Source organism: Conexibacter stalactiti (assembly GCF_033542075.1).
Taxonomy (GTDB): Bacteria; Actinomycetota; Thermoleophilia; order Solirubrobacterales; family Solirubrobacteraceae; genus Conexibacter; species Conexibacter stalactiti.
The window spans coordinates 1-57671 of record NZ_JAWSTH010000019.1; the positions used below are offsets into that span (position 1 = coordinate 1).

A 57671-nucleotide genomic window follows, 5' to 3' on the forward strand; every position below is an offset into this window, starting at 1 on the left:
AGGCGCGGCCGGCGGCTTCGGCGGCGGGGCCGGCGGCGGCTTCCCGGGCGGCGGCGCGATGCTGCGCGGTGGCGGGGGCGGCCCGCCCGGCGGGCCATGACTCGCCCCGTCATCGCGGTCGAGCGAGTCGTCAAGTCCTACGCGATGGGCGACCTGACGGTGCACGCGCTGCGCGGCGTCTCGCTGCGGATCGAGCGCGGCGACTACGTCGCGATCATGGGCAGCTCGGGCAGCGGCAAGTCGACGCTGATGAACATCCTCGGCTGTCTCGACGCGCCGACGAGCGGCAGCTACCTGCTCGACGGCATCGACGTGCGCGCCTACGACGACGACGACCTCGCCGACATCCGCAACCGCAAGATCGGCTTCGTCTTCCAGTCGTTCAACCTCGTGCCGCGCACGCGCGCGCTGGCGCAGGTCGAGCTGCCGCTCGCCTACGCCGGCGTCGGCCGCGCCGCGCGCCGCCGCCGCGCCGCGGAGGCGCTGCGGGCGGTCGGCATGGGCGACCGACTCGACCATCTGCCGTCGGAGCTGTCGGGCGGCCAGCAGCAGCGCGTCGCGGTCGCGCGGGCGCTCGTCGCCAGCCCGCCGCTGCTGCTCGCCGACGAGCCGACCGGCAACCTCGACTCGCGCTCGACCGAGGACGTGCTGTCGATCTTCAACGCGCTCAGCGCGCACGGCCGCACGATCGTGCTGATCACGCACGAGAGCGAGGTCGCCGAGCGCGCCAAGCGGGTGATCCGGCTGATCGACGGCCGCATCGTCGAGGACCGTCGCCTCGACGGCGCGCCCGATCCCACCGCCGCCTCCGGGAGCGCCGCGGCGTGATCGGCGCCGAGACGCTGCGGATCGCGGTCGGCGGGATCCTGGCGAACAAGCTGCGTTCCGGCCTGACGATCCTCGGGCTGACGATCGGCGTCGCCTCGGTGATCGTGCTGATCGCCGTCGGCAACGGCTCCTCCAGAGCGGTCACGGCGCAGATCGAGGCGCTCGGCTCCAACGTGCTGCTGGTGACCTCGGGCTCGGCGCCGGGCGGTTCCGGCGCCTCCAACGCGGCAACCGAGCCGCTGACGACGAGAGACGCCGCCGCGCTGGTCGACGACGAGGCGGCGCCGGCGGTCGCGGGCGCCTCGCCGACGGTCAACGCGAGCGCGACGATCGTCAGCGGCTCGACCAGCTACGCGCCGTCGAGCTTCGTCGGCACGACGCCGGCGTACGCCCAGGCGCGCGATTACGACGTGGCGCAGGGCGAGTTCTTCACGACTGCCGACGTGCGCGACCGCGAGCGCGTCGTCGTGCTCGGTCAGACGGTCGTCGACAACCTCGGTGCCGGCATCGGGCAGACGGTCCAGATCGGCGGCGTCAACTTCCAGGTCGTCGGCGTCCTCGCCGCCAAGGGCGCGAGTGGGATGCAGGATCAGGACGACGTCGCGCTGGCGCCGCTGAGCGCGGTGCAGGACACGCTCAGCGGCTACGGCGACGTCGACGCGATCACGGTGCAGGCGAGATCGCGCGACCAGCTCGACGCCGCGCAGGCGCAGGTGACGGCGATCCTGAACGACCGCCATGACATCGCCGACGGCGCCGACCCGGACTTCCAGGTGATCAACCAGGGCTCGATCCTGGCGGCGTCGAGCGAGACGAGCGGCGTCTTCACGACGCTGCTGGCGCAGGTCGCGGCGATCTCGCTGCTGGTCGGCGGGATCGGCGTGATGAACATCATGCTCGTCTCCGTCACCGAGCGCACGCGCGAGATCGGGATCCGCAAGGCGATCGGCGCCCGCCGCGGCGACATCCTCTCGCAGTTCCTCGTCGAGGCGGTGCTGGTCTCGCTGCTCGGCGGCCTCTGCGGCGTGCTCGTCGGCGTCGCCGGCACCCAGTTCAGAATCGCCGGCGTCGCGCCGGTGATCGCGCCCTATTCGATCCCGCTCGCCTTCGGCGCGGCGATCGCCACCGGCCTCTTCTTCGGCACCTACCCCGCCAGCCGCGCAGCCCGCCTGCGACCGATCGAGGCGCTGCGCTTCGAGTGAGGAGCCCTGCTCATGACGACAGAGACCGACGACACGACGCTGCTGCATGACGATTGGATCGCGCGCGAGGAGGAGCCGCTGCCGCCGCCGCGCTCGCGCCGCCGCCTGACGCCGCTGAGCGGCGCCCTGCTGGCGCTGCTGCTGGTCTCCGGCGGCTTCCTCGGGGGCGTGCTGGTGCAGAAGCAGGCCGGTGACGGCGGCGATGCCGGCGGCCTCGCCGGCGGCCCGGGCGCGGCCGGCGGCTTCCCCAGGGGGATGGCCGCGACCTCCGGCGGCGCGGCTGGCACGAATCGCGGCGCGAACGCGACGATCGGCGAGGTCACGACGGTGAGGGGCGACACGCTCTACGTCAGAGACGCGAGCGGCAACACGGTGAAGGTGAAGGCGGCCCAAGGCGCCACCGTGACGCGCACCGTCGACAGCAAGCCGCGCGAGATCCGCCCGGGCGAGCAGGTCGTCGTGCAGGGAACCAGCCGAGACGGCACGGTGACCGCGACCTCGATCACGGCCGGCGCCGCGGGCGGCGACATCGCGGCGCTGATGGGCGGCGCGGCAGACCGCACGGGCGGCGACGACGCCGTCGACCAGCTCTTCAACGACGACATGAACGGGACGAGATGACGACCGGATCCACCCTCCGCGCGCTTGCCGCCGGGGTTGCGGCGCTCGCCGTCGCGCTGCCGCTGGCGGCCTGCGGCTCCTCTGACGACGGCAGCGGCAGCACCACCTCGACGGTCGCGGCGGCCGCCGGGCAGGGTGGGAGAGACCGCGGCGAGCTGGCCGTCTGCCTGAGAGAGCACGGCGTCGAACTGCCCCAGCCGCCGGCCGGCGCCGGCCGACCCGACGGCGCGCCGCAAGGCGAAGGCACACCGCCCGACGGCGCGACGACCCCCGAAGGCGCACCGCCCGGCGACGGCAGCGGACCGCCGGCCGGAGGTCCCGGCGGCGGCTTCTTCGGCAGAGACCTCTCGGACGCCGAGCGCGAGAGACTCGAGGCGGCCTTCGAGGCATGCGGCGGCAGCTTCGGCGGCGAGCGGGGCGGGCCCGGCATGCCAGGCAGAGCCGGCGCGGCCGGCGGCAGAGGCGGCGCCCCGTCGGCGGCCGCCCTCGAGCAGTTCGTCGCCTGCGTGCGCAGAAACGGCTACGACCTGCCCGACGCCAACACCTCCGGCGATGGCCCGGTCTTCGACGACGACGCCGTCGATCGCGACGACCCCGCCTTCGTCAGCGCGAGCAGAACCTGCCAGAGATATCTGGCACCGACCAGCTGACGAGGGTGATGGGCGACCCGTGGCAACAACCGTTGCAAGGTCAGCGGATCGCGCGCACGCCGCAACTCGGGGCCCGCTGCCCAGTTGTAGACCGCGTACGCCAACGACCAATACGGAGGTCTTCCATGCGGCGATTCGCTGCACTTGGCGTCGTGACTGCTGCGCTGTTCGCGAGCGCAGGCCCGCTCGCCGCGACTTCGCTGGCAGCAGCGCCCACGGCGACGACCGGTACGACGACCAGCATCACTGACACGAGAGCGACCCTCAACGCAACCGTCAATCCCGGTGGTGAGGAGACGAGCTACTCGTTCCAGTACGGCACGACGACCGACTACGGCCGCCAGACGAGACTGACGTCGGCCGGCAACGGCACAACCGACAGACCGGTGAACGTCGACGTCGACGAGCTGACGCCGGGCACGGAGTACCACGCCCGCATCGTCGCGAGCAACGGCACCGACACCAGAACGGGCGCCGACGTCACGTTCAGAACGACCGGCACCCCGCCGGCCCCCGCGCCGAAGCCGATCGCCACGACCGGCAGCGCCGTCACGTCGATCTCGGGCGCGACCGTCAACGGCACGGTGAACCCGCAGGGCCGCGCCACGACGTACTACTTCCAGTTCGGCGAGACGGCCGCCTACGGCAACCAGACCGCGCCGCAGAGCGCGGGCGCCGGCACGACGCCGGTCTCCGTCTCGGCCGCGCTGTCGGGCCTCAGAACCGACACGACGTACCACTACCGGCTTGTTGCGATCGGCCCGGGCGACGCGATCGCCACGGGTGAGGACAGAACGCTGGCGACCGGCGGTGCCGGCTCGACGATCCTGTCGTTCTTCGGCCAGACCGCCTTCACCGACCAGAACGGCGTCGGCGGCGTCTTCCTCGGCTGCTTCGGCGCCGTCTCCTGCAGAGGCGACATGACGCTGGAGCGCAGCGGCAAGGTCGTCGGGGAGCGCAAGGGCTACACGATCAGACAGAACTTCGGCGGCATCGTGCACATCACGCTCAACGACCTCGGCAAGCGGCTGCTGCGCCAGCGCGGCAACATGAGCGTCCGCACGACGGTGCTCAACGCCAACGGCCAGAGAGTCACGGGCGTCACGAAGCTGATCCGCTACTCGACCAACGGACTCAAGGGATAGGGCAAACCCGCCGATGATCCACGCAGCGGTCCGCTGCGTTGCAACTCAGAGGTCCGCTAACGGCCCCGCCCCCGATTCTTGGCGAATTGTCGGGGACGGGGCCGTAGTGCGTTCTGGACGCGCTCTTGACAAGAGGTGTGAGTGAGCGCATACTCACACCCATGGCCGTCGCCAAGCGACAACTCTCCACCGCCGCCGAGCGCCGCGAGGTGCTGATCGAGGCCGCGACCGAGGTCTTCGCTGAGCGCGGCTTCCACGGCACGCCGACGACCGCGGTCGCGAAGGCGGCCGGCATCTCGCAGGCCTACCTCTTCCGCCTCTTCCCGACGAAGGAGGAGCTGTACGTCGCGACGATCGAGCGCTGCTACGAGCGGCTCGCCGCGACGATGCGGGCCGGCACCGAGATGGCGCGCGCCAACGGGCTCGAGCCGCTGGAGGGGATGGGGCTCGCGTACGGGGAGCTGATGCGGGACCGCACGACGCTGCGCGGCACGCTGCAGGTCTTCGCCGCCGCCTCGGGCGGCGAGCCGACGGTCCAGGAGGCGGCGCGCGCCGGCTACGGGATGCTGTTCGAGCTGGTCAAGCGGCTCAGCGGGGCCGACGACGAGAAGCTGCGCGAGTTCTTCGCGCGCGGGATGCTGATCACGGTGCTCGCCGGCATGGACGCCCCGAACCTCGACGCCGACTGGGCGCGTTCGCTGCTCGGCGGCGACTTGAAGGACTGCATCTGAGGGCAAGTCGGCGCACCCTTTTTTTGCGCCCAGAGTGAGTGACTGATTACACACCATGGCAACCAATGCGAAGGAGCAGGCGGGATGAGCCGCTCAGGCCAGATCTGGACTTCGATCGTGACGAGCTTCGCGCTCTTCATGGTCACGCTCGACAACCTCGTCGTGACGACCGCGCTGCCGTCGATCCGCGTCGACCTCGACGCGTCGCTGGCATCGCTCGGCTGGACCGTCAACGCTTACACGCTGGCGTTCGCGGTCCTGCTGCTGCCGGCCGCCGCGCTCGGCGACCGGCTCGGCCGCCGCCGCACCTTCGCCGCCGGCCTCGGCCTCTTCACGCTCGCCTCGGCGGCCGCCGCGCTGGCGCCGAGCACCGACGCGCTGATCGCCGCGCGCGCCTTGCAGGGCGCGGGCGCGGCGATCGTGATGCCGCTGTCGCTGACGCTCCTGTCGGAGGCCTTCCCGGCCGGCAAGCGCGGCCTCGCGCTCGGCATCTGGTCGGGCGTCAGCGGCCTCGGCGTCGCGCTCGGCCCGCTCGCCGGCGGCGCCGTCGTCGAGGGCATCTCGTGGCATTGGATCTTCTGGATCAACGTGCCGGTCGGCCTCGTGCTGACGCCGCTGGCGCTGACGCGCCTGCGCGAGTCGCACGGCGGCGCCCGCCGGCTCGACCTGCCCGGCCTGGCGCTCGGCGGCGTCGGCCTGCTCGGCATCACCTTCGGGATCGTTCGCGCCGAGGCGCTCGGCTGGACGAGCGCGACGGTGCTCGGCACGATGATCGGCGGCCTGCTGCTGCTCGTCGCCTTCGTCGCGTGGGAGCTGCGCGCGCCGGAGCCGATGCTGCCGATGCGTTTCTTCAAGAGCCGCGCCTTCAGCGCCACCAGCGGCGTCTCGCTGTCGATGTACTTCGGCGTCTTCGGCTCGATCTTCCTGCTGGCGCAGTTCTTCCAGACCGCGCAGGGCTACGGGCCGCTGGAGGCCGGGCTGCGGACGCTGCCGTGGACCGGCGTGACGATGATCGTCGCGCCGCTGGCGGGGATCTACTCCGACCGGATCGGCTCGCGGCCGCTGATGGCGACGGGCCTGGCGCTGCAGGCCGGCGCGCTGACGTGGCTGGCGATCGTCTCGGCCCCGGACGTCGCGTACAGCTCGCTGCTGGTCCCGTTCGTGATGGCCGGTGCTGGCATGGCGCTGGTGTTCGCGCCGGCCGCCAACGCCGTCCTCTCCTCGGTCCGCACGAGCGAGGCCGGGCAGGCCTCGGGGGCGACCAACACGATCCGCGAGATCGGCGGCGTGCTCGGTGTCTCGGTCCTCTCGACCGTCTTCGCGGGAGCGGGCTCCTACGCCTCGCCGCAGGCATTCACCGACGGCCTCGTCGCCGCCCTTTGGGTCGGCGCGGCGGTGCTCGCGGCCGGCGTGGTCGCCGCGCTGCTGGTGCCCGGTCACCGCAGCCAGGTCGCGGCGGCCGAGCAGAACGCGGCCGCGGACGCCGCCGCTGCCGACGCCGATGCCGACCGCGCGGAGCGGGCGCCCCGCGAGCCGGCGATCGCCTGACGAACGTCGCGGGGGCGGGGCAGCGTCGCCCGCCCCCGCGCGACGCGCTACTTGAGCGGCAGCGAGATCGTCTTGGTGACCTGCTTGCCGCCGCCGACTGGCGCGATCGTGATCTGCACGCGCACGCGCGGCTTGCGCGCCTTCAGCAGCCGCGCCCGCTGCGCCTTCGCGATCTTCACCGTCAGCGTGCGCGAGCCGGCGCCCTTCAGCCGCACGCTGCCGGCGCCCAGTCTGCGCGCGCCGAGTCTGACGCTCGCGCTGACCTTGCACGCCGTCGCGCACGAGATCTTCAGCGCGACGCCTCTGCTCGCGAGCGCCTGCTTCGTCGCCGGCTTGCCGGCCAGCTTCGCGCTCGTCTTGACCGGCGCCGGTCTCGTCGGCGCTCTGGGGTCGACGGGCGGAGCGACCGCTCTCGCCGGCGGCACGTCGGCCGGGCCCCAGTCGGCGCTTCTGCCGCCGGGGATCAGCATCCGCGGCTCGGTCGCGCCCTGGTTGCAGGGATCGAGCGTCAGCGCGGGCACGTCGGCGACGTAGATGCCGTCGCCCTGCGCGAACGCGAGCTTGCTGCCGTCGGGCGACCAGGTCGGCCCGTCGAAGCGGCCGCCGACGGGGTTGCCGATCTCGTAGCAGCCTCTCGGGAAGTACGGGTAGAGCCCTTCAGGCGTTCTGTAGATCCGCAGTCTCTCGTGGTTGTCGCCGGCGACGTAGGCCATCTTTCTATGCGTATGGTCGAACTCGCCGTCGTGCAGCTGGACGTCGGCCTCGTTGGCCCAGCGCGCCAGTCCGTCGGTGCCCTCGAACGGGTAGGGCGTGTGGATCACCAGATCTTCGTTGCCGATCGCGGGCGAGGGATCGCTCAGCACGGTCGCGTCGCCGTCGTTGGTCCAGGTCGGGTAGATCCAGCCGGTCTGCGACTTGAACTGCGGATCGTCGAGCGACGTGATCTGGTCGGGCTTCGAGTAGCCGGTCCCCTGTCGCATGTAGACGCAGACCGTCTGGAACTCGGGCAGGCAGCCGCCGTCGATCTGTCTGTAGTACCAGTGGTAGGCGACCTTGCGGCCGTCGGGCGAGAGCTTCGGGTCGAACGGGCCGTACCACTGGCGGCCGTCGCTGCCGCTCTGTGCGCCGGGGCCGGTGCTGACCGGCGTGTAGAAGTCGGCTCTGACGACGCCGTCACGGCCGAGCCAGTGCAGTCTGGTGCCGTGCGTGGCGATCATGTCGCCGTACTTGTCCTGCGAGACGGTCGAGTAGCCGCCGGCGGTGGTGACCTGGAGCTGGCGGGCGCCGTCGGAGGTCGACAGCCAGATGTTGCCGTCCTTGACGTAGGCGATCGAGTCGGCCTGCGCGGCCGGCGCGGCGGCGGCCGCCAGCGCGGCCGCGCCCGCCGTGACGGCGAGCGCGGTGCGGGCGCGGCGGAGCAGGGGACGGTCGGAGCGGAGTGGCATGGGAGGGCGGTCCTTCCGGTTGGTCGGGGAGCACGGATGCGAGGTCTCCATCCCATCGCGCCGCGCTCCCCGCCACAGCGGGACGCCTCCCCAGCATTTGCCCCCAGGGGGACCCTGCCCTGGCGCTGCGAACCCTGCCCTGTCCCTGCCGGGACGCCGACCGCGACCCCTACCGCTGCATCAGCGTCGCGGTCGTGCCGGCCGCCAGCCGCTGGGTGCCGATCGAGTCGAACTTCGCCGCCCAGTCGCCGCTGACGGTGCCGCTGGCCATCGTCCCCGTCGCCTCACCGGCGAAGGCGAGCGCGCCGGAGAGGAACGGCGCGGGGCCTGTCAGCGTGGCACTGGAGAGGTCGGCGGCGGTCGTGAAGGTCGAGGCGGCGCTGGTCGCCGTGATCATGTGCATCACGGTCGCCGGAGCGGTCGCGGCGGCCGCGTCGCTGCGCATCGCCGACTGCGTCACGCCGCCGCCGGCGGTGCGGGTCGCGTTGACCATGAAGGTGTTGCCGTCGCCGCTCTCCGGCATCGCCATCAGCGTCAGGCCGCTCGTCTGGCCGCCGGTTCCGCCGTCGCATCTGAGCGCACCGCCGCTGACGCGCGCGCCGGGCAGCGACGACGCCTTGACCGTCTTGAAGTAGGTCGTGTCGAGCTTCAGCTGGAGCGCGCCGGAGAAGCTGCCGCGATCGTTTCTGCCGCCGCTGCCGGTGCAGCCGGCCGGCACGCTGCCGCGGCCGCTCTTGAGCGTGCCGAGCGTCAGCTTGACGCTGCCGTATCTGCCGAGCTTGGCGGAGATCGTCGGCTTGGCGCCGGCCGCCTTGACGGTCACGCCAGAAGCGAAGCCGTACATGTGCAGCTGCGTCGAGGCGCCGGATCTGCGGCTCAGCATCACGCTGAGCGAGTCCTTCGCGGCGTCGGTGGCGACGAGCGTCAGCTGGTAGTCGCGGACCTTCAGCGGGCCGGCGGTGAGCGTCGCGTCGGCGAGCGCGGTCGCGGGCGCGGCGAGCGTCAGCGCGCCGGCGGCGAGCAGGAGGCGAGGGAGCATGCGGATCCTTCCGGGGAGAGTCGAACGAAACGGTGCGCTCGACTTCACCGCCTCGACGCGGGAACGGCATCGGGGGCGACCCGAGCAGAACCCCTAGAACAGCCCGCATCCGGTCAGGGACGCGCCGTCACAGCCCGCGCGGCGGGCGTCCGCTCTCAGCTGCGCGCGACCGTCAGCGAGGCGCCGAACGCGCGCGCGAAGAGGTCGCCCTGCCGCAGCGCCGCCCACTCGGCGACGACGGTGTCGCCTTCGGCGTCGAGCTCCAGCACGACGCCGTCCTCGTCGTCCTCGTCACGGCGCAGCCGGGCGCCGCGCACCACCTGATCGCGATTGCGCTCCAACTGCTCGGCGATCCGCAGCAGCGCGGCGCCGCGCAGCAGCAACTCGTCGTCGCCCTCCTCGCACAGCGGCGCGAAGGTGCCGAGCTGCGGCGTGCCCTTGCGGTGGTAGCGCGCCATCAGCGCCACCAGCGCGACCTCGCGCGGCGTGAAGCCGGGCAGACCCGAGCCGAGGATCAGGTAGCTGGAGTGCTTGTGGTGGTCGTCGTAGTCGACCGCCATGCCGACGTCGTGCAGCAGCGCGGCGGCGTCGACCAGCTCGGGCTCGCCGGGCGCCGGCAGGCCGGCGCCGGGCAGCGCGCCGACGAGCTGGTCGGCCAGCTCGGCGATGTGCTCGGCGTGGACGAGGTCGACGCCGTGCTGGCGCGCGAGGTTGACGACGCTCGCTCTGCGCACGTCGGGCACGATCGGCGGGTCGGCCGGCGCCAGCTCGCCGGCGAGGAAGATCCCTTCGCGCAGCCCGGCCTCGATCACCTCGATGCCGTCGGCGCCGGTCGCCTCCAGCACCGCGCGCAGGACGATCGCCCCGCCGAGGATCACCTCGGCGCGGCCGCGCTTGATGCCGGGGACGCGCTCGCGCTCCTCCGGCGAGCGCTCGGCCAGCTGCTCGATCAGCGAGTCCAGCGCGGCCGGCGTCAGCACGAAGCCCTGGACGCTGTCGAGCGGCACCTCGGCGGCGCGGATCGCGGCGGTCGCGAGGTTGCGCAGCGCGCCGCCGATCCCGACGAGCCTGTCGCGCCCGGCGGTCGCGACCCATGGCTGCGTCGCGAACTGCGCGAGCGCGTGCTGGCGCAGCTGCTCGATCTCGTCCGGGTCGGCTGGGCCGTCGCCGTGCAGGAAGCGCTCGCTGACGCGCACCGCGCCGAGCTGCCACGAGACGCACTCGACGGCCTGGCGGTCCTCGACCGCGACCAGCTCCAGCGAGCCGCCGCCGATGTCGAGCACGATGCCGTCGGTGAGCGCCGTCTGGTTGACGGCGGCGACGTAGGAGAACCACGCCTCGTCGCGCTGGGAGAGGATGCGGATCGGCAGGCCGGTCGCGCGGCGTGCGCGCTGCACGAACTCCTCGCCGTTGGGCGCGTCGCGCACGGCGCTGGTCGCGACGGCCTCGATCTGGTCGGTTCTGATCCCGTTGGTCGCGCAGAAGGCGGCGAAGACGCGCAGCGTCTCGAGCGCGTGCGCCATCCGCTGCGGCGACAGCTCGCCGTCGGGCCCGAGGTCGCCGCCGAGCCGCACCATCTCCGACAGCTCGTCGGTCCGCTTCCACCAGCCGCTCTCGCCGACCGAGAAGACCACGAGCCTGAAGCTGTTGGAGCCGAGGTCGATCACGGCCGTCCGCCTGACGACGGCACGCCCGCCGTCGCGCACGTGCGCGAGTGCGCTCATGCCTCTATTTCGACGTGCTCGGCGCGCGCGAGGTGCAGGCGCATCAGCTCCGCCTGCACGTCATGGCGCTCGTCGCCGGGCTTGACGCGGCGGTGGTGCCACGTGCCGTCCTGGCCGAGGTCCCACGCGTTCTCAGTGTCGGCGAGGCAGCGCTCGAGCGTGTCGATCACCTGATCGCGAGCGGCCACGTCGAGCACCGGCACGACCAGCTCGACGCGCGAGTCGAGGTTGCGCGGCATCAGGTCGGCGGAGCCCATGAAGACAGCCGTCTCACCGCCCCGCTCGAAGGCGTAGATGCGCGAGTGCTCGAGGAACCGTCCGACGATCGACACGACACGGATGTTCTCGGACACGCCGGACACACCGGGGCGCAGGCAGCAGGCGCCGCGCACGTTCAGCTCGACGCGCACGCCGGCCTGCGAGGCGCGGTAGAGCGCGCGGATGCAGGCGGGATCGACGAGCGAGTTCATCTTCATCGCGATCCGTCCGGGCTGCTCGGGCGTGTGCGAGGCGATCGTCAGGTCGATCTGCTCGATGATGCGATCGCGCAGGTTGGTCGGCGCGACCAGCACGTGCTCGAAGTCCTCCGGCTTCGAGTAGCCGGTCAGCTGGTTGAACAGCTCGGCGATCTCGGCGGTGATCGCGTCGTCGGCGGTGAAGAGGCCGAAGTCGGTGTAGAGGTGGGCGGTGCCGGCGTGGTAGTTGCCGGTGCCGACGTGGGCATAGTGCTTGACGCCGTTGCCCTCGCGGCGGACGACGAGGACGGCCTTCGCATGGGTCTTGAGGCCGGGGCTGCCGAACGTGACGTGGACGCCGGCCTGCTCCAGCGCGCGCGCCCACATGATGTTCTGGCGCTCGTCGAAGCGCGCCTTCAGCTCGACGAGGCCGACGGCCTGCTTGCCGCGCTCGGCGGCGCGGATCAGCGCCGGCACCAGCGGCGAGTCGTCGCTGGTGCGGTAGACGGTCTGCTTGATCGCCAGCACCTTCGGGTCGGCGACCGCCTGCTTGACGAACTGCTCGACCGTCGCGAAGGAGTCGTACGGGTGGTGGACGAGCAGGTCGCGCTCGCGGATCTGCGAGAAGAGGCTCTTCTGCTTGCCGTCCTCGACGAACTCGGGCGGCATCACCGGCGTCCACGACGGGTCGCGCAGCTCGCGGAAGCCGGGCAGCTTCGCGACCTGCCACAGGTCGCCGAAGTCGAGCAGGCCCTCGACGTCGTAGACGTCGTCCTCCTCGACTCTCAGCTCGGCGACGAGGCGGGCGCGCAGGATCGGGTCGATCCCGGCGCTGACCTCCAGCCGCACGACCTCGCCGAAGCGGCGACGGCGCAGCTCGGCCTCGACCGCCTCCAGCAGGTCGTCGGCCTCGTCGGAGACGGTGAAGTCGGCGTCGCGCGTGACGCGGAAGACGGCGTGCGTGACGATCTCCATGCCGCGGAAGAGCTGGTCCAGATGAGCGGCGATGACCGTCTCCATCGGCACGAGCGTGCGCGCGCCCGCGCCGATCTGGACGAACCGCGGCAGCCCCTCCTTCGGCACCTTCACGCGCGCGAAGCGGGTCTGGTCGCTCTCGGGGTCGCGCACCAGCACGGCGAGCGACAGCGACAGGTTCGAGATGTAGGGGAACGGCTGGGCGGGGCCGACGGCGAGCGGCGTCAGGGCGGGGAAGACCTCGCGCTCGAAGCGCGCGTCGACCTCCTGGCGCTCGGCGTCGTCGAGCTGCTCCCAGTCGACGATGCGGATGCCGTGCTCGGCGAGCGCGGGCAGCAGCGTCTCCTGGTAGAGCGCCGACTGGCGCAGCGCCAGCTCGCGCACTCGCGTGCCGATCGCGCTCAGCAGCTCCGGCGGCGGCATCCCGTCGGCACTGGTCGCGTCGATCCCGGCGTCGACCTTCTCGTGCACGCCCGCGACGCGGACCATGAACCACTCGTCGAGGTTGGAGTTGTAGATCGCGCTGAACTTGACCCGCTCCAGCAGCGGCTTGTGCGGGTCCTCGGCGAGCTGCAGGACGCGCTCGTTGAAGTCCAGCCACGAGATCTCGCGGTTGATGAAGTGGGCCGGGTCAGCCGTCTCGACGATCTTGGTGACGTCGGCCGGCTTGAGCCGCTCGACGGCGTCGCCGAGCGCCGGCAGCAGCGGCAGGTCGGGGTAGGCGTCGCGCAGTTGCGCGAGCGTCGCCTGGTAGTGCTTGAGCTTCTCCGGGCGCAGCCGGCCGCCGGCGGCGCGGGTCGCGCGCGCCAGCTTGTCGGCGGCCATCACGGTCGCGACCTCGCGGCCGGCGTCGATCCCGCGCTGGCGCAGCTCGGCCTTGCGCTCGCCGTATGACTCCAGCTCCGGTCTCTCGGTCAGCGCATCGACGCGGCGGGCGATCTCCTCGCCCATCCGCGACGCGATCACGGAGCGGTCGACGCCCGTGTCCTCGATCACGTCGTGCAGGACGGCGGTCGCGATCGTCGCGTCGTCCTCGCCGGAGTCGTGCAGGAGCCGGGCGGTGATCGCCGCGTGCTCGACGTCGGCGGCGACGTTGCCGCCGCCGTTGGCCCGGTAGGTCTCCAGTGCCAGCGCCCAGGCATTCGCGATCGTGTCGGAATCGCGCGCGAACGCGGGCAGTTCGCTGGTCGTCGCGGCGGGGCCTGCGGTCGATGACATGGCAACGATTGTGGGCGCTCCGGGCCCGGCTCCTGTTATCGACGTGTTAACGAGTTGTCGCCGCCGCGCTCACTTGTCGCGATGGAGCGCGTGCTTGAGCTTGTCGGCGGCCTCGTCGATCTTCCCCTTGATGCCGCCCTCGGCCTTGTCGACGCGGCCCTCGTTCTTGAGGTCCTGGTCGTCGGTCAGCTCGCCGGCGGCCTTCTTGACATCGCCCTTTGCCTTGTCGAACGTTCCGTCGTCCATTTCGTTCCTCCTTAGGTCCATGTGGATCCTTCTGAGGACGGCCTGCCCGCTTCCGCGTTTGCCTACGCGTGACAGGGGCAGCGCAATACGCGGGGCACGACGGCGAATCTGTGAGAAACCGCACACAATCGCCCAGCCTCGCCCAAAGTGGTTGACGAAGCAATGATCCCTCCGTACAATACCTAGCGTAACAGTAGGTATTGGAAAGGGATCCAAGACGAAGGCTTACATGAAGACGTCCGGCACCGCCCACGAAACCACCACAGACACGACGTTCGACCCGCTCCAGCTGCTGATGCGCGAAGCGCGCAACTGGCCGCTGTTGACGCCGGCCGAGGAGATCGAGCTCGCAAGACGTATCGAGCGCGGCGACCTCTCGGCGAAGGAGCGGATGGTCAACTCCAACCTGCGCCTCGTGATGTCGATCGCCCGCCACTATCAGGGGCAGGGTCTCGGCATGGGCGACCTCGTGCAGGAGGGGACGCTCGGGCTCATCCGCGCGGTCGAGAAGTTCGACTGGCGCAAGGGCTTCCGCTTCTCCACCTACGCGACGCTCTGGATCCGCCAGTCGATCCAGCGCGGCCTCGAGAACACCGGGCGCACGATACGTCTCCCCGTCCACGTCGGGCAGCGCGCCCGCAAGGTCGCCCGCATCCGCCGTGAGCTGACGGCCAGATTCGGCCGCGACGCGACCGACGAGGAGATCGCGGAGGCAGCCAGACTGCCGCTCGATCAGGTGATCGAGGCCGGCAGAGCCGACCGCGAGCCGACCAGCCTCGACGCGCCGGTCGGCGAGGACGGCGACACCGCCCTCGGCGCACTGATCAAGACCGACACGCCCGAGCCCGACGAAGAGGTCGCGGACACGCTCCGTCACGAGACGGTGCAGCGCGCGATCGACGGCCTCCCAGACAACGAGAAGACCGTCATCCACCTTCGCTTCGGCACCGCGGGCGAGCCGCCGCAGACGCTGACGCAGATCGGCAGACGCCTCGGCGTCAGCTCCTCCCGCGCCCGTGAGATCGAGGAGCAGGCCCTGCGCCGCCTCTCTCGCGAGGGCACCCTCGCCGCGCTGCGCGAAGCGGCGTAACCAGCTTCAGACCACCACACCCACCGACGACTCAGCAGTCCGGACCCCTTCTCGACCGACCCCTCCGGACGACTCCTCCACCACCACAGCCCCCTCGCACGCAGCACCCGAGGCCCCGCTCCAGCAAGCGGGGCCTCGGCCGTTAAACGGGCGCCGGCTCAGGCGGCCGCGCGTCGGTCGGCGCACCGACGAGCGCGCCGCCGGGGCAGTCCTCGCAGGGGATCTCGCGGCGCGGGTCGCGGATCCCGGCGAGCGCGACCAGCCCGCCCAGCAGCGCGAGGCCGCCGGCGATCCCGATGGCGACGCGGAAGCCCTCCTGCGAGGCGTCGGCGAGCGCCTGCTCGACGAGCGGTCGCTCGCTCGCGGGCGTGCCGGGGGCGCGGTCGGTCAGCCGCAGCGCCCGCGCTCTGTCGACCGCCACCTGGGCGGCCGGTGTCAGCCGCGTCGACGCCAACTCGGCGTCGAGCTTGTCGCTCGCGGCGGCCGCGACGGCGGCGCCCGCCACCGCGATCGCCACCAGGCCGGCGACGCGCGCGACCGCGTTGTTGACGCCGGAGGCGACGCCCGCGTGCTCGACCCCGGCGGCGCCGAGCACGGTCGCCGTCAGCGGCGCGACGGTCATCGCCAGCCCGAGGCCGAACAGCAGCACGGCCGGCAGCACCTCGGTGAGGTAGTCGGGCGCGGTGCCGACGCGCAGCAGGAGCAGCAGCCCGGCGCCGGCGATCAGCGGCCCGAAGCCCATGAAGCGGCGCGGCCCGTAGGTGTCGGCGAGCGCGCCGAAGCGCTTGGAGAGCACGAACATCATCGCCGTCGTCGGCAGCATCGCGGCGCCGGCGGCGACCGGCGACCAGCCGGCGACCTGCTGGAGGTAGAGCACGAGGAACAGCGAGGCGACGTTGAGGCCTCCGTACAGCAGGAAGGTAGCGAGGTTGCCGACGGAGAAGTTGCGGATGCGGAACATCGACAGCGGCAGCATCGGCGCGCGCACGCGCCCCTCCCACCACACGAACGCGGCCAGCAGCGCGGCGCCGGCCAGCAACGGGATCGCGACGCGCGGGTCGCCCCAGCCGTGCGACGGCTGCTCGGTCAGCGCGAAGACCGGCCCGGCGAGGCCGAGCGCGCACAGGACCGCGCCGGTCCAGTCGATCGGCGTGCCGCGCTCGCGGTGGCCCTCGGGCGCGTGACGCAGCAGCCACAGCGTCAGCAGCACCGGCACGACGTTGATCGCGAAGATCCAGCGCCACGAGACCACTTCGAGCAGCAGGCCGCCGCCGAGCGGGCCGATCACGGTCGCGGTGCCCGTCCACGCGGTCCAGCTGCCGATCGCGGCGCCGCGCTCGGACTCGGGGAAGGTGTCGACGATCAGCGCCAGCGTGCTCGGCACCAGCAGCGCGCCGGCGATCCCCTGCAACGCGCGCGCGACGATCAGCAGGTCGGTGCTCGGCGCCAGCGCGCACAGCAGCGAGCAGACGCCGAAGGCGGCGACGCCGAGCGAGAAGACGCGGCGGCGCCCGAGCAGGTCGCCGAGCGAGCCGCCGAGCAGGATCAGCGAGCCGAGCGTCAGCAGGTACGCCTCGACGATCCACGTCTGCGCCGAGAGGCCGCTGTCGAGCCCCTCCGCGATCGCGGGCAGCGCGACGTTGACGACGGTGCCGTCGAGGAAGACGGTCGCCGAGCCGACGATGCAGGCGACCAGCGTCCAGCGCTTGGCCGTCGCGCTGACCGGCTGGCTCTCCGCGCTCACCCGCTCACCGTAGCGTCCGCGCGGCGCGCGTCAGTCGTGCTCGTCGCGGTCGAAGACCGCATCGAGCAGGCCGTTGACGGCCCAGACGATCAACGTCGCTGCAACACCCGTCCAGAAGCCGTCGATCTCGAAGTTGCCGACCAGCCAGCTGGTCAGGAACAACATCAGCAGGTTGACGAAGAACAGCGCGATCCCGAGCGTGACGATCACGAGCGGTATCGAAAGCACCGTCACCACGGGCTTCACGAAGATGTTGACGATGCTGAAGACGAGCCCGGCGACGATCAGCGTGACCCAGAAATCGCCGCCGGAACGGACGCCGGAGAGCAGCTCGGTCGCGACCCAGAGGGCGGCCGTGTTGCACAACCATGTGATGAGGAAGCGCTCCATTGCGTCATATCTTCCCGTTTCATACGAAACCTCTGCGCCCTTCTGCCGTTCATATGGGTGAGATGCAAAGAGGTTTTGTCGATCTTCACGTCCACCTGCTGCCCGGCGTCGACGACGGTCCCCCGGACCTCGACGCGACGCTGGAGCTGGCCGGGCTCGAGGTCGCCGACGGGATCGACACCGCGACGGCGACGCCGCACGTCGCCTCCGTCGACGTTGCCGAGATCCCCGCGCGCGTCGCGGAGGTCAACGACGCGCTGCGGGCGGCCGGCATCCCGCTCGTCGTCGAAGGCGGGGGAGAGCTGGCCGCGCGCGGTGCCGCGCGCCTCTCGCCCGCGGAGCTCGAGACGATCGCGCACGGCCCCGCCGGCGCCCGCTGGATCCTGCTGGAGGCGCCGCTCGACGGTGCCGTCGCGACGCTCCACAGAGCGGCCGACACACTGCGCTCCGCCGGCTACGGGATCGTGCTCGCCCATCCCGAGCGCTGCCATCCGCTGTTCGACGACGACATGGCCGGGCTGGAGCGCGAACTGAAGCTCGGTTCGCTGGCGCAGGTCAGCTCCTCCTCGGTCCTCGGCCTGCACGGCATAAGAGCGCGCCGCAACGCGGTTCGCATGCTCGCCGCCGGCTATGCCGGCCTGCTCGCCTCCGACGCGCACGGGCCGCGCCGCCCGCCGTCGCTGACGCAGGCCGTCCGCGTCGCCTGCGGCTTCGGGCTCGACCCTGCGCACGCCCACGCGCTCTGCGCCGAGCGGCCGCGCGCGCTGCTCGTCGAGGGGCTGAGACCGTGTACCACGGCCGAGGCCGGCCTCCCGCTCGGCGCGGAGCTGCGCGCCGACGAGGGCGGCGGCTACGTCGCCGGCAGGGAGCTGTCGGTCGTGAGGCGTCTGCCGCCGGCCGCGCCCGGCTTCGGCAGCGCGCTGCCGTCGCTCAGCTCCTGAGCGGCGGCGACTGACGCGGCCGCGCCCGCGCGCCGTCTTCTCGGCTCGCGCACGACCTGCGCGGCGAGCGCCGTGCCGATCCCCAGCAGCGCCCACGTCAGCGGATCCTCGAGGAAGGCGGCGTAGATCAGCGTGTGCACGATCAGCGCGAGGAAGGCGGCCGCGACGAAGGCGCGCGCCGGCGTGCCGGCCGCGCCCCGCAGCAGCCGCGCGAAGGCGGCCGCCAACAGCGCGAGGTAGGCGATCAGGCCGATCACGCCCTGCTCGGAGGCGACGGTGACCGGGATCGTGTGCGAGGTCGCGGCCGCGTCGCCGCCCTCGCGCCCGTTGCGGTCGCGGTACTCGGCCTCGAAGGCGCCGGAGCCGAAGCCCTGCAGCGGGCGGTCGGCGAAGAGGCTGCCGCCGCTGGTGACGAGGCCGGAGCGGCCGCTGGTGGAGGCGTCGAGGTTGTTCAGGTCGATCCCGAAGGTGCTCGGCGTGATCAGCACGGCCGCGCCGGCGACGAGCACGACCGCGAGCGTCGGCAGCAGCGTGCGGCGCACGCCCCACGCCAGCACCGCCAGCGTCGCGAGCCCGACCAGCAGCGCCACGAAGCTCGACTGCGACAGCGTCAGCACCAGCCCGGCCCACAGCGCCGCGAGCACGATCGAGCCGCCGATCAGCAGCTCTCTGCGGCGCGTGTGCAGCAGCGTCGCGGCGACCGCCAGCATCGCGACGACGAGGAAGCGGCCGTAGATGTTGGGGTCGAAGAAGACGGAGTTGGTGCGGAAGTACGTGTGCAGCTCGTTGGATGCGATCAGCTTCGGGTTGAGGAAGATGTGTCTCGTCAAGTACTCGACGTAGCCGATTCCCGAGAAGATCAGCGCGAGCCCGACGAGCACGCCGAAGCACCAGCGCAGCAGCCGCGGGGTCCAGTCGATCTGCGCCAGCAGCACGAACAGCAGCGCGAACGGCACGTAGAAGAAGGCGATCTGCTGGAGCGCCTTCTCGAAGTCGGCCGAGTAGGTCGCCTGCACGCCGTAGAGCACGATGAACAGCGCCAGCAGCCGCTCCAGCCAGCCCGGCTGCCAGGCGCGCGGCGGGGGCGGCGCCTCGGGGTCGGCGCGCAGCGCGGGGACGATGAAGGCGAGCGCGCCCGCGGCGACGACGAGGTAGAGCGGCACGAGCAGGTTGGAGGTCGAGCCGCCGACCTCGATCGGGATCCGGAACGGCAGCGCGGCGACGGTCAGCACCGGCAGCAGCAGCGGCTGGCGCGCCATCAGCGTCGCCAGCAGCGAGAGCGCGACGAGGCCGACCGCGGCGGCCGCGAGCGCGGCGCCGGAGTGGTCGCGCACGACCTCCATCTGCGGCGAGTCCCAGATGTCGGAGACGAGCAGCACCGGCGCCAGCAGCAGCGCTCCGCTCATCGCGAGCGCGCGCATGCGGTCACTGCGTGCGACGAGCGCGCACGCGACGAGCAGGACGGCGACGACGGCACCGGCCTCGGGCGCCGGACCCGCGAGCGCGAAGGGGACCGCGAGCATGGGGCGCCGGAGTCTAGAGGTCTGCGCAGCGCCGCTCTGCACGGCCGCGTGCGGCGCGCGCGGCGTCGCTCCGCGCGGCTGCGCGCGGTCAGCGCATCGCGTGTCCATACGCGGGCGTGCGGTGCCCGCGCCTCTCGATCCTCTAGCCTGTTCGGCCGATGCCTCGCCGTGCGTACCAGGCCCCTGCGCTCGTCGCTGCGCTGATCCTCGCCTTTGCACTCGCCGCCTGCGGCGAGGGCGGCACCAGCGTGGGCGGCGGCAACGAAGCCCCCAAGACCGGTGCCGGAACGAGGCAGGCGACGGCCTTCGACCCGCGTGACGAGCCGCTCGGCTGCTTCGCCGGCAAGGGCGTCGAGGCCGAGAAGGATCCGCGCTATCGCGAGCGCATCAACATCCTCCCGGCCACCTCCGGCGCCTACGTGACCTTCACCGCGACGCTCCAGGACGCGCTCAGCCGCCAGCTGCGCAACGAGGAGGACGCGACCGGCGCCCAGGCGATCGGTCCCGCGCTGCTGACCGGCGGCGACCTCGACGACGAGCAGCTCGGCAAGGTCGAGGACTGTCTCGACGCGCGAGGCACCAGATACTGATGTCGCAGCTGCAGAAGCGCATCCTCATCGGCGTCGTCTGGCTGGTCCCGATCGTCTGCGTGATCTGGTGGGCGAGCAAGCAGGAGGCGCCGAGACTGCCCTCCGACGCCGGCGGGATCGCCGCGTTGGTCGGCTCGCTCGGCCTCTACGCCGTCGCGACGCTGATGCGCGCCGAGCGCTGGGAGCGGATCCTGCGCCGCGCCGGCGTGCGCGCCAAGCGCGCCGACGTCTACGCGCTGACGCCGATCGGCTACATGGGCAACAACGTGCTGCCGGCGCGCGGCGGCGAGCTGCTGCGGACCTTCCTGCTCGGGTCCAGAACCGAGGGTTCGACGAAGCGCACGATCCTCGGCACGATCCTCGCCGAGCGCGTGCTCGATGCCGTCGCGCTCGGGATCATCCTCGTCGTCCTCGCCACCGGCCTGCTGAGCGAGCTGCCGGCGCCGAGCACGACCGTGATGCTGATCGGCGCCGCGGTGCTGGTGCTGCTGCTGATCGTCGCCGCGGTCGCGCTGCTGAAGTACCGCGAGCGGCTGCTGTTCGTGCTGGAGGCGCTCAAGCCGATGGCGCAGCCGACCAAGCAGCTGCTCAGCAGCCACGGGATCGCGCTGCTGGTCGTCTCGCTCGCCGTCTGGTGCGTCGAGGCGAGCGTCTACATCGCCGTCGGCCACGCCGTCGGCATCGAGCTGGGCCTGCAGGACGGCCTCGCCGTCGTCGCCTTCACGAACGCCGCCTCGCTGATCCCGGCCGCGCCCGGCTACATCGGCACCTACGACGCGGCCGTGATCTTCGCCGTCAACGCCGTCACGAACGCCTCCAGAAGCGCCGTGCTGTCGTACCTGATCCTGCTGCGCTTCGTGCTGTTCGTCCCGATCACCGTCGTCGGCTTCGTGCTGCTCGTCGTACGCTATGGCGGCCTCTCCCGCGTCAGAGCCGCCCGTCAGGCCGCTCGTGACGAGGAGCGGACCGAGCACGAGGCCGCCGCGGCCGCCCGTGCCGAGACGCACGTCGACACCGCCGCCTCGACGGCGTGAAGCCGCCCCTTTCTCCCTCTGTGACTGCCTCGACCGCATCCCCATCCCAGCCTGCGTGGCTTGCCGCGCTGCAGGCCCGTCTGACGCCGGCGCCGGTCAGCGGCCGCGCCACCGACGGCCGCCTCTACGGCGGCCTCGCGCTGCTCGCCGTCGTCTGCGCCGCGCTGACGCTGCTCTACCCGTCGACGCCGACCTACGACCCGTGGGCGTGGATCGTGTGGGGTCGCGAGATCGTCCACTTCGACCTGACGACGACCGGCGGCCCGTCGTGGAAGCCGCTGACGGTCATCTTCACGACGCTCTTCGCGCCGTTCGGCGACATCGCGCCCGACCTCTGGCTGGTCGTCGGCCGCGCCGGCGCCTTCATGGCCGTCTTCCTCGCCTTCCGGCTCGCCTGGCGCCTGACCGGCGGCTCGATCCCGGCGCGCGTGATCGCCGGCGTGATCGCCGCGATGGCGCTGTTCATCAGCTCGCAGTTCATCCGCAACATGACGCTCGGCAACTCCGAGGGCCTGCTGGTCGCCTTCACGCTGTGGGCGATCGAGCGTCATCTCGACGGCAAGTACCGCCAGGCGTTCGCGCTCGGGTTCCTGTCGGCGCTGCTGCGGCCGGAGATCTGGCCCTTCCTCGGCCTCTACGGCCTGTGGCTGCTGCTGATCGACCGCGACCGCCGCACGCTCGTGCTCGTCGTCACCTGCGGCGTGCTGATCCCGGTCCTGTGGCTGCTGCCGGAGTACTGGGGCTCGGGCAACTTCTGGCGCGCGGCGGATCGCGCGCAGCAGCCGAGCCCGAACAGCCCCGCCTTCGCCGACTTCCCCTTCTGGCAGGTGATCAAGAACACCTGGCCGCTGATGCTGACGCCGGTCAAGGCGGCCGCCGCCTTCGCGCTCGTCGTCGCCGGCTGGCAGTGGTTCAAGCACAGACGCGACCTCGTCGTGATAGCCGTCTTCGGGCTCGCCGTGCTGTGGATCTGCGAGATCGCGCTGATGACGCAGGCCGGCTTCTCCGGCAACCCGCGCTACATCATCCTCGGCACGACGCTGATCGCCGTGATCGGCGGCGTCGGCTTCGGCCGCGCGGTCGACATCGCCAGCGCCCTCGTCGTGCGCGTCGCCAGAGGCGGCAAGAACGCCAACTGGCTCGCGATCGGGACCGGCGTGGTCGCCTGCGTCGTGCTGCTGGCGGCGACCTACCACTGGGCCGGCCCGCGCTTCCGCAGCTTCGGCAACCTCGACCGCGCGCTGCGCTACCAGGCGCAGCTGCGGATCGACCTCGACAAGTCGCTCGGCAAGGTCGGCGGCGGCGAGTACTTCGCGCAGTGCGGCCAGATGGCGACCGGCACCTACCAGGTCCCGATGGTCGCCTGGTACGTCCACCGGCACACCAACGAGGTCGGCCTCGAGCCCGGCGAGCACGGCTCCGTCGTCGCCTCGCGCTCGACCGGCGCCGCCCCGTGGGCGCCCGCGGGGGACACCTTCCCGTGGGGCTACACGAAGCTGATAGAGCAGCGCACGACCCACCTGTACTCGACCTGTCCCGCGAAGCCGGGTTCCGTTGCCGCCGAAGCGGCCGGGTAACCTCTCTCCGTCGATGGCCACGGTTGCAGTCCCCCGTTCCGAGCGCAAGCTCGACCTGCGCGCCTCCGACGCGCTGATCGCCGCCGTCACCCTGATCGTCCTGACGGCGCTGTCGGTCTACGTCCGCACACGGGCGATATCGGGCTCCTTCTGGATGGACGAAGGGCTGTCGGTCGGCATCGCCTCGCACGACCTCTTCGACATCCCGGGCGTCCTGAGAGAGGACGGCTCGCCGCCGCTCTACTACATGGGCCTCCACCTCTGGATGGACCTCTTCGGGCGCACCGAGACGGCCGTGCACTGGTGGTCGCTGCTCGCCTCGCTGTTGACGATCCCGGCGGCGATGTGGGCCGGCTGGAGCCTCTGGGGCAAGCGCGCCGGCTTGATCGGCGCCGCGCTCTGCTCGCTCAGCCCCTTCCTCACCTCCTACGGCGAGGAAGCGCGCATGTACGCGCTGATGACGCTGTGGGCGCTGCTGGCGACCGCCTTCTTCCTGCACGCCTTCGTCTACCGCAGAGGCCGCGGCCACGTCGTCGGCTTCGCGATCTTCCAGACGCTGATGCTCTACACGCACGGCTGGGGGATCTTCTACGGGCTCGCCTCGTTCGCGGCGCTGATCGTGCTGTGGTGGCGCAGCGAGGAGAGAAGAACGCTCGCGATCGAGGGCCTGGCCGCCTACGGCGCCGCCGCGATCCTGTTCTTGCCGTGGCTGCCGACGCTGCTGTTCCAGGCCGGGCACACGGCCGCGCCGTGGGGCAGAGCGCCGCGCTTCGGCGCGCCGATCCAGATCTCGCGCGACCTCTTCGGCGGCGACCGCGCCTCGATCATCCTGCTGCTGATCGGCGGCTTCGGCGTCGCGACCGCCCTGCAGGCGCACAAGGGCAAGCGCGACGGCGAACGGCTGGCGATCTGGGTGCTGCTGCTGATCCCGCTGGTGACGCTCGCGATCGCCTGGACGCTGTCGCAGTTCAACCCCGCGTGGGCGTCGCGCTACTTCGCCGTCGCGCTGGGCCCGATGCTGCTGCTGTCGGCACTCGGCCTGATGCGGGCGAGAACGCTCGGCCTCGTCGCGCTCGCCGTGCTGATGCTGTTCTGGGTCAACCCGCAGCCGTTCGTCGACGGCTACAAGAGCGACGTGCGCGACATCGGCGCCGAGGCCGGATCGCTGCTCAGAGACGACGACCTCGTGATCGTCGGTCAGCCCGAGCAGGTGCCGGTCGCCTGGTACTACATGCCCGGCGGCCTGAGATACGCCGACACCGCCGGCCCGGTCGACGACCCCCGTCACATGGACTGGGTCGACGCGATGGACAAGTACGAGGCGGCCCAGCCGCGCGATGTGCTGCCGAGACTGATTGATAGCCTGCAGCCCGGCCAGAAGGTTCTCTTCATGCGTCCGCTCACCGAGGGCGTCGAGAACTGGTCGGCTCCGTGGACGCAGCTCGCCCGGCGCCGTTCGGCGCAGTTCGGTGCGATCCTTGCGCAGGCCGCAAGAGACGGCGTGCTCAGAGAGCTGGCCGTCGCACCGAAGTTCTACCGCGGTGCATCCACGGTCGGCAACGTCGGGATCCTCTACGAGAAGGTCTCCGACAGACCATTGACGCAACTCCCCTGAACCGCCGCAGCGAAGACGAACGGATATGACTGAGAACGAGACTTCCCCCAGCCCCGCTCCCAAGGACAGCCGCCCGTACGTCGTGCTCGGCGGCGGTCCGGCGGGATTGACCGCCGGCTACCTGCTGGCCAAGCGCGGCGAGCCCGTGATCGTGCTGGAGTCGACCGACCAGGTCGGCGGCATCGCCCGCACCGAGGTGCGCAGAGCGCCCGACGGCGGCGAGTACCGCTTCGACCTCGGCGGTCATCGCTTCTTCACGAAGGTCAGAGAGGTCGACGACCTCTGGCTCGAGATCATGAGAGGCGAGTTCCTCCTGCGCCCGCGCCAGTCGCGCATCTACTGGCGGCGCAAGTTCCTCCAGTATCCGCTGGAGGGCATGGACGTGATCAAGAAGCTCGGCCCGGTCGACCTGATGCGCGCCGGCTTCTCCTACCTCTACGCGGCGATCAAGACGAAGGTCCGCCCGCAGAGAGAGGACACGCTCGAGCAGTGGGTCTCCAACCGCTTCGGCAGATGGCTCTTCACGCAGTTCTTCAAGACCTACACCGAGAAGGTCTGGGGCGTCTCGACCTCTGAGCTGCGCGCCGACTGGGCCGCGCAGCGGATCAAGGGCCTCTCCTTCTTCTCCGCCGCCAAGGCCGCCTTCCTCGGCAACAAGGGCAACGAGATCAGATCGCTGATCGGCGAGTTCCACTACCCCAGATTCGGCCCCGGCCAGATGTGGGAGAGAATGGTCGCCGAGATCGAGGCGCACGGCGGCGAGGTGCGGATGAACGCGCCCGTCACGAGAGTCGTGATCGAGAACGGCCTCGCGACCGGCGTGATCGCCGGCGGCGAGACGATCGAGGCGCGCGCCGTGATCTCCTCGCTGCCGCTCGGCACGACGACGAGAATCACCGATCCCGAGGCGCCCGCCGAGGTCCGCGACGCCGGCCGCAGCCTGCGCTACCGCGACTTCCTCACCGTCTCGCTCGTGATCGACGGCAGAGACCTCTTCCCGGACAACTGGATCTACATCCACGAGCCCGGCGTCAAGGTCGGCCGGATCCAGAACTTCCGCTCGTGGAGCCCGTGGATGGTGCCCAACGACCACGAGGCGTCGATCGGCATGGAGTACTTCTGCTTCGAGGGCGACGCGCTCTGGAACATGGCCGACGACGACCTCGTCGAGCTGGCCAAGCGCGAGCTGGGCGAGATGGGCCTCGGCGACCCGTCGAGAGTCACGATGGGCTTCGCGACGCGCGTCCACAAGGCCTACCCGGTCTACGACGAGCAGTACGCGAGAAACCTCGAGGTCGTCAAGGAGTGGCTGGCCGAGACGCCCAACCTCGTGCAGGTCGGCCGCAACGGTCTCCACCGCTACAACAACTCCGACCACTCGATGCTGACCGCGATGCGCGCGGTCGACAACCTCGTCGACGGCACCAGACACGACATCTGGGCGGTCAACGCGGAGCAGGAGTACCACGAGGAGGACGGCAGCGACAAGGTCAGCGGTCAGGGCGACCGCAACGCCGCCAACCCGTACCCGTACAGAGAGGCGCCGCCGGAGAACGAGCGCGAGAGAGCGGCGAACACCGCCTCCTAGCGCCCGCCCGCAGCACCCCGTTTTTCCGAGAGCCCCGCTGATGCGGGGCTCTCGTCGTTGTGGGCGGTTTCGCGCTCAAGGGCGCGGGTGGCGGGCCGATTGCCGGGAGAAGAGAAGTCATCGCTGGAGGTCTTTCCCGTCATGCGCATCACCCGTCGCTCCCTCACTCCGCTGCTCGCGGGGCTGTCGTCGCTCGCGCTGCTGCCAGCGGCGGCGGCCGCGGCCGACACGGTCCCGGGCGAGGTCGTCGTCCGCTTCGAGAAGGGGACCAGCGGCGCCGCGCAGACGCGCGCCGCCAGCGCCGCCGGCGGCGAGCGCTCGGCCGCGATCGCGCTGCCGGCGACGCGCGTCGTGCGCCTGGAGGACGGCGTCTCGCCCGCCGCCGCCGTGCGCGCGCTGGAGCGTCGCGACGACGTGGTGTGGGCCGAACCGAACTACCGCGTCGCGACGACGCGGCTGCCCGACGATCCGCTGCTGCCGCAGCTGTGGGGCCTGCGCAACGACGGCCAGGCGGTCCCGCAGGCGCTCGCCCCCGGCGACGACGGCGCCCGTGCCGGCACGCCCGGCGTCGACCTCGGCGCCGAGCGCGCGTGGGACGTCACGACCGGCTCCGCGCAGACGCTCGTCGGCGTCGTCGACACCGGCATCGCCCACCACGAGGACCTCGACGCCAACCTGCGCGTCGACCTCTCGCGCGACTTCCGCGACCCGTTCGACGACGACGGCGATCCGACCGCCGACGCCGACGGTCACGGCACGCACGTCGCGGGCACGATCGGCGCCGTCGGCGGCAACGGGATCGGCGTCGCGGGCGTGAACTGGCAGGTCGGCCTCGTCGCGCTGCGCGCGCTCGACGCCGGCACCGGCACCAGCGCCGACATCGCCGCCTCCTTCGCGTACGCCGGGCAGCTCGGGCTGCCGGTCGTCAACGCCAGCCTCGGCGGCCCCAACCTGTCGCACGCCGTCTCCGACGCGATCCGGCTCTCGCCCGGGACGCTGTTCGTCGTCGCGGCCGGCAACGACGGCGAGGACATCGACAGAGACGCCGCCTACCCGTGCAGACTGCCGCACGGCAACATCGTCTGCGTCGCGGCGACCGGCAACGTCGGCGACCTCTCGTGGTTCTCGAACTTCGGGCGCGAGGCGGTCGACGTCGGCGCGCCCGGCAGCCAGATCCTCAGCACCACGCCGAGCTACAGAGCGGCCCACGACCTGCCGATCGACGTCGCCAGCTTCCCGACGGAGTGGACGACCGGCCCGGCCGGCCAGCAATGGGCGGTCGTCGCCGAGCCCGACGGCGACGAGCTGGCGATGCCGGCCGCCGGCGACCTGCAGCCGGGGATCGACAGCTTTGTCACCGGCAGAGCGTTCAGCCTCGCCGGCAGACGCGCCTGCACGCTGCTGACGCAGGCGCGAGCCGACCTCGGCGACCCGGACGCACCGTCCGGCATGGCGATCGTCGAGCGGACGATCGACGGCGTCGGCTGGAGCGAGATCGGCCGCTTCACGACCGGCGGTTGGCAGCAGCGCAGATACTCGCTGCTGGCTGACGGAGCCGACGAGGTGAAGGTGCGCGTGCGGCTCGTCTCCTCCGACGACACGCCCGCGGGCCTCTCCGGCGTGCGGATCGCCGACATTACGGCCGTCTGCCTCGACGAGGCGCGCCACAACGCCTACGTCCGTCACAACGGCACCTCGATGGCCAGCCCCCACGTCGCCGGGGCGGCCGCGCTGCTGCTGGCGCGCAACCCGCACCTGACGATGCCGCAGTTGCGCGACGCGCTGCTGTCGACGACGACGCCGCAGCCGGCGCTGTTCGGCCGCACGGTGACCGGCGGCAACGTCGACGTCGTCGCCGCGCTCGCCGCCGCGACGCCGCCCGCGCCGACGCCGATCCCGCCGGTGCCCGCTCCGGCCCCGCCGGCTCCGGCTCCGGCTCCGCTGCCCGCGGCGGTCCCGCCGACCGCCGCGCAGACGGTCCGCGGCAGCCTGCTCGTCGAGGGGCGGCGGCTGCGCGCCGATCGTGGCGTCGTCGTCCGCGTCGGCGTCGATGCCGTCGCCTCCGTGCGCGCCAGCGGCAGAGTCAGCTGGCGCGGCGGCAGCGCGCCGCTGCGCGCCGCTGTCTCGCGCGGCGTCGTGCGCTCCGGCGCGATCGCGACGCTGCGGCTGCGTCTGTCCGAGCGCGACCTGCGCCGCGCGCTGAGCGCCAGCCGCGCCGGCCGTCCGGTCACCGCCGTCGTGCGGGTGCGGATCGTGCCGCGCGGCGAGCTGCGCGCGCGGACGCTGACGAAGCGCGTGCGCGTCGGGTAGCGCTCAGTCCGCGCCGAACAGCTCCCGCGCCGCGTCAGGGCTCAGCTCGCCGAGCGCGGGCGGGGCGCTGGCGTGGCGTGGCGGCGTGGCCGACATGCGGACGGGGTTGCGGGCGACGCGGGTGGGGGTGGGGGCGGCCTCCCCGGCGCCCGGCGCGGCTCCCGCGGAGCCGGCCTCGCGCGCGGGGTGGGCGCCCGGCAGCGGCTCGAGCTCGGCGATCGGCTCCAGGCCGAGCCGCTGCGCCAGCGCGAAGGCGCCGGCGAGGTCGTTGACCTCGCCCGCGGGGACGCCGACCGCCAGCAGCGCCTCGGCCCACTGAGCGGCGGGCGCCGTCGCGAGCCGCTCCTCCAGCGTGGCGCGCAGCTCGACGCGGGCGGCGACGCGCGCGGGGTTGGTCGCGAAGCGGGGATCGGCGGCCAGCGCGGGCTCTCCGAGCACGTCGCAGAGGCGGGCGAACTGGCGGTCGTTGCCGACCGCCAGCACGAGCCGCGTGCCGCCGGCCGCGCCGAACAGCTCGTACGGAGCGATGCTGGGGTGGGCGTTGCCCATGCGGCCCGGCACGACGCCGCCGGCCGTGTACGCCGACGCCTGGTTGACGAGCGCGGCCAGCAGCGAGGAGAGCAGGTCGACCTCGATCCGCTGGCCCTCGCCGGTCGCGGCGCGGTGGCGCAGCGCCGCGAGGATCCCCGTCGTCGTGAACAGCCCGGCGATCACGTCGACGAGCGCGACGCCGGCCTTCTGCGGGTCGCCGTCGGCCGGCCCGGTGACCGACATCAGCCCGCCGACCGCCTGCACGAGCAGGTCGTAGCCGGGCAGCGCCGCGCCGGCGCCGCTGCTGCCGAAGCCGCTGATCGTCGCGTAGACGAGCCCGGGGTTGGCGGCGGCGAGCGTCGCGTGGTCGAGCCCCAGTCTCGCCATCACGCCGGGACGGAAGTTCTCCACGACGACATCCGCGCGCGCGGCCAGCTCGCGTGCGAGTGCGAGGTCGGCGGGGTCCTGCAGATCGAGTGCCAGCGAGCGCTTGTTGCGGTTGACCGAGAGGAAGTAGGTGGCGGTGCCGGCGGCGTCGTGCGGCGGACCCCAGGCGCGCGTGTCGTCGCCGCTGCCCGGCCGCTCGACCTTCACGACGGTCGCGCCGTAGTCGGCCAGCAGCATCGTCGCGAGCGGGCCGGCGAGCACGCGCGAGAAGTCGAGCACGAGCAGGTCATTCAACGAACCGGGGATGGCGGGCATTCTTAGATTTTATAAGATTCACGCATGACCGCATCGACGACCCCCACCACACCGCTGCGCGCGAACGACTTCCTCGGCATCGACGCGCTCCTGAGCGACGAGGAGCGCGACATCCGCGACGCGGTGCGCGCCTTCGTCGCCGATCGCGTCACGCCGCACGTCGGCGACTGGTTCGAAGAGGGCACGATCCCGGCGGAGCTGCCGAAGCAGCTCGGCGACCTCGAGGTGCTCGGCATGCACCTGACCGGCTACGGCTGCGCCGGCGCGAGCGCGACCGCGTACGGCCTCGCGTGCATGGAGCTGGAGGCCGGCGACTCGGGCGTCCGCTCGCTCGTCTCGGTGCAGGGGTCGCTGGCGATGTTCGCGATCTGGAAGTGGGGCTCGGAGGCGCAGAAGCAGGAGTGGCTGCCGCGGATGGCCGCCGGCGAGGCGATCGGCTGCTTCGGCCTGACCGAGCCCGACTCGGGCTCCGATCCCGGCTCGATGCGCACGCACGCCAAGCGCGACGGCGAGGACTGGATCCTCAACGGCCAGAAGATGTGGATCACCAACGGCACGATCGCCGACGTCGCCGTCGTGTGGGCGAGAACGGAGGAGGGCATCCGCGGCTTCCTCGTGCCGCAGGGCACGCCCGGCTTCACGGCGCCGGAGATCCACAAGAAGCTGTCGCTGCGCGCCTCGGTCACGTCCGAGCTGGTGCTCGACGACGTGCGCCTGCCCGACAGCGCCCGTCTGCCGGAGGCGAACTCGCTGCGCGGTCCGCTCTCCTGCCTCAACGAGGCGCGCTACGGGATCGTCTGGGGTGCCGCCGGCGCCGCGCGCGCCTGCTTCGAGGCGGCGCTCGACTACGCCAAGACGCGGATCCAGTTCGACCAGCCGATCGCCTCCTTCCAGCTGATCCAGCAGAGACTGGCCGAGATGGCCGTGAAGGTGAACCAGTCGACGCTGCTGGCGCTCCACCTCGGCCGCCTCAAGGATGCCGGCACGCTGCGGCCCGAGCACGTCAGCATGGGCAAGCTGTCGAACGTCAACGCGGCGCTGGAGGTCGCGCGGACGGCGCGCCAGGTGCTCGGCGCCAACGGCATCACGCTCGAATACCCGGTGATCCGGCACATGAACAACCTCGAGTCGGTCGTCACCTATGAGGGCACCGCCGACGTCCACGCGCTCGTGATCGGTCACGCGCTGACGGGGATCGCGGCCTTCCGGTGAGCACCCTCCCGCGCCGCAACCGCACCTCGCAGGAGCACGCGGTCGAGTGGCTGCGCGCGGCGATCGTCGCGCGCGAGCTGCGGCCGGGGGCGCGGGTCGTGCAGGAGGACGTCGCCGAGCGGATCGGCGTCAGCGTCGTGCCGGTGCGCGAGGCGCTGCGCGTGCTGGAGCAGGAGGGGCAGCTGACCTACCTGCCGCGGCGCGGCTACTTCGTCACGGAGCTGGACGTCGCCGACCTCGACGAGATCTATGCGCTGCGCGCGCTGCTGGAGGCGCGCGCGGTCCGCCACGCGCTGCCTGTGCTCGACGCGGAGGCACTGGAGCGGATGGAGCTGGCCGCGCGCGACTGCGTCGATGCGGCCGCGGCCGGCGACGTCGCCGCGGAGCTGGAGGCCAACCGCCGCTTCCACTTCGCGATCATGGACGCGCCCGGCCAGCCGCACGCGCTGCGGCTGATCCGCGCGCTGTGGGACTCGACCGAGTCCTACCGCGCGCTCTACTACAACGCCGCCGCCGAGCGCGACGCCGCCGTCGCCGCGCACGACCGCATCATGGAGGCGGTCCGCGCTGAGGACGTCGAGCGGCTGATCGCGCAGCTCGACGCCCACCGCGAGCGCGCCCTCGTCGTCCTGCGGGGGATCCTCGCGGAGGGATGAGCGCGGAGCTGTGCATCAGCTGGGTGCACAGATCCGCACTCCTCAGCGCTTGCGCCTCGTCGAGCTGCGCACGACGACGCGGTGCGGCACGACGACGTGGCGCGCCGGCTCCTCGTCGTCGAGCAGCGCGATCAGCAGCGAGGCGGCGGCGCGGCCGATCTCCTCGGGGTTGAGGTTGAGCGTCGTCAGCGCCGGGCGCGCCTGCTCGGGCGCCTGGCTCTCGGTCGCGGTCGTCGCCAGCAGCAGGTCGTCGGGCACGCGCACCCCGCGCGCCTCGGCCGCCATCAGCGTGCCGTAGGCGAGCCGGTCGTAGGTCGCGAAGATCGCGTCGGGCGGCTCTGGCAGCGACAGCAGCTCGCCTGCCGCGGCGTAGCCGGCGCGCTCGGAGAGCCCCAGCTCCGGCGCCTTCACGATCGGCTCGACGCGCTCGCTGGCGCACCACTCGCGGTAGGCGCGCTCGACGTCGAAGGTGTAGGAGATCTCCAGCGGGCTGGTCATCAGCGCGATCCGCTCGGCGCCGCAGCGCTGCAGGTGGTCGAGCATCGAGCGGGTGCCGGCTATGTGGTCGTTGTCGACCCAGCAGGAGCGGTCGTCGCCGAGCATGCGGCCGGTCGTCACGACCGTGATGCCCGCTCTGCCGAGCGCGCTGACGAGCGGGTCGTCACGGACCGGGTCGACGATGATCGCGCCGTCGACGGCGATCCCGCCCTGCGGCGCCAGCGCGCCGTCGGCCGGCGCCAGCACGAGCGCGTAGCCCTCGCCGATCGCGGCCGTCGAGGCGGCCAGCATCAGCTGCCCGAAGTAGGCGAAGTCGGTGACGGCGAACGGCGGTCCGCCGTGCTGGGAGACGACGAGGCCGATCAGGCCGGTTCTGCCGACGACCAGATTTCGGGCGGTCGCGTTCGGCTTGTAGCCGAGCTGGTCGGCGATCGCGCGCACGCGCTGGCGCGTCGCCTCCGGCAACCGCCCCTTGTTGTTGAGCGCGTGTGAGACGGTCGTCACCGAGACGCCCGCTGCGGCCGCGACCTCTTTGATCCCCACCCGAGTGCGATTGGTCCCCATGTCGTGGACAGACTATCCGCGTGGACGTTGACAGTGCAAAAGCGTTTTGTCTAGGCTGCGCAGAAGGAAGTGCAAAAACGTCTTTCCAACGAGGAGGGGAAGACCGTGTCGACAACGCCTGTTGATCCGACGATGTGGACCAGCCTGCTGCACGCGGGGCTGGTCGGCTCGTTCATGCGCCTGCCGCACGTGCCGGCTGACGCCGACGCGCTGAAGGCGCACGGCGCGAAGGCCGCGATCTACGGACTGCCGTGGGACGCGACGAACATCAGCCGCACCGGGGCCAACTACGGCCCGCGCGGGATCCGCGAGGTCTCCGCGCAGTTCCTGACGTACAACGCGACGCTCGACTTCGACCTGCTCGACCTCAGCCCGGTCGACACCGGCGACTGTGACGTCGTGCTCGCCAACGCGGTCGAGACCTTCGCCCGCGCGCAGGCCGACATCGGCGCGATCCTCGACGCGGGTGCGCTGCCGGTCACCTTCGGCGGCGACCACTCGATCACGATCCCCGCGGTGCGCGCGGTGCGCGAGCGCGTCGCCGACCCCGGCCTCGTGCTCGTCGACATGCACCTCGACACCGCCCCCGACGTCGGCGGCGAGGAGCTGAACCACTGCTGCCCGGTCGTGCGCGCCGTCGACGCCGGCTTCGACCCGGCGAAGATCGCGCTCGTCGGGATCTCCGGCTGGATGAACCCGCGGACCGAGCTGGCCTACTGCCGCGAGCACGGCATCACCGTCATCTGGCTCGAGGAGATCTGGGAGAAGGGGACGAGATGGGCGGCCGACAAGGCGCGTGAGATCGCCGGCGCCGGTGACGGCATCTACCTCTCCTTCGACGTCGACTCGCTCGACGCCGCCTACGCGCTCGGCACCTGCTGCCCCTCGCCCGGCGGCCTCACCAGCCGCGAGGCGATCGAGCTGGTGCGCGGGATCGCGCAGGAGGGCCTCGTCGGCGTCGACGTCGTCGAGGCGGCGCCGAGCCTGGAGGCCGGCGCGACCTCGCCGACCTCGCTGATCGCCGGGCGCGTCGCGCTGGAGGCGATGGCGTTCCACGCCGGAGCCGGGCGCAGAGGCTGAGCGGCGATGCGCGTCCTGCTGGCACAGCTGGACCCCGCGCCCGGCGACCAGGCCGCCAACGCGGCCGCCGTCGCCGCCGCGCTCGCCGAGCACCCCGGCGCTGAGCTGGCGGTCTTCCCGGAGCTGTTCCTCTCCGGCTACGACCTCGCGCGCGCCGGCGAGCTGGCGCTGAGCGCGCCGGCCGGCGGCGCCGCCGCCGACGGGGCCGGCACCGGCCCGATCGCCGTCGTCCGCGACGCCGCCCGCGCGCACGGCACCGCCGTGCTCGTCGGCTTCGCCGAGCGGCTGCCCGACGGCAGGGTCGCCAACTCCGTCGCGTGCGTCGAGGCCGACGGCCGCCACGTCGCGACGTACCGCAAGACGCACCTGTTCGGTGCCGAGGCGGAGGCGTTCGCGGCCGGCGACGAGCTGCTCGTCGTCGAGCTGGCGGGGCGCCGCGTCGCGCCCCTGGTCTGCTTCGACGTCGAGTTCCCCGAGCCGGCGCGGGCGCTCGCGCGCGCCGGCGCCGAGCTGCTGGCGACGCTGTCGGCGAACATGGAGCCGTACGGCCCCGACCATGCGCTCGCGGCCCGCGCGCGGGCGCTCGACAACCGCCTGCCGCACGTCTACGTCAACCGCGTCGGCGGCGAGGACGGGCACCGCTTTGTCGGCGGCAGCGCCGCGATCGCCGCCGGCGGGGCAGCGCTGGAGCAGCTCGGCGCCGCCGCTGAGACGCGCCTCGCCGAGCTGTCGCTGGAAGGCGCCGGCACGGCCGTCGCCGACCCGCAGGTCAACTATCTGGAGCATCTTCGCGATGATCTCGTCGTGAAGGCCGTTTCGTCACCGAGCGTCCACGGAGGAACGCGATGAGCACCGAAGCACCAGGGCTCTTCACCCGCAGAGCGACCGGCCTCGTGCGCGAGGGGCGGACGCGCGACGCGCTCTTCTACAACCTCTTGTGGTCGAGCGTCGGCCTCACCTTCGCCTTCTTCTGGCTGTTCGCCGCCTTCTACCCCGGCGCGAGCGCCCTGCTGGCCTTCCTGATCGCCGCCGCGCTCGGCCTGCCGGGCGCCTTCCTCTACGCGATGCTGACGCAGCTGATGCCGCGCACCGGCGGCGACTACGTCTTCAACAGCCGCGCGCTGCACCCGTCGGTCGGCTTCGCCGGCAACTTCTCGTACTCGTTCTGGCTCGCGGTCGTGATCGGCGTCTACACGACCTACATCGCCTCCTACGGCTTCGGCGCCTTCGGCCGCATGATGGCCGGCTTCGGCGCCGGCGACGGCTGGCTCGACTTCGGCGACTGGTTCTCGACCAGACCGGGCCTCTTCATCACCGGCACGGTCGTGCTGCTGGCGAGCGCCGCGATCTTCGCCTTCGGCGGGGTGCGGCTGTTCTTCAAGATCCAGGCGGGCGCCTTCGCGCTCTACCTGCTCGGCGCGATCATCGTGCCCGTCTTCGTCGGGCTGCTCACCAGCCACAGCACGTTCGTCGCCAACTTCAACGAGTACGCGGCCAACCTCGGCGTGCAGGACGCCAGCGCCAAGCTGGCCGCCTCCGCGACCGAGCTGGGCTTCGCCCCCGCCGACTTCAGCTTCGAGTCGACGTTGAGAGCGGTCTCGATCTTCTGGTTCATCTTCGGCTTCATCTTCTCCAGCAACTACTTCGCGGGCGAGATCCGGCTGGCGAAGCGGACGCACATCTACTCGATGCCGGGCGCGGTGCTGCTGGCCGTGCTCGTGCTGCTCTGCCTGGTGCCGAGCTACACGCACGTGATCGGCTACGACTTCAGCTACATGCTCGGCTACGCCGACCCGGCCGCGTACGGCTTCAGCGCCGGCGCGCCCGCCTACCCGGAGCTGATCGGGATCGCCTCCGGCAGCCCGGTGATCGGCGCGATCGCGATCATCGGCTTCACGATCGGCCTGCTGACGTGGCTGCCGCAGACGCTGATGCTCGTCAGCCGCAACATGTTCGCGTGGTCGTTCGACCACGTGATGCCGGCGAAGCTGTCGTACGTCGACCCGCGCTCGCGCTCGCCGCTGATAGCGATCGGCGTGATGCTGGTGCTGTCGATCGCCTCGACCGCGATCTACGCCTTCACCGACTGGTTCAGCTCGATCACGGCGCTGCTGGGGCTGACGCTGCCGCTGCTGGTGACCGCGATCGCCGGCACGCTGCTGCCGTACCGTCATCCCGACCTCGTCGAGGCCTCGCCGTACAGCGGCAAGGTGCTGGGGATCCCGCTGCTGACGGCCGTCGGCTCGCTCGCGATCCTCGGCTTCGGCGGCGCCGTCGCGATCCTGCTGTGGGATCCCGGCTCCGGCACGTCGCTGAGCGACAACTCCGGCAAGGTCTTCCTCGTGATCGGCGTCTACCTCGCGGCGATGGCGATCTGGTGGATCTCGCGCGCGATCCGCAGAGGCCAGGGCGTCGACGTCGACCTCGCCTACCGCGAGCTGCCGGCAGCCTGACGATGGCGCTCTTCGGCAAGAAGAAGGGAGGCGGTGGCGGCGCGCCCGCCACCCGCCTCTACTACGCCTCCGACATCCACGGATCGGAGGTGCTGTGGCGCAAGTTCCTCAACGCCGGCGGCGCCTACGAGGCCGGCGTGCTGGTGATGGGCGGCGACGTCACCGGCAAGGTCGTCGTGCCGCTCGTCGAGGCCGACGGCGGCTTCGAGGTCGACCTCTTCGGGCAGAAGTCGCACGTCAGCGGCGAGGCGCTGGAGGAGATGGAGCAGAAGATCCGCAGCAACGGCATGTACCCGCACCGGATGACGCGCGCCGACGTGGCGCGCGTCGCCGCGCTGTCGGAGGAGCAGCGCGAGGAGTGGTTCGCGGAGGTGATGCGCCAGACCTTCGACGGCTGGCTGGCGCTCGCCGACGAGCGCCTCACGGCCGAGACGCGCTGCTTCGTGATGCCGGGCAACGACGACCCGCACGGCGTCGATGAGTCGATCGAGCAGGCCGGCAAGGTCGAGGCCTGCGACGGCCGCGTCGTGCGCTTCGGCGACCACACGATGATCTCGGTCGGCTACGCCAACAGAACCCCGTTCGACTCGCCGCGCGAGCTGAGCGAGGAGGAGCTGTACGCGCGCATCTGCGCGCTGGCCGAGGAGGCCGGCGAGATGACGCGCTGCATCTTCAACCTGCACGTGCCGCCGTACGACTCGCAGCTCGACACTGCGCCGGCGCTCGACGACAACCTCGCCGTCGTGATGTCGGGCTCGGCGCCGAAGCTGATCCCGGTCGGCTCGACGGCGGTGCGTGAGGCGATCGAGCGCTACCAGCCGCTGCTGTCGCTGCACGGCCATGTGCACGAGTCGCCGGGGGCGACGAGAATCGGCCGCACGCTCGCGATCAACCCCGGCAGCGATTACCACACGGGTCGCATCAACGGCTGCCTGATCACGCTCGCCGGCGACACCGTCCGCCACCAGTTCGTGACCGGATGAGCGAGGCTCCGACGATGACCGCACAAGCTCCCTTCCTCGATCGCCTGCCTGAGGAGGCGCGCGGGCTGACCGCCGAGGCGGAGGCGCAGGGCCTGCACGTGCGGCTGCTCGGCGGCGTCGCGATCCTGCTGCTGCTGGGAGATCGCTTCGACGCGGCCTTCGCGCGGCCGTACCGCGACATCGACCTCTTCTGCGGCCGCAAGGAGGGACGCGCCGTCGAGCAGCTGCTGGCGGCACGCGGGTGGGCGCCGGCGAGCGAGTTCAACGCGCTCGGCGGCGGCCGGCGGCTGCTCTTCCACGACCCCTTGAGCGAGGCGCAGGTCGACGTCTTCGCGGGCGAGTTCGCGATGTGCCACGAGCTGCCGCTGGCCGACTCGCTCGATCGTCCGGGGCCGTCGCTGCCGGCGACCGACCTCGTGATGACGAAGCTGCAGATCGTCGAGCTGAACGCGAAGGACCGCAGCGACCTCTACGCGCTGCTGTCCGGCTGTCCGGTCGGCGATGGCGACCATCGCGCGATCGAGCCGGCGCGGCTGGCCGCGCTGACCGGCCGTGACTGGGGGCTGCACCACACCTTCGAGCGCAACCTCGCGCGCCTGCGCGCGGCGGTCGAGGGCGGCGAGGGACCGGCGACGGCGCTGCCGGCGATCGACGCGCTGGCGGCGGCGATGGAGGCCGAGCCGAAGTCGCGCGGCTGGCGGATGCGCGCGAAGGTCGGCGAGCGCAAGCGCTGGTACGAGCTGCCGGAGGAGGTCGAGCGCGAGGGGTGAGCGGGCGCGCGCCGCGCTCGCGCCTCGGTGGCCCGCGCGCCCACGCGCCGCGCGTCCGCGTCCGGACGGGGAAGCCGCACATCGCGCGGCCGACCGCGTTAGGCTCGCGGCATGCACCGCTTCGCCGCGCTGATCGCCGTCGTCGTGGCGCTCGCCGCGATGCCCGCGGCGGCGCTCGCCCAAGAGAACCCGTTCGTGCCGCCGCTGCAGCAGCAGGCGCCGTCCCAGCCGGCCCCGTCGACCCCGCCGCCGCCGGCGCCGGTCGAGGACCGGGATGACGACGACGGCTTCGGCGGTGCCGCGGTCGCCGTCGTCGGGCTGATCGTGATCGCGCTGATAGGCGGGATCTGGTTCGCGATCTCGCGCGATGCGCGCAGACACGCGCCCGACCGCAGACGCGTCCACACCGCGCGCACGGAGCCGGACGCGGCCGAGCTGGCGACGCCCGGCTCGCGCGGCCGCCACCACACGCGGTCGGCGCCGAGAAGCCGCAAGCCGAGCCGCCAGGAGCAGAAGCGCCGCAAGCGCGGCAAAGCCCGCTAGCACGGCCGTCCACGCGCGCCCGGCATCGCGGCGCTGCGCCTGACAAACTCTTGTGTGCCTTTTATGACGAAGATGCTTCTTTGACACAGGAGAAACCCATGTCCACCAACAGCTTCGGGGCGAGAGCCTCGCTGTCGGTCGGGGGTCGCGACTACGAGATCTTCCGCCTCGACGCGCTGCAGGCCAGATACGACGTCGCGCGCCTGCCCTTCTCGCTCAAGATCCTGCTCGAGAACCTCCTCCGCAACGAGGACGGCGAGACGATCCGGGCGCAGGACATCGAGGCGCTCGCGACCTGGGACGCGAGAGCCGAGCCCAGCAAGGAGATCGCGTTCACCCCGGCGCGCGTGGTGATGCAGGACTTCACCGGCGTCCCGGCCGTCGTCGACCTCGCCGCGATGCGTGACGCGATGAGCGCGATGGGCGGCGATCCGGCGAAGATCAACCCGCTCGTCCCGGCCGAGCTGGTGATCGACCACTCCGTCCAGGTCGACGAGTTCGGCACCAGATACGCGTTCGAGAACAACGCCGCGCTCGAGTTCGAGCGCAACCAGGAGCGCTACGAGTTCCTGCGCTGGGGCCAGACGGCGTTCGACGGCTTCGAGGTCGTCCCGCCCGACACCGGCATCGTCCACCAGGTCAACCTCGAGTTCCTGGCGCGCACGGTCTTCGTGAACGACAGACTCGGCCAGGCCTACCCCGACACGCTCGTCGGCACCGACTCGCACACGACGATGGTCAACGGCCTCGGCGTGCTCGGCTGGGGCGTCGGCGGCATCGAGGCCGAGGCGGCGATGCTCGGCCAGCCGATGTCGATGCTGATCCCGCAGGTGATCGGCTTCAAGCTGACCGGCCAGCTGCCCGAGGGCACGACCGCCACCGACCTCGTCCTGACGGTCACCGAGAAGCTGCGCCAGCGCGGCGTCGTCGGTCGCTTCGTCGAGTTCTACGGCGCCGGCGTCTCGGCGCTGCCGCTCGCCGACCGCGCGACGATCGGCAACATGTCGCCGGAGTTCGGCTCGACCTGCGCGATCTTCCCGATCGACGCCGAGACGATCCGCTACATGGCCTTCACCGGCCGCTCCGCCGAGCAGTGCGCGCTCGTCGAGGCGTACGCGCGCGAGCAGGGCCTCTGGCACGACGCCGACTCGGAGGAGCCGACCTTCACCGAGACGCTCGAGCTGGACCTGTCGACGGTCGTGCCGTCGATCGCCGGCCCGAAGCGACCGCAGGACCGGATCGCGCTCGCCGACTCGGCGACCGCCTTCCGCGAGGCGCTGAAGGGCTACCTGCCCGAGCAGGACGGCGAGGACGACGCGCTGGAGGACACCTTCCCGGCGAGCGACCCGACCGCCTCGCAGGAGCCGGCCAACGGCGACGCTCCCAGGCATGGGCACGACCACGCTCACAGCGAGCAGGTCGCCGTGACGGCGGTGAAGACGAACGGCAGCGCCGTCCCCGTCACGCTCGCCGACGGCACCTCCACCGAGCTCGACCACGGCCACGTCGTGATCGCGGCGATCACGAGCTGCACGAACACGTCGAACCCGTCGGTGATGCTGGCGGCCGGCCTGCTCGCGCGCAACGCCGTCAGACGCGGCCTCAGATCGAAGCCGTGGGTCAAGACGTCGCTGGCGCCGGGCTCGAAGGTCGTCACCGAGTACTACGAGCGCGCCGGGCTGACCGGCGACCTCGAGGCGCTCGGCTTCCATCTCGTCGGCTACGGCTGCACGACCTGCATCGGCAACTCCGGCCCGCTGCCGGAGGCGATCTCGAAGGCGGTCAACGACAACGACCTGACGGTGACGTCGGTGCTGTCGGGCAACCGCAACTTCGAGGGCCGCATCAGCCCCGACGTGAAGATGAACTACCTCGCGTCGCCGCCGCTGGTCGTCGCCTACGCGCTCGCCGGCTCGATGCACGTCGACGTGCTCAACGACTCGCTCGGCGAGGATCAGGAGGGCAACCCGGTCTACCTCAGAGAGATCTGGCCCTCGGCCGCCGAGGTCGCGCAGACGATCGAGCAGGCGGTCCAGTCGGACATGTTCCGCAAGAGCTACGACGGCGTCTACGCCGGCGACGAGCGCTGGCGCGGCCTCGAGGTCGCCGAGGGCGACTCGTTCGCGTGGGACGACAGCTCGACCTACGTGCAGAACCCGCCGTACTTCGTCGACCTGCCGCGCGAGCCCAAGCCGGTCACCGACATCGTCGGCGCGCGCGTGCTGGCGCTGCTCGGCGACTCGGTCACGACCGACCACATCTCGCCGGCCGGCGCGATCAAGCCGGACTCCCCGGCCGGTCGCTACCTGCAGGAGCACGGCGTCGAGCGCAAGGACTTCAACTCCTACGGCGCGCGGCGCGGCAACCACGAGGTGATGATGCGCGGCACGTTCGCGAACATCCGCCTCAAGAACCAGCTCGGTGGCGACCTGCCCGAGGGCGGCAACACCTACTACCTCGCCGGCGGCGAGCGCGAGCCGATGGCGATCTACGACGCCTCGATGAAGTACCAGGAGCAGGGCATCCCGCTCGTCGTGCTCGGCGGCAAGGAGTACGGTTCGGGCTCCTCGCGCGACTGGGCGGCGAAGGGCACCAACCTGCTCGGCGTGCGCGCCGTGATCGCCGAGAGCTTCGAGCGGATCCACCGCTCCAACCTCGTCGGAATGGGCGTGCTGCCGCTGCAGTTCAAGGACGGCGACTCGGCCGCCTCGCTCGGCCTGACCGGCTTCGAGACGTTCACGATCGCCGGCATCTCCGGTGACACCGTCCCGCGCGAGGTCACGGTGAAGGCGGACGACAAGGAATTCACCGTCACCGTCCGGATCGACACGCCGAAGGAGCAGCGCTACTACCGCAATGGCGGGATCCTGCAGTACGTGCTTCGCGAGCTGTTGGCTGCGGCGTGATCAGCGCCGCGTCTCGCGAAGTGCGGCTTCGCGAGCTGCTCGCCGCGGCTTGATCCCCGGCGTGTGACGCGCTAGCCCGCGTCACACGCCGATAGCGCGCCGCGTCGCGTGACCAGTCACACTCGCTCGATCATGAGCCTTCGGTCACGCGGCGTCGCCGCTCTCCTCGGGACGGCCGCCGTGGCGCTCGTCCCCGCCGCTCCAGCCGTCGCGGCGCGCCCGCTCGCGGGCGCCGCGCAGCTGTCGGCGAGACGCTGCACGCCGAGGGGCGTGACGCGCTGCGGGCGCGTCGTCGTGCCGCTCGACCGCAGCGGCGCGATACCGGGGCAGGTCTCGCTGCGCGTGCGGATGCTCGACGGGCCGCGGCGCACCCGCGACAGCGGCACCGTGATCGCGCTCGCGGGCGGTCCCGGCCAGGCGGCGGCGCCGCTGCTGGAGCAGATCGCGGAGAGCATCGGGCCGGCGCTGGCGACGCGCCGGATCGTCACCTTCGACCAGCGCGGCACCGGCGGCTCCGGCCGCCTGCGCTGTCCCGAGCTGGCGCGCATCCGCCGCGCGTCGCAGCTCGACGCCGCCGTCGCCGGCTGCGCCAGACGGCTCGGCGCGCGCCGCAACGCCTACACGACCGCGGCCTCGGTCGAGGACCTGGAGGCCGTGCGCAGCACGCTCGGCGTCGACAGAGTCGCGCTCTACGCCGTCTCCTACGGCACGAAGGTCGCGCTCGACTACGCCGCCCGCTATCCCCAGCGCGTCAGCCGGCTCGTGCTCGACTCGGTCGTCCCGCAGAGCGGCAACGATCCGTTCCAGCGCGCCACGATCAGCGCGATCCCGCGCATCCTCGACACGCTCTGCGGTCACCGTGGCTGCCCCTTCACGCGGGACGCCACGGCCGACCTCGCGACGCTCGTGCGCAGAGCCGCGCGGGCGCCGCTGCGCGGCCGCTGGTTCGACGGCCGCGGCCGCGGCCACAGCGCGACGCTCGGCAGCGAGGACCTCTTCAGCCTGCTGCTGGCCGGCGACTTCGACCCGTTCCAGCGGTCCGCGCTGCCGGCCGCGCTGCGCTCGGCGGCGCAGGGAGACACGGCGCCGCTGCTCGCGCTCGCGGTCGGCTCCAGTCTCAACGGCGGCGGCTCCGCGGGCGGCGACAGCGACGCGCTCTACATCGCCACGACGTGCGCGGACGGCGGTGTCCCGTGGCCGGCTGGCACTCCGGTGGCGCAGCGCCCGGCCGCGGCGGAAGCGGCGCTCGCGGCGCTGCCGGAGGCGCAGCTGGCGCCGTTCGACCGTCGTACGCTGCGGCGGCTGCGGATCGACAGCTGCCGCGCCTGGCCGGAATCGCCGATCGAGCAGCCGACCGCTCCGCTGCCCGACGTGCCGACGCTGATCCTCTCCGGCGACAGCGATCTGCGCACCCCGCGCAGCGATGCGCGCGCGGTCGCGGGGCAGCTGCCGCGAGCGCGGCTGCTGACGGTCCCCGGCGTCGGTCACTCGGTGCTTGGCGCGGCTGCCAGCCTCGACCAGCGCTGCGCCCGCAGAGCCGTCACCGCCTTCTTCGCGGACCGCCGCGTCGCCGATTGCGGCCGCACGAGCCTGCCGCCGGTCGCCAAGCAGGCGCCGCGCCGGCTCGCCGACCTGCCGGTCCGCCACGGGCTGCCGGCGCGCGCGGGCCGCACCTACGCCGCCTTCGAGCTGACGATCGCCGACGCCTTCGAGCGGATCATGACGGTCGCGCTGAGCGGTGCGGCCGAGCCGTCCGGCGGCGCCGTCGGCATCGGCGGCCTGCGTGGTGGCACGGTGCGGATCGGCCGGCGGCTGATGCGCTTCGACCGCTTCAGCTTCGTGCCGGGCGTCACGGTCAGCGGCGTGCTGTCGCTCGACCTCGACGACGAGGCGCCGCTGGTCTTCCACATCGGCGGCAGCGCCGCCGCGCGCGGGACGCTGGTCGCCGGCGAGCGGTCGGTCACGGGGACGCTCGGCGGCCATCGCGTCAACATCACCGGGGCGGGCGCCTCCGCGAGCGGCGCGACGGTCGCGCGGGCGACGGCGGACGCGGCGCCGCAACTCTCGCTGGAACGCCGGATCGGCGAGCTGCGGACGGCGCTGGAGCAGGCGCGGCCGGCGGCGGTCCAGCCGCCCGCGGCACCCGTGGGAGCGGCCGGCCCGTTGCTTCCGGGGCTCGGCGCGGAGCGCTAGGCTCCCCGCCATGCCGACGCCCGACTTCCTCCGCACGCTGCTGACCACGCCCGGCCCGTCCGGGTACGAGACCCCGGTCGCGACCGCCTGGCGGGCGGCCGCCGCCGCGTTCGCCGAGGTCAGCCACGACACGGTCGGCTCGTCGGTCGCGCGCGTGAGAGGGACGGCAGGCGGTCCGCTGACCGCGATCATCGGCCACATCGACGAGATCGGCGTGATCGTCACGCACATCGACGACGACGGCTTCCTGCGCTTCGAGGGCGTCGGCGGCTGGGACCCGATCATCCTCGTCGGCCAGCGCGTCACGCTGATGACGAAGGACGGCGCGATCGACGGCGTGATCGGCAAGAAGCCGATCCACCTGATGAAGGCCGACGACCGCAAGAACGTGCCGGAGCTGAAGGACCTGCACATCGACATCGGCGCCAAGGACGGCGACGACGCGCGCAGGCTGACGCGGATCGGCGACGTCGCGGTGATCGCCGGTGAGCCGATCGAGCTGCCCAACGACCGCGTCGTCTCGCGCGCGATGGACAACCGCATCGGCGCCTTCGTCGCGTACGAGGTCGCGCGCCTGGTCGCCGAGGCCGGCGGCGCGCCTGGTGACGTCGCGGCGGTCGCGGCGGTGCAGGAGGAGACGAACCTCGTCGGCTCGCGCACGAGCGTCTTCTCGCTCAAGCCCGCCGTCGCGGTCGTCGTCGACGTCACCTTCGCGACCGACCAGCCCGGCATCGCGCTCGGCGAGCTGTCGAGACAGCCGTTCGGCTCCGGCCCGTCGATCACGCGCGGCTCGATGGTCCACCCGACCGTGACCGAGCTGCTGATCGAGACGGCCGAGGCGCAGGAGATCCCGTACACGCTCGCCGCCGCCGGCCGCGCGACCGGCACCGACGGCGACGTCGTGCACCTGACGCGCGGCGGCATCCCGACCGCGGTCGTCTCGGTTCCGCTGCGCTACATGCACTCGCCGGTCGAGATGGTCCAGCTCGACGACGTCCACAACACGGCGAAGCTGATCGCGGCGTTCACGCAGAAGCTGACTGCGGACACGTCGTTCCTGCGCTGATGGCGGGCGCGGGCGACCTGCTGCTGCTGTTCGACATCGACGGCACGTTGATGGCGGGCGCGACCGCCGCCCACGCCGCCGCCGTGCACCAGGCGATCTGCCAGGTGCACAGCCTCTCCGCGGTCGATCGCTCGCTGACGCGCGCGATCGACCCGGCCGGCCGCACCGATCCGGAGATCTCGCGTGCGATCCTGCTCGCGCACGGCGTCTCGGCCGAGCGGATCGACGCGCGCGCCGACGACGTGCGCGTCGCGACGGGGGAGATCTACGCCCAGACCTGTCCGGCTGACCTGAGCGAGTTCGTGCTGCCGGGCGTGCCGGAGCTGCTGGGCGCGCTGGCGGCGCGCGACGACGTGCGGCTGTCGCTGGTGACCGGCAACTACGAGACGGTCGCGCGCGTGAAGCTGCGCGCGGCCGGGGTCGGCCAGTGGTTCGCGAGCGGCCAGGGCGGCTTCGGCTCCGACAGCGAGGACCGCACCGACCTGCCCGCGGTCGCCCGTGCTCGTGCTTCGCATTGGGAGTTCCACGACGGCGAACCGGGAACGCGGATTCCCGGTGGGAACTCCCGGATCGATCCGCATCCCAGGGAGCGCACCGTCGTGATCGGCGACACGCCGCGCGACGTCGCCTGCGCGCTCGCCGACGACGTGCGCTGCATCGGCGTCGAGACCGGCAGCTTCGCCGCCGCCGAGCTGACAGCGGCCGGCGCCCACGCGGTCGCCGCCGACACCGCCGCGCTCGCCGCCGCGATCGACGCGCTCGTCTGAGCCGCCGCGCCGGCGGCGCTCGCCGACGGCGCGCGCCCGCGGGTCCTGCTTCGGCGTCGGGAACTGCGCCCGGCAATTCCCGCGGGAGGCCGGGCTGGCTACCGCGGTGATGGGAATTGTCGCCGCATCATCGCGTCCCACGCCCGGTCGGGCAGCACTCTGCGCAGCGGGATCGTCGTGCGCGCGGACGGCGTGACGACGACGCGGGTCGGCGCGCGTCTGCGCGAGATCGCCTTCTCGATCGCCTTCGCGACGCGGTCGGGGCCGCCGCCGAAGTGGCGCAGCGGACCTTCGTAGGCGCCTTTCGTGACGGCGCCGACGGTCGCGTTGAAGTGGGCGTAGGGGTCGCCGTCGGAGGCGGTCGCCGCGGGCGCGGTGCCGCCGGTCTCGGCCAGCGAGGCCGTCGCCGCGTTGCCGAACTCGGTCGTGATCAGGCCCGGCTCGACGAGCACGACGTCGATCCCGAAGCCGGCGACCTCGAACCGCAGCGCGTCGCTGAGCGCCTCCAGCGCGTACTTCGTCGCGTGGTAGTGGCCGCCGCCGGGGAAGGTCAGGCGCCCGCCCATCGAGCCGAGGTTGACGACCTTGCCCCAGCCCTGTGCGCGCATCGCCGGCAGCACCAGCTGCGTCAGCCGCACGAGCCCGAAGACGTTGGTCTCGAACTGGCGCCGGACGGCGTCGAGCGGGACCGTCTCGATCGCGCCGCTCTGGCTGTAGCCGGCGTTGTTGATCAGCACGCCGACGGCGCCGGCCTCGCGCTCGACCTGCTCGACCGCCGCGACCATCGACGCCTCGTCGGTGACGTCGAGCGCCAGCAGGCGGCAGCCGGCGTCGGCGAGGTCGGCGATCGCCTCGACGCGGCGAGCGCTCGCGTAGACAGTCCAGCCGCCGGCCGCGAGGCGCAGCGCGGTCGCGCGCCCGATGCCGGACGAACAGCCCGTGATCAGCACGGCTCTCGAAACCTGAGTCATGGCGTCACCCTACCGAGAGCCATTCGCAAACCCACCCACGTCCGAGTGCTGACGTGCCATCTGCGCACGCTGAGACAACAATGTTTATTGTGGTGCGATCAGGATGCCGCGGAGGGCTGGCTGGTCGCTCGTCACAGCCCCCGCGAAGGACCGGAGGAGAAGATGATCCCCACAAAGCGCGCACTCGCGGGTGCGCTGATCGCTGCGGCAATCGCCGTCACCGCGCCCAGCGCGGCCGCGGCACAGCTGCCGCCCGAGCTGCACTACGAACTGGTCTCGCCGCTGGAGTCGGAGGGTTTCGACTACTCGAGAGCGTGGCTGTTCCCCGACGGCGATCGTGGCGTGATCGGCAGCGAGCTGTCGGACGTCAACGGTGTCTTCACGGTGCGGCGCACCGCTGCGGGCTGGGAGAAGGCATATCGGCGCATCACCTCGCCGATCGTCACGCCGCTGATCGCACCCGCGACGGTCGCCGTCTCCGAGGACCTCGCGCGGATCGTCACCGGCGGCGTCAAGCCGGGCTCGATGCTCATGACGCCGAACGAGCTCGCGCTCAGCGAGCCGGACGGCAGCTGGAAGACGATCGGCGGTCCGCTGCAGCTCGTCGACCGCACGGCCGACCTCGATCGCCTCGTTGTCCAGCTCTCGCTGAACGCCGACAGAGCGGAGCTGTTCCCGGACTTCCCCGGCCCGAAGACCGACGTCTTCCTGTGGCAGGACGATGGCAGCTCCGACGGCGCCCTCACCGCGATCGGTGCCGACGTCGCGCGGCTGGTCACCTGCGGCGCCGAGGCGCCGGACGGCGACAGCCGGCGACAGCGTCAGAGCGGCGTCTCCGCCGACGCGCGCACGGTCGTGCTGACCTCGCGGGCCGGCTGCGTTGACCCTGACACCTCCGACCCGATCGCGCGCCACGTCTACCTCTGGCGCGAGGGGCAGCCGACCGTCGACCTCTCGGCCCCGCTCTCCGGCGCCGACGGCGACACGACCGTCGTCGGCCACACGACCGACCTCAGCGCCGTCTTCATCCGCACCGCGCTGGCGCTCGACCCGGCCGACACCAACGACGCCGACGACGTCTACCGCTACGACGTCGCCGGCGGCGAGCGCACGCGCCTGACCGGCGCCGCGACCGACGCCGGCGGGACGTTGCGCACGGCGAACGTCTCCGACGACGGCAACCGCCTCTGGTTTGGCACCGACGACGGTGCGGACGCGACGCTGTGGGTGAAGACGGGCGATCAGGCGCCGAGCGCGATCGAGACCACCGCGGGGAGCGTGGGCGACCAGCCGTTCGAGCTGAACGCCTTCGAGGCCGGCAGCCGCCTGCCGGCACAGGCGACCCCCGACGGCTCCTCGATCGTGTGGACGACGCGGGTGCCGATCGACGGCGTCGGCGGCACCGCCGTCGGCTACGACAACGGCCAGATCTTCCGCGCCACGGTCGACGGCGAGCTCGACTGCCTCAGCTGCGCCGCCGACGGCGCGCCGGCCGAGTTCGTCGACTTCGGCGACGTCCTGCAGACGCTCCAGATCGCTCGGCGGGTGACCTCCGAGGACGGCAGCTGGGTCTACTTCCAGACGACCACCGCGCTGGAGCCCGGCGACGACAACGAGCTCAACGACGTCTACGCCTGGCACGACGGCGTCCGCTCGCTGATCAGCGCGGGCGACGAGAGCGTCGGCGCGACGATGGCCGGCGTCAGCGACGGCGGCGACGTCTTCTTCAAGAGCTACGCCCAGCTGCTGCCGTGGATCGACGACGACCACCTGAAGGTCTATGCGGCTCGCCACGGCGACGACCTGCCGGCGCCGCGCGACCCGCGCGAGGGCTGCCTCGGCGACGCCTGCCAGGGCGACCCCGCCCCGCGGATGCCGGCGCCCGGCAACCTGAGCGAGGGCTTCAACGGCCCCGGCGACGAGAACGACACCGCGCCGCCCTTCCCGGCAAACCCCTCCATGAGGGTCGCGAGACTGTCGAAGGCGGCGCAGCGCAAGCTCGCGACCGGGCGTGCGGTCACGCTCGCCATCACCTCCGACACGGCCGGGCGCGTCACCGCAACGACCACGTTCAAGGCCGGCAGACGGTGGCGGAATGCCGCGACCGCCACGCGCACCTTCACGCGCGCCGGCACGGTGCGGCTGACGCTGCGGCTCTCCAGAGCCGCCCGCGCCCAGCTCACCCGCCGCGGCGCGTTGCGCCTCCGCGTCGACGTCGTGCACCGGCAGGTCGCCGACCCCCGGCGGCTCGCGTTCGTGCTGAAGCCGGCGCCGACGAGAAGAGGCGCCCGTGCCTGACCATCGCCAGGAGACCAAGATGACCGCGACCTCGCGCCGCTCGCGGCCGCTCGCATGCGTCCTCGCGACGCTCTGCCTCGTGCTCGCGACGGCGCTCATCGGCGCTGCCGCGGCGCACGCCGCCGAGCCGTTCGGCTTCGTCGACGGGAGCGTCGGCGTGTCGACCTCGACGACGCAGGCCGGCGGCCACCCCGATCTGAACGTCAGATTCGCGCTGACCAGCGTGATGGCGAGACACCCGATCATCGACGCGTTGGAGATGCCGCGTCCGCTGGAGACCGCGCGCGACGTCGTCGTCGACCTGCCTCCGGGAATCGTCGGCAATCCGGGCGCGATCCCGCGCTGCGCGGCGGCGGACTTCTTCGCCTCCTCGTGCCCGCCCGAGTCGCAGGTCGGCGTGATTCGAACGAACGTCTTCTTCATACCCGGCAACGAGCCCAACGCGGTCTTCAACGTCGTGCCCTCGCACGGCGCTCCGGCCGAGTTCGCCTTCATCAAGCTGGGATTGCCGATCCACATGCTCGTCTCGGTCCGCGACGGGGACCACGGCCTCCGCACGACGATCGCCAACCTGCCGACGCAGGGAGCGATGTCGTCGGCGGACATGACCCTCTGGGGCGTCCCGGGCGACCCGAGCCACGATGCCGAGCGCCAGACGTCGCTCACCGGCGAGGTCCCGGTCCGGCCCTTCATGACCAACGCGGCGACGTGCGACGGCCCGACGCGGGCGGAGATCTCGCTGGAGACCTACGACAACCCGGGCAGGACGATCGCGACGACCGCGCCGATGGCGCAACTGACCGGCTGCGAGCAGCAGCGCTTCGCGGCGACCGGCTCCGCCCGCCCCGACACGACCAAGGCCGGCGCTCCGGCCGGCTGGACGGTCGAGCTGGACGTACCGCAGGACCAGACGGTCGACGGGCTGGCGACGCCGCCGGTCAAGGACGTCGTCGTGCGGCTGCCGAGAGGGACGGTCGTCTCGCCTTCGGCCTCAGACGGGCTGAGAACCTGCCCGGCGGCGGCGATGAAGCTCGCCACCTCCGAGGTGCCGGACTGCCCGGCGGCGTCGAAGATCGGCAGCGTGCAGATCGACACGCCGCTGCTGGCGAGACCGATGACGGGCTCGGTCTTCCTGCTCGACCAGACGCCGCAGCGGCTGCTGAGAATGGTGCTGGTCGCCGAGGGCGCGGGCGTGCGGCTGAAGCTCCCCGGCGAGATCGACCTCGATCCCGTCAGCGGTCAGGTCACGGCGACCTTCGCGAACAACCCGCAGCTGCCGTTCAACCACCTGACGGTGGCGCTGAAGGGCGGCCCGCGCGCGCCGCTCGCCAACCCGCGCGCCTGCGGTCCGGCGAGCACCTCGACGGCGCTGACGCCGTGGGGCGGCGGCCGGCCGGCCGTCTCGACCGACACCGTCGAGATCGCCTGCGACGGCGCGCCGAGCGGCTTCGCGCCGGCCTTCAGCGCCGGCTCGGCGAGCACGCAGGCCGGCGCCGCGAGCGCCTTCTCGCTGACCTTCGCGCGCACCGACGGCGACGACCTGTTGAAGGCGATCGACGTGACGATGCCGGCCGGGCTGATGCCGAGACTGGCCAGCACGCCGCTCTGCGGCGAGGCGCAGGCGGCGGCCGGGAGCTGTGGCGAGGCGTCGCGGATCGGCAGCGCGCAGACGAGCGCCGGACCGGGCTCGCTGCCGTTCGAGCTGCCGGGCCGCGTCTACGTCACCGGCCCGTACAAGGGGGCGCCGTACGGCCTCTCGATCGTCGTGCCGGCGAAGGCCGGGCCGTTCGACCTCGGCACCGTCGTCGTGCGCGCCGCGGTCTTCGTCGACCTGCGCACCGCGGCGCTGCGGATCGCCTCCGATCCGCTGCCGACGATCCTGCAGGGGATCCCGCTGCAGATCCGCTCGGTGCGCGTCGCGATCGACAAGCCGGGCTTCATGCTCAACCCGACCAGCTGCGCCCCGCGCACCGTCGGCGCCGCGATCGCCGCGGCCGGCGGCGCCGTCGCGCAGCGCTCCTCGCGCTACCAGGTCGGCGGCTGCCGCTCGCTGGCGTACACGCCGAAGCTGGCGGTGCGCGTCGGCGCGAGAGGACAGACGCGGGCCGGCAGACGCACGTCGCTCGTCGCGACGCTGACGCAGCCTGCGGCGCAGGCGGCCAACCGCAGCGTGCGGCTGGCGCTGCCGAAGGTGCTGAACGCGCGCCTCGACGTCGTCGAGAGAGCGTGCACGCAGGCGGCGTACGACGCCGGCACGTGCGGCGCCGCGGCGCGGATCGGCAGCGCGACGGCGGTCACGCCGCTGCTGCCGAAGTCGCTCAGCGGCCCGGCGTACTTCGTCAGAAACCCGGCGCGCAGACTGCCGGACATCGTCGTGCAGCTGCGCGGCGACGTCGCGATCGACCTCGTCGGCAGAGTCGTGATCACGCGCGACCTGCGCCTGACGACGACGTTCGACCGGATCCCCGACGTGCCGCTGTCGCGCTTCCAGCTGACGCTGCCGGCCAGCAGCGGGCCGGTCGGCGTCGTGCGCGACCTCTGCACGAAGGCGGCCCGCCTCGCGAGAGCGCGCCAGGGCCTGCGGGCGCAGAACGGCAGACTGCTGCGCCGCGCCGACCGCCTCACGATCGCCGGCTGCGCAAAGCAGAAGAAGTAGAAGAGAGACGCAAGACCCGGGAGATCGGCGCCAGCCGATCTCCCAAGTGCGAGGCTGGGGGCGAGCGGCCCCCAGCCGATCGCCTCTAGCCTCGCACCAGTCTCTTGTACGTGACGCGGTGCGGCCGGTCGGCCTCCGCGCCGAGGCGCGCGTGACGCTCTTCCTCGTACGCCTCGAAGTTGCCCTCGAACCAGCGCACCTGCGAGTCGCCCTCGAACGCGAGCACGTGCGTCGCGATGCGGTCGAGGAACCAGCGATCGTGGGAGATCACGACGGCGCAGCCGCCGAAGGCGAGCAGCGCCTCTTCGAGCGCGCGCAGCGTGTCGACGTCGAGGTCGTTGGTCGGCTCGTCGAGCAGCAGCAGGTTGCCGCCGGAGCGCAGCAGCTTCGCGAGGTGGACGCGGTTGCGCTCACCGCCGGAGAGCTTGCCGACCTTCGCCTGCTGGTCGGTGCCCTTGAAGTTGAACCCGGACGTGTAGGCGCGCGAGCTCATCTTCTGGTCGCCGACCGAGATCTGGTCGTCGCCGCCGGAGATCTCCTGCCAGACCGTCTTCTCGGGATCGAGCGCGTCGCGTGACTGGTCGACGTAGGCCAGTCTGACCGTCTCGCCGACCTTGAACGTGCCCGCGTCGGGCTGCTCCTGGCCGGTGATCATCTTGAACAACGTCGTCTTGCCGGCGCCGTTGGGCCCGATCACGCCGACGATGCCGCCGCGCGGGAGCTTGAACGAGAGGTCCTCGATCAGCAGCTTGTCGCCGAAGCCCTTGCGCAGGTTCTCGGCCTCGATCACGACGTCGCCGAGGCGCGGGCCGGCCGGGATGTGGATCTGGACCTGGTCGAGCTTGACGTTGCGGTCCTCCGCCAGCAGCGCCTCGTAGGCGTTGAGGCGCGCTCTCGGCTTCGCGCGGCGGGCGGAGGCGTTCATCCGCACCCACTCCAGCTCCTGCGCGAGCACCTTCTTGCGCGTGTTGTCCTGCCGCTCCTCCTGCGCCATCCGCTGCTGCTTCTGCTCCAGCCAGCCGGAGTAGTTGCCCTCGAACGGGTGGCCCTGACCGCGGTCGAGCTCGAGGATCCAGCCGGCGACGTTGTCGAGGAAGTAGCGATCGTGGGTGATCGCGACGATCGTGCCTCTGTAGTCGCGCAGGTGCAGCTCCAGCCACGCGACCGACTCGGCGTCGAGGTGGTTGGTCGGCTCGTCCAGCAGCAGCAGGTCGGGCGCTCTCAGCAGCAGGCGGCAGAGCGCGACGCGGCGTCTCTCACCACCGGACAGCAGCGACACGTCGGCATCGGCGGGCGGCAGCCGCAGCGCGTCCATCGCCGTGTCGAGCATCGTGTCGAGGTTCCACGCGTCGGCGGCGTCGATCTGCTCCTGCAGGCGCGCGAACTCGTCGGCGGTCTCGTCGGAGTAGTTGGCCGCCAGCTCGTTGAAGCGGTTGAGCAGGTCGCGCGTCTCCGCGACGCCGTCCTCGACGTTGCCGCGGACGTCCTTGGACTCGTCGAGCTGGGGCTCCTGCTCCAGCAGCCCGACGGTCGCGTTGGGCGCCAGCGCGGCGGTGCCGCGGAACTCTCTGTCGATGCCGGCCATGATCTTCAGCAGCGTCGACTTGCCGGAGCCGTTGTAGCCGAGCACGCCGATCTTGGCGCCGGGATAGAAAGAGAGTGAGACCTCTCTCAGCACTTCCTTGTCCGGCGGGAAGAGCCGGGACAGGCGGTGCATCTGGAAGATGTACTGGGCGGACACGGGAACGGAGGATAGAGAAGACGACCGGGGCGGCCTCCGCGTCGCTAGCCTTGGTTCTTCATGGCCGCAGTCTTCGACATCGAGCAGGCGATCCTGCTGCTCGAGCTTGATCCGCCGTTCGACAAGCGAACGGTGCAGTTGGCACGCCGCAGAATGGCGAAGGTCTGGCACCCGGACATCGCACCGCCGGGCCGCCAGCACGAGCATCAGCGCCACCTTCAGGCGATCAACGAGGCCGCCGACCAGCTCGAGCAGCTGGCCGAGACCTCGCGCGGCGGAAAGGTCTCCGCCAACGCCGTCAAGGTCTCCGCCGCGGCGGCACGCAGAGCGCGCGCGGAGGAGGGCCGGCGCGCCTACGAGGAGGCGCAGGCGCGCGCCGCCGCCGACAGAGATCGCGCCGAGAACGACCCGTTCGGCTCGCAGGCGCCGGCCCACTCGGTCGTCCACCGCTACGCGCGCTGCCTCTCCTACCCGGAGTGGGGCGTCGGCTCGGTCACCGGCATCTACTTCTCCGGCGACGGCGACGACGTGCAGCAGTGGGCGCGCGTCAAGTTCCAGATCGGGGTCCGCACGATCCCGGCCGGCTCGCTGCAGTTCGTCGACTTCTCCAGACCGGACCCGTCGGCCGACCGCGTCCAGCGCTTCATGACCGCCGCCCAGCACGCGCTCGCCGAGGGCGATCCCGAGCTGGCCGCCAGACGGCTCGTCTACGCGCGCGACGCCGATCCGCGCAACCCGGTCGTGCTGCGCCAGCTGACCGTCGCCTTCTGGCAGTCGGGCAACCTGCCGGCGGCCGCGCGCACCGTGCGCGACTGGATCCGCGCCGAGGGCGAGCGGCCGGCGCCGCACCGCTTCGCCGCCCGCATCTACGAGGACATGCGCGCCTACGACCTGGCGCGCGACGCGGCCGTGCGCGAGACGGAGGCGGCGCCGTCTGACTCCTCCGCCTGGGAGCGGCTCGGCCGCCTGCGGCTGCGGCTCGGCGACCGCGACGGCGCGCGCGCCGCGCTCGAGCGCGCCTCGGAGCTGATGCCGACGCTCGAAGGACTGCTCGACCTGGCGCTCGTCCACCAGCTCAGCGGCGAGATCGGCGCCGAGGTGACCGCCTGCGAGGCGGCGACGATGCTGGCGCCCGAGTCGCCGCAGGCGTGGTCGCGCTACGCCCACGCGCTCGCCCGCACCGACCGCGTCAGCGACGCGATCGCCGCCTGCGAGCACGCGATGGACCTCGGCACCGACCCCGAGGTGGCGGCTCTGCTGCTCGCGCTGCGGGAGCGCGTGCCGCGCACGCTGCCGGCGGAGTCGGCGGCGTGATGCGCTCGGCCGGACGCGAATCGCTCGCCTCCACTAGACTCCTCCGGGTCGCTTCGGGGTTCCTGCGTCAGCAGGCTCTCCAGCATGCGGGAGTAGCTCAATTGGTAGAGCACCGGCCTTCTAAGCCGATGGTTGCGGGTTCGAGCCCCGTCTCCCGTGCTTCACTCCGTCTCGGGGGAGTCGCGGATGCGTGACGAGAAAGCAGCGCCGTTGCGCGCCGACAACCTGCTCGACGCCGTCGAGTCCACGCTCAGCGCCGTCGATGCGAGCGCCTTCCGCGTCGTCCCGAACCTGAGACAGGAGGACCCGACCGACGTCGGCGCGATCACACGCGACCGCGAGCTGGCGCCGCGGGCGCTGGCGGCGCTCGCCGCCGATCCCGCCGTCGCGAGCGCCGAGCAGGAGCAGCAGCGCTTCCTGCTGCGGCTGACCGACGCGCGCATCGCCGAGACCGGCGCGGGCCTGGAGGCCGGCCGCTTCACCGGCATGGAGACCGGCGACCTGCTTGCCGGCGAGCGCGCGATCGTCGACTTCTGCGACCCCAACGCGACGAAGGCGCTGCACGTCGGCCACCTGCGCAACATCGCGCTCGGGCAGGCGATCACGAGCGCGCTGAGAGCCGCGGGCGCGACCGTCGAGCGCCAGAGCCACATCGGTGACGCCGGCCGCTCGATGGGCGAGGCGATGGCCGGCTACGAGCGCTACGCCGCGCCCGGCACCCCTGCGGAGGCCGGCCGCAAGAGCGACCAGTTCGTCGGCGATCTCTACGCCCGCTACGCGCGTGAGGAGGGCCCCGTCGCCGACGTCGCCGACGAGGACGCGCCGGTCGCGCGCGACCTCGACGAGCGCCACGACCTCGCGCAGCAGCTGCTGACCGGTGTCGAGCAGGACGACCCGCAGGCGGTCGCGCTGTGGAAGCGCGTGCGCGACTGGGCGGTCGCCGGCCAGAACGAGACGCTCGACCGCCTCGGCGTCCAGTTCGAGCGGATCCTCTACGACTCCGACCGCACGAAGAAGACCGCCGAGGTCGCCCGCCTCGGGATCGAGCGCGGCGTCTTCGTCAGAGAGGAGCGGGGGACGGTCGCCTACTACACCGGCGACGACTCCTACCCGGTGATGCCGCTGACGCGCGCCGACGGCTTCCCGACCCACCATCTGCGCGTCGTCGCGATGTGGCGCGACATGATGATCGACGAGGAGGGGTCGCAGCTGATCCACCTCTCCGGCGACGAGTGGGCCGCCCACGTCGCGCACGTCGAGGAGCTGCTCGGCAGACTGGAGCCGACGCTGCCGGTGCTGCCCTCACGCCACGTCCTGCACGGGATGGTCGCGACCGAGATCGGCGGCGAGCTGTCGTCGAGCAAGGGCAACGCGCTGCTCGTCGACGAGCTGCTGGAGGAGCTGGTGGCGCTGCCGGAGCTGACCGCGCTCGTGCGCGAGCAGCCGCTGCTGTCCGCTGAGGACCTGCTCGCGATCGTCGTGCTCGGCTACTGCCTCGACAAGCCGGTCGTGAAGGGGCTCGTGCTGCCGCCCGCGCAGCGGCTGGTCGATCCCGACCACAACAGCGCCTTCCGCATCGCGCAGGCGTGGGCGAAGGCGTGGGACCCGGCCAACGACGGCGCCGCCGATCCCGCCCCGGCCGATTCCGACTACCGCCACATCGTCCTGCAGTCGCAGGTCCATCGCCGCAACCTCGCGGTCGCGCTGGAGGCGTTCGACCTGCTCAAGTACTACCGCTACGTCGCCCACCTGAGCGACTGGTACCTGGAGCGTGACGCGGACCCGCGCGTCGGCCGCGTGATGCGCGCGATCCTCTCCAGCGGGCTCGGCGCGCTCGGGCTCGTGCGCGCCGGCGGCGACGCGGCACGCGCGGAGACGCTGCGCCGCGCCGACGCCGCCACCGCCGCGATCAGCTGACCACGACTCGACCGAGGCCGACCGATGACCGACCAGACCCCTTCTGACGAGCACGTCCTCAACGAGGTCGACACCTACGGCCCCGCGTACATGAAGATCGCGGAGCGGCTGGGCGGCTACGACTCGACCAGCGAGGACGCCGCCGCGATGGTGAGACTGCTCGGCCTCGCGCCCGGCACGACCGTCGTCGACGCCGGCTGCGGCTTCGGCCGCTACTGCGCCGCGCTGCAGGAGCAGGGCATGGAGGCGACCGGGATCGACATCTCGCCGGCCGCGATCGCGGAGGCGGAGAAGCGCAGCCCGGGCCCGCGCTACCTCGTCGCCGACCTGACGCAGCCGCTGCCCGCGGGCGTCGGCCCCTTCGACGTGATCGTCAACCTCTACTCGTCGTTCGGCTACGGCGCGACCGAGGCCGAGGACATGGAGATGCTGCGGGCCTTCCGCCGGCTCGTGAAGAGCGGCGGCAAGATCGTCATGCAGCTCTCCGACCTCGAGCGCTCGCGCTTCCGCCTCAGAACCGACGAGGGCGTCGTCGTGCGCGACACCAACGGCGTGATCGAGACGCTCGACGTCGACTTCTCGACGGGCAGACTGCACGTCAGATACGAGCTCGACGGCGACGTCGTCCACTCGCGCATCCGCATGTACGAGAAGGAGGACCTCCAGCGCATGCTGGAAGAGGTCGGCTTCACCGGCATCTCCCTCCACGGCGACTTCGACGGCGCGCCGAAGCGTCCCGAGGACCGCCTCGTGATCGTCGGGACCGCGGCATGAGCGACGAGGTCGAGAACCTCAACGAGCTGGACGCGTTCGGCGCCGCGTTCATCGCGATGTCGGACAAGCTCGGCCGCTACGAGGAGACCGAGCGCGAGTGCGAGCAGATCGCCGCGCTGCTGGGCCTGACACCCGGCGCCGCAGTCCTCGACGCCGGCTGCGGCTTCGGCCGCAACGCCGGCGTGCTGACGAGACAGGGCTACCCGACGACCGGCGTCGACATCTCGCCGGCGGTGATCGCCGAGGCCGAGAAGCGCAACCCCGGCCCGCGCTACGTCGTCCACGACCTGACGCAGAAGCTGCCGGCCGAGCTGGGCAGCTTCGACGCGATCGTCAACCTCTACTCCTCCTTCGGCTACGGCAAGACGGTCGCGGACGACCAGGCCGTGCTGGAGACCTGGCACGCGGCGCTGAAGCCCGGCGGCAAGCTCGTGATGGAGCTGTCGGACATCGAGCGGACGCTGCACCGCCTCGGCCCGCTCGGCACCGTCGTCGACCGCGAGGAGAACGGCGTCCACGAGCACCTCTACGTCGATCCCGAGACGAGAGTCCTGCACGTCACCTACACCGCCGAGGGCAGATCGATCGAGGTCGAGACGCGCTACTTCACCGCCGACGAGCTGCAGGCGATGGTCGAGCAGGCCGGCTTCCGCGACGTCGCCCGCTACGGCGGCTTCGACGGCAGCCCGAAGACGCCCGACGACCGCCTGATCCTGGTGGCCACAGCATGAGTGAGAACAGACGCGTCGCGGTCGTCGTCGACGCCTACTCGACCGGCTCCAGACTGGCGCCGCGCTTCATCGCCGAGGGGCTCGACGTCGTCCACGTCCAGAGCAACCCGAACGAG

Annotated in this window: 46 protein-coding genes and 1 tRNA gene (1 of these 47 running past the window's edge); 35 read left to right on the forward strand and 12 right to left on the reverse strand. The window is 72.1% G+C overall.

Features of this window, described 5'->3' with window-relative positions; genetic code table 11:
• The first annotated feature begins 96 nt into the window (after positions 1 to 96).
• The 7 genes from R7226_RS09505 (at position 97) to R7226_RS09535 (ending at position 6725) form a co-directional block, all read left to right on the forward strand.
• Positions 97 to 828 carry an ABC transporter ATP-binding protein gene (locus R7226_RS09505; protein ID WP_318596846.1) on the forward strand — a complete coding sequence of 244 codons (732 nt, stop codon included), beginning with the start codon at positions 97 to 99 and terminating at the stop codon, positions 826 to 828.
• The gene (locus R7226_RS09510) at positions 825 to 2030 is read left to right on the forward strand and encodes an ABC transporter permease (RefSeq protein WP_318596847.1); all 1206 of its coding nucleotides are present in this window, start codon (positions 825 to 827) and stop codon (positions 2028 to 2030) included. Before R7226_RS09505 ends, R7226_RS09510 begins: the two co-directional genes overlap by 4 nt.
• Positions 2031 to 2042: 12 nt before the next feature.
• Positions 2043 to 2651 carry a hypothetical protein gene (locus R7226_RS09515; protein WP_318596849.1) on the forward strand — a complete coding sequence of 203 codons (609 nt, stop codon included), beginning with the start codon at positions 2043 to 2045 and terminating at the stop codon, positions 2649 to 2651.
• Positions 2648 to 3301: a hypothetical protein gene (locus R7226_RS09520; RefSeq protein ID WP_318596851.1), complete on the forward strand. Its 654-nt coding sequence runs from the start codon at positions 2648 to 2650 to the stop codon at positions 3299 to 3301. Before R7226_RS09515 ends, R7226_RS09520 begins: the two co-directional genes overlap by 4 nt.
• A gap of 152 nt (positions 3302 to 3453) precedes the next feature.
• Positions 3454 to 4446, forward strand: coding sequence for a hypothetical protein (locus R7226_RS09525; protein ID WP_318596852.1), 993 nt, complete (start codon positions 3454 to 3456; stop codon positions 4444 to 4446).
• A 161-nt stretch (positions 4447 to 4607) separates the two neighbouring features.
• A complete protein-coding gene (locus R7226_RS09530) occupies positions 4608 to 5177 on the forward strand; it encodes a TetR/AcrR family transcriptional regulator (protein ID WP_318596853.1) in 570 nt (189 codons plus the stop codon).
• A gap of 84 nt (positions 5178 to 5261) precedes the next feature.
• Positions 5262 to 6725 (forward strand): DHA2 family efflux MFS transporter permease subunit, encoded by a 1464-nt coding sequence (locus R7226_RS09535; protein ID WP_318596854.1) that lies wholly within the window; start codon positions 5262 to 5264, stop codon positions 6723 to 6725.
• A gap of 47 nt (positions 6726 to 6772) precedes the next feature.
• Here R7226_RS09535 and R7226_RS09540 read toward each other — a convergent pair whose 3' ends face one another.
• From R7226_RS09540 to R7226_RS09560, 5 genes are all read right to left on the reverse strand, one after another.
• Entirely contained in the window at positions 6773 to 8170 is a 1398-nt protein-coding gene (locus tag R7226_RS09540) for a TolB-like translocation protein (protein ID WP_318596856.1), read from the reverse strand.
• A gap of 169 nt (positions 8171 to 8339) precedes the next feature.
• A complete protein-coding gene (locus R7226_RS09545; RefSeq protein ID WP_318596857.1) occupies positions 8340 to 9209 on the reverse strand; it encodes a hypothetical protein in 870 nt (289 codons plus the stop codon).
• Positions 9210 to 9364: 155 nt separating this feature from the next.
• Positions 9365 to 10933 (reverse strand): Ppx/GppA phosphatase family protein, encoded by a 1569-nt coding sequence (locus R7226_RS09550; protein ID WP_318596858.1) that lies wholly within the window; start codon positions 10931 to 10933, stop codon positions 9365 to 9367.
• The gene (gene ppk1, locus R7226_RS09555; protein WP_318596859.1) at positions 10930 to 13581 is read right to left on the reverse strand and encodes a polyphosphate kinase 1; all 2652 of its coding nucleotides are present in this window, start codon (positions 13579 to 13581) and stop codon (positions 10930 to 10932) included. Before ppk1 ends, R7226_RS09550 begins: the two co-directional genes overlap by 4 nt.
• Before the next feature lie 69 nt (positions 13582 to 13650).
• Positions 13651 to 13827 carry a CsbD family protein gene (locus R7226_RS09560; RefSeq protein ID WP_318596860.1) on the reverse strand — a complete coding sequence of 59 codons (177 nt, stop codon included), beginning with the start codon at positions 13825 to 13827 and terminating at the stop codon, positions 13651 to 13653.
• A 229-nt stretch (positions 13828 to 14056) separates the two neighbouring features.
• Here R7226_RS09560 and R7226_RS09565 point away from each other — a divergent pair, with 229 nt between their 5' ends.
• A complete protein-coding gene (locus R7226_RS09565; protein ID WP_318596861.1) occupies positions 14057 to 14917 on the forward strand; it encodes a sigma-70 family RNA polymerase sigma factor in 861 nt (286 codons plus the stop codon).
• Between the two features lie 142 nt (positions 14918 to 15059).
• On the opposite strand, the gene R7226_RS09570 is transcribed toward R7226_RS09565, so the two are convergent.
• Together R7226_RS09570 and R7226_RS09575 are read right to left on the reverse strand one after the other, a co-directional pair.
• Positions 15060 to 16661 (reverse strand): MFS transporter, encoded by a 1602-nt coding sequence (locus R7226_RS09570; RefSeq protein WP_318596863.1) that lies wholly within the window; start codon positions 16659 to 16661, stop codon positions 15060 to 15062.
• 30 nt (positions 16662 to 16691) lie between these two features.
• Positions 16692 to 17051 (reverse strand): phage holin family protein, encoded by a 360-nt coding sequence (locus tag R7226_RS09575; protein WP_318596864.1) that lies wholly within the window; start codon positions 17049 to 17051, stop codon positions 16692 to 16694.
• Between the two features lie 62 nt (positions 17052 to 17113).
• Here R7226_RS09575 and R7226_RS09580 point away from each other — a divergent pair, with 62 nt between their 5' ends.
• Entirely contained in the window at positions 17114 to 17992 is an 879-nt protein-coding gene (locus R7226_RS09580; RefSeq protein ID WP_318596867.1) for a CpsB/CapC family capsule biosynthesis tyrosine phosphatase, read from the forward strand.
• On the opposite strand, the gene R7226_RS09585 is transcribed toward R7226_RS09580, so the two are convergent.
• A complete protein-coding gene (locus R7226_RS09585) occupies positions 17902 to 19515 on the reverse strand; it encodes an O-antigen ligase family protein (RefSeq protein WP_318596869.1) in 1614 nt (537 codons plus the stop codon). The genes R7226_RS09580 and R7226_RS09585 overlap by 91 nt on opposite strands.
• A gap of 158 nt (positions 19516 to 19673) precedes the next feature.
• Here R7226_RS09585 and R7226_RS09590 point away from each other — a divergent pair, with 158 nt between their 5' ends.
• The 6 genes from R7226_RS09590 to R7226_RS09615 all read left to right on the forward strand — a co-directional run bounded on the left by R7226_RS09590 (position 19674) and on the right by R7226_RS09615 (position 28229).
• The gene (locus R7226_RS09590) at positions 19674 to 20105 is read left to right on the forward strand and encodes a hypothetical protein (protein ID WP_318596870.1); all 432 of its coding nucleotides are present in this window, start codon (positions 19674 to 19676) and stop codon (positions 20103 to 20105) included.
• Positions 20105 to 21139, forward strand: coding sequence for a lysylphosphatidylglycerol synthase transmembrane domain-containing protein (locus R7226_RS09595; RefSeq protein WP_318596871.1), 1035 nt, complete (start codon positions 20105 to 20107; stop codon positions 21137 to 21139). Before R7226_RS09590 ends, R7226_RS09595 begins: the two co-directional genes overlap by 1 nt.
• Before the next feature lie 20 nt (positions 21140 to 21159).
• Positions 21160 to 22716 (forward strand): hypothetical protein, encoded by a 1557-nt coding sequence (locus R7226_RS09600; RefSeq protein ID WP_318596872.1) that lies wholly within the window; start codon positions 21160 to 21162, stop codon positions 22714 to 22716.
• Between the two features lie 13 nt (positions 22717 to 22729).
• Positions 22730 to 24331: a glycosyltransferase family 39 protein gene (locus tag R7226_RS09605; protein ID WP_318596873.1), complete on the forward strand. Its 1602-nt coding sequence runs from the start codon at positions 22730 to 22732 to the stop codon at positions 24329 to 24331.
• Positions 24332 to 24356: 25 nt separating this feature from the next.
• The gene (locus tag R7226_RS09610; RefSeq protein WP_318596874.1) at positions 24357 to 25919 is read left to right on the forward strand and encodes an NAD(P)/FAD-dependent oxidoreductase; all 1563 of its coding nucleotides are present in this window, start codon (positions 24357 to 24359) and stop codon (positions 25917 to 25919) included.
• A gap of 141 nt (positions 25920 to 26060) precedes the next feature.
• Complete coding sequence (locus R7226_RS09615; RefSeq protein ID WP_318596875.1) at positions 26061 to 28229, forward strand: S8 family serine peptidase; 2169 nt, start codon at positions 26061 to 26063, stop codon at positions 28227 to 28229.
• A 3-nt stretch (positions 28230 to 28232) separates the two neighbouring features.
• Here the strand turns inward: R7226_RS09615 and R7226_RS09620 are convergent, their stop codons facing one another.
• Entirely contained in the window at positions 28233 to 29462 is a 1230-nt protein-coding gene (locus R7226_RS09620; protein WP_318596876.1) for a CaiB/BaiF CoA transferase family protein, read from the reverse strand.
• A 24-nt stretch (positions 29463 to 29486) separates the two neighbouring features.
• Between R7226_RS09620 and R7226_RS09625 the strand changes: the two genes are divergently transcribed.
• Entirely contained in the window at positions 29487 to 30674 is a 1188-nt protein-coding gene (locus R7226_RS09625; protein WP_318596877.1) for an acyl-CoA dehydrogenase family protein, read from the forward strand.
• Positions 30671 to 31330 carry a GntR family transcriptional regulator gene (locus R7226_RS09630; protein ID WP_318596878.1) on the forward strand — a complete coding sequence of 220 codons (660 nt, stop codon included), beginning with the start codon at positions 30671 to 30673 and terminating at the stop codon, positions 31328 to 31330. Before R7226_RS09625 ends, R7226_RS09630 begins: the two co-directional genes overlap by 4 nt.
• Before the next feature lie 42 nt (positions 31331 to 31372).
• Here the strand turns inward: R7226_RS09630 and R7226_RS09635 are convergent, their stop codons facing one another.
• Complete coding sequence (locus R7226_RS09635) at positions 31373 to 32392, reverse strand: LacI family DNA-binding transcriptional regulator (protein WP_318596879.1); 1020 nt, start codon at positions 32390 to 32392, stop codon at positions 31373 to 31375.
• A 105-nt stretch (positions 32393 to 32497) separates the two neighbouring features.
• Here R7226_RS09635 and speB point away from each other — a divergent pair, with 105 nt between their 5' ends.
• The 10 genes from speB (at position 32498) to R7226_RS09685 (ending at position 45153) form a co-directional block, all read left to right on the forward strand.
• Positions 32498 to 33472, forward strand: a complete 975-nt coding sequence (gene speB, locus R7226_RS09640; protein ID WP_318596881.1) for an agmatinase — start codon at positions 32498 to 32500, stop codon at positions 33470 to 33472.
• A gap of 6 nt (positions 33473 to 33478) precedes the next feature.
• Complete coding sequence (locus R7226_RS09645) at positions 33479 to 34321, forward strand: nitrilase-related carbon-nitrogen hydrolase (protein ID WP_318596882.1); 843 nt, start codon at positions 33479 to 33481, stop codon at positions 34319 to 34321.
• Complete coding sequence (locus R7226_RS09650; protein ID WP_318596883.1) at positions 34318 to 35925, forward strand: amino acid permease; 1608 nt, start codon at positions 34318 to 34320, stop codon at positions 35923 to 35925. Before R7226_RS09645 ends, R7226_RS09650 begins: the two co-directional genes overlap by 4 nt.
• A 2-nt stretch (positions 35926 to 35927) precedes the next feature.
• Positions 35928 to 36908, forward strand: coding sequence for a metallophosphoesterase family protein (locus R7226_RS09655; protein ID WP_318596884.1), 981 nt, complete (start codon positions 35928 to 35930; stop codon positions 36906 to 36908).
• A 14-nt stretch (positions 36909 to 36922) separates the two neighbouring features.
• Positions 36923 to 37678 carry a nucleotidyltransferase family protein gene (locus R7226_RS09660; RefSeq protein ID WP_318596885.1) on the forward strand — a complete coding sequence of 252 codons (756 nt, stop codon included), beginning with the start codon at positions 36923 to 36925 and terminating at the stop codon, positions 37676 to 37678.
• A 111-nt stretch (positions 37679 to 37789) separates the two neighbouring features.
• A complete protein-coding gene (locus tag R7226_RS09665) occupies positions 37790 to 38221 on the forward strand; it encodes a hypothetical protein (RefSeq protein ID WP_318596886.1) in 432 nt (143 codons plus the stop codon).
• Between the two features lie 98 nt (positions 38222 to 38319).
• A complete protein-coding gene (acnA, locus tag R7226_RS09670; protein WP_318596887.1) occupies positions 38320 to 41127 on the forward strand; it encodes an aconitate hydratase in 2808 nt (935 codons plus the stop codon).
• 132 nt (positions 41128 to 41259) lie between these two features.
• On the forward strand, positions 41260 to 43320 hold the full coding sequence (locus R7226_RS09675) for an alpha/beta hydrolase (RefSeq protein WP_318596889.1): 2061 nt from the start codon (positions 41260 to 41262) through the stop codon (positions 43318 to 43320).
• A gap of 10 nt (positions 43321 to 43330) precedes the next feature.
• Positions 43331 to 44386: a M42 family metallopeptidase gene (locus R7226_RS09680; RefSeq protein ID WP_318596890.1), complete on the forward strand. Its 1056-nt coding sequence runs from the start codon at positions 43331 to 43333 to the stop codon at positions 44384 to 44386.
• The gene (locus R7226_RS09685) at positions 44386 to 45153 is read left to right on the forward strand and encodes an HAD family hydrolase (protein WP_318596891.1); all 768 of its coding nucleotides are present in this window, start codon (positions 44386 to 44388) and stop codon (positions 45151 to 45153) included. Before R7226_RS09680 ends, R7226_RS09685 begins: the two co-directional genes overlap by 1 nt.
• 98 nt (positions 45154 to 45251) lie before the next feature.
• Here the strand turns inward: R7226_RS09685 and R7226_RS09690 are convergent, their stop codons facing one another.
• Entirely contained in the window at positions 45252 to 46124 is an 873-nt protein-coding gene (locus tag R7226_RS09690; protein WP_318596892.1) for an oxidoreductase, read from the reverse strand.
• A 162-nt stretch (positions 46125 to 46286) separates the two neighbouring features.
• Here R7226_RS09690 and R7226_RS09695 point away from each other — a divergent pair, with 162 nt between their 5' ends.
• Both R7226_RS09695 and R7226_RS09700 read left to right on the forward strand, forming a co-directional pair.
• Entirely contained in the window at positions 46287 to 48422 is a 2136-nt protein-coding gene (locus R7226_RS09695; RefSeq protein ID WP_318596893.1) for a TolB-like translocation protein, read from the forward strand.
• Between the two features lie 19 nt (positions 48423 to 48441).
• The gene (locus R7226_RS09700; RefSeq protein ID WP_318596894.1) at positions 48442 to 51078 is read left to right on the forward strand and encodes a hypothetical protein; all 2637 of its coding nucleotides are present in this window, start codon (positions 48442 to 48444) and stop codon (positions 51076 to 51078) included.
• 85 nt (positions 51079 to 51163) lie between these two features.
• On the opposite strand, the gene ettA is transcribed toward R7226_RS09700, so the two are convergent.
• Positions 51164 to 52819 (reverse strand): energy-dependent translational throttle protein EttA, encoded by a 1656-nt coding sequence (ettA, locus tag R7226_RS09705; RefSeq protein WP_318596895.1) that lies wholly within the window; start codon positions 52817 to 52819, stop codon positions 51164 to 51166.
• Between the two features lie 60 nt (positions 52820 to 52879).
• Here ettA and R7226_RS09710 point away from each other — a divergent pair, with 60 nt between their 5' ends.
• From R7226_RS09710 to R7226_RS09735, 6 genes are all read left to right on the forward strand, one after another.
• On the forward strand, positions 52880 to 54133 hold the full coding sequence (locus R7226_RS09710) for a tetratricopeptide repeat protein (RefSeq protein ID WP_318596896.1): 1254 nt from the start codon (positions 52880 to 52882) through the stop codon (positions 54131 to 54133).
• An 86-nt stretch (positions 54134 to 54219) separates the two neighbouring features.
• Positions 54220 to 54292: transfer RNA gene (locus R7226_RS09715), tRNA-Arg, on the forward strand.
• A gap of 27 nt (positions 54293 to 54319) precedes the next feature.
• Positions 54320 to 56050 (forward strand): arginine--tRNA ligase domain-containing protein, encoded by a 1731-nt coding sequence (gene argS, locus R7226_RS09720; RefSeq protein ID WP_318596897.1) that lies wholly within the window; start codon positions 54320 to 54322, stop codon positions 56048 to 56050.
• A 24-nt stretch (positions 56051 to 56074) separates the two neighbouring features.
• A complete protein-coding gene (locus tag R7226_RS09725; protein ID WP_318596898.1) occupies positions 56075 to 56824 on the forward strand; it encodes a class I SAM-dependent methyltransferase in 750 nt (249 codons plus the stop codon).
• Positions 56821 to 57555: a class I SAM-dependent methyltransferase gene (locus tag R7226_RS09730; protein ID WP_318596900.1), complete on the forward strand. Its 735-nt coding sequence runs from the start codon at positions 56821 to 56823 to the stop codon at positions 57553 to 57555. The genes R7226_RS09725 and R7226_RS09730 overlap by 4 nt, the downstream gene beginning before the upstream one ends.
• Positions 57552 to 57671 carry the 5' end (the start) of an ATP-grasp domain-containing protein gene (locus R7226_RS09735; protein ID WP_318596901.1) on the forward strand. The gene runs 1155 nt beyond the window's last position, so only the first 120 of its 1275 coding nucleotides appear in the window; the start codon lies at positions 57552 to 57554; the stop codon falls past the right edge of the window. The genes R7226_RS09730 and R7226_RS09735 overlap by 4 nt, the downstream gene beginning before the upstream one ends.

Bases quoted from the DNA above. Each gene is read 5' to 3' on its own strand.
- R7226_RS09505 (WP_318596846.1), top strand. From the start codon at position 97: ATGACTCGCCCCGTCATCGCGGTCGAGCGAGTCGTCAAGTCCTACGCG.
- R7226_RS09515 (WP_318596849.1), top strand. From the start codon at position 2,043: ATGACGACAGAGACCGACGACACGACGCTGCTGCATGACGATTGGATC.
- R7226_RS09520 (WP_318596851.1), top strand. From the start codon at position 2,648: ATGACGACCGGATCCACCCTCCGCGCGCTTGCCGCCGGGGTTGCGGCG.
- R7226_RS09530 (WP_318596853.1), top strand. From the start codon at position 4,608: ATGGCCGTCGCCAAGCGACAACTCTCCACCGCCGCCGAGCGCCGCGAG.
- R7226_RS09535 (WP_318596854.1), top strand. From the start codon at position 5,262: ATGAGCCGCTCAGGCCAGATCTGGACTTCGATCGTGACGAGCTTCGCG.
- R7226_RS09540 (WP_318596856.1), bottom strand. From the start codon at position 8,170: ATGCCACTCCGCTCCGACCGTCCCCTGCTCCGCCGCGCCCGCACCGCG.
- R7226_RS09545 (WP_318596857.1), bottom strand. From the start codon at position 9,209: ATGCTCCCTCGCCTCCTGCTCGCCGCCGGCGCGCTGACGCTCGCCGCG.
- R7226_RS09550 (WP_318596858.1), bottom strand. From the start codon at position 10,933: ATGAGCGCACTCGCGCACGTGCGCGACGGCGGGCGTGCCGTCGTCAGG.
- ppk1 (WP_318596859.1), bottom strand. From the start codon at position 13,581: ATGTCATCGACCGCAGGCCCCGCCGCGACGACCAGCGAACTGCCCGCG.
- R7226_RS09560 (WP_318596860.1), bottom strand. From the start codon at position 13,827: ATGGACGACGGAACGTTCGACAAGGCAAAGGGCGATGTCAAGAAGGCC.
- R7226_RS09565 (WP_318596861.1), top strand. From the start codon at position 14,057: ATGAAGACGTCCGGCACCGCCCACGAAACCACCACAGACACGACGTTC.
- R7226_RS09575 (WP_318596864.1), bottom strand. From the start codon at position 17,051: ATGGAGCGCTTCCTCATCACATGGTTGTGCAACACGGCCGCCCTCTGG.
- R7226_RS09580 (WP_318596867.1), top strand. From the start codon at position 17,114: ATGCAAAGAGGTTTTGTCGATCTTCACGTCCACCTGCTGCCCGGCGTC.
- R7226_RS09585 (WP_318596869.1), bottom strand. From the start codon at position 19,515: ATGCTCGCGGTCCCCTTCGCGCTCGCGGGTCCGGCGCCCGAGGCCGGT.
- R7226_RS09590 (WP_318596870.1), top strand. From the start codon at position 19,674: ATGCCTCGCCGTGCGTACCAGGCCCCTGCGCTCGTCGCTGCGCTGATC.
- R7226_RS09595 (WP_318596871.1), top strand. From the start codon at position 20,105: ATGTCGCAGCTGCAGAAGCGCATCCTCATCGGCGTCGTCTGGCTGGTC.
- R7226_RS09605 (WP_318596873.1), top strand. From the start codon at position 22,730: ATGGCCACGGTTGCAGTCCCCCGTTCCGAGCGCAAGCTCGACCTGCGC.
- R7226_RS09610 (WP_318596874.1), top strand. From the start codon at position 24,357: ATGACTGAGAACGAGACTTCCCCCAGCCCCGCTCCCAAGGACAGCCGC.
- R7226_RS09615 (WP_318596875.1), top strand. From the start codon at position 26,061: ATGCGCATCACCCGTCGCTCCCTCACTCCGCTGCTCGCGGGGCTGTCG.
- R7226_RS09620 (WP_318596876.1), bottom strand. From the start codon at position 29,462: ATGCCCGCCATCCCCGGTTCGTTGAATGACCTGCTCGTGCTCGACTTC.
- R7226_RS09625 (WP_318596877.1), top strand. From the start codon at position 29,487: ATGACCGCATCGACGACCCCCACCACACCGCTGCGCGCGAACGACTTC.
- R7226_RS09635 (WP_318596879.1), bottom strand. From the start codon at position 32,392: ATGGGGACCAATCGCACTCGGGTGGGGATCAAAGAGGTCGCGGCCGCA.
- R7226_RS09645 (WP_318596882.1), top strand. From the start codon at position 33,479: ATGCGCGTCCTGCTGGCACAGCTGGACCCCGCGCCCGGCGACCAGGCC.
- R7226_RS09650 (WP_318596883.1), top strand. From the start codon at position 34,318: ATGAGCACCGAAGCACCAGGGCTCTTCACCCGCAGAGCGACCGGCCTC.
- R7226_RS09655 (WP_318596884.1), top strand. From the start codon at position 35,928: ATGGCGCTCTTCGGCAAGAAGAAGGGAGGCGGTGGCGGCGCGCCCGCC.
- R7226_RS09660 (WP_318596885.1), top strand. From the start codon at position 36,923: ATGACCGCACAAGCTCCCTTCCTCGATCGCCTGCCTGAGGAGGCGCGC.
- R7226_RS09665 (WP_318596886.1), top strand. From the start codon at position 37,790: ATGCACCGCTTCGCCGCGCTGATCGCCGTCGTCGTGGCGCTCGCCGCG.
- acnA (WP_318596887.1), top strand. From the start codon at position 38,320: ATGTCCACCAACAGCTTCGGGGCGAGAGCCTCGCTGTCGGTCGGGGGT.
- R7226_RS09675 (WP_318596889.1), top strand. From the start codon at position 41,260: ATGAGCCTTCGGTCACGCGGCGTCGCCGCTCTCCTCGGGACGGCCGCC.
- R7226_RS09680 (WP_318596890.1), top strand. From the start codon at position 43,331: ATGCCGACGCCCGACTTCCTCCGCACGCTGCTGACCACGCCCGGCCCG.
- R7226_RS09685 (WP_318596891.1), top strand. From the start codon at position 44,386: ATGGCGGGCGCGGGCGACCTGCTGCTGCTGTTCGACATCGACGGCACG.
- R7226_RS09690 (WP_318596892.1), bottom strand. From the start codon at position 46,124: ATGACTCAGGTTTCGAGAGCCGTGCTGATCACGGGCTGTTCGTCCGGC.
- R7226_RS09695 (WP_318596893.1), top strand. From the start codon at position 46,287: ATGATCCCCACAAAGCGCGCACTCGCGGGTGCGCTGATCGCTGCGGCA.
- R7226_RS09700 (WP_318596894.1), top strand. From the start codon at position 48,442: ATGACCGCGACCTCGCGCCGCTCGCGGCCGCTCGCATGCGTCCTCGCG.
- R7226_RS09710 (WP_318596896.1), top strand. From the start codon at position 52,880: ATGGCCGCAGTCTTCGACATCGAGCAGGCGATCCTGCTGCTCGAGCTT.
- argS (WP_318596897.1), top strand. From the start codon at position 54,320: ATGCGTGACGAGAAAGCAGCGCCGTTGCGCGCCGACAACCTGCTCGAC.
- R7226_RS09725 (WP_318596898.1), top strand. From the start codon at position 56,075: ATGACCGACCAGACCCCTTCTGACGAGCACGTCCTCAACGAGGTCGAC.
- R7226_RS09730 (WP_318596900.1), top strand. From the start codon at position 56,821: ATGAGCGACGAGGTCGAGAACCTCAACGAGCTGGACGCGTTCGGCGCC.